General features: G+C 71.7%; 50 protein-coding genes (2 of these 50 running past the window's edge). 27 read left to right on the top strand and 23 right to left on the bottom strand.

All coding sequences use genetic code 11. The annotated features are described in order from the left end of the window. The 4 genes from IPJ95_08125 to IPJ95_08110 form a co-directional block, all read left to right on the top strand. Window positions 1-1,157, top strand: the 3' portion of a protein-coding gene (locus IPJ95_08125; GenBank protein MBK7923584.1) for an ammonium transporter. It extends 430 nt beyond the left edge of the window; 1,157 of the gene's 1,587 nt are visible here — the last part of the coding sequence; the start codon falls outside the window, past its left edge; it ends in the stop codon at window positions 1,155-1,157. A 169-nt stretch (window positions 1,158-1,326) separates the two neighbouring features. Further along, a complete protein-coding gene (locus IPJ95_08120; protein MBK7923583.1) occupies window positions 1,327-1,728 on the top strand; it encodes a P-II family nitrogen regulator in 402 nt (133 codons plus the stop codon). 140 nt (window positions 1,729-1,868) lie between these two features. Then, on the top strand, window positions 1,869-3,548 hold the full coding sequence (gene ilvD, locus IPJ95_08115) for a dihydroxy-acid dehydratase (GenBank protein ID MBK7923582.1): 1,680 nt from the start codon (window positions 1,869-1,871) through the stop codon (window positions 3,546-3,548). Between the two features lie 260 nt (window positions 3,549-3,808). Then, window positions 3,809-5,020: a hypothetical protein gene (locus IPJ95_08110; GenBank protein ID MBK7923581.1), complete on the top strand. Its 1,212-nt coding sequence runs from the start codon at window positions 3,809-3,811 to the stop codon at window positions 5,018-5,020. Between the two features lie 291 nt (window positions 5,021-5,311). Here the strand turns inward: IPJ95_08110 and leuB are convergent, their stop codons facing one another. From leuB to IPJ95_08075, 7 genes are read right to left on the bottom strand one after another with little or no spacing between them, the layout of a single operon-like run. Then, a complete protein-coding gene (gene leuB, locus IPJ95_08105; GenBank protein ID MBK7923580.1) occupies window positions 5,312-6,406 on the bottom strand; it encodes a 3-isopropylmalate dehydrogenase in 1,095 nt (364 codons plus the stop codon). Continuing rightward, window positions 6,403-7,017 (bottom strand): 3-isopropylmalate dehydratase small subunit, encoded by a 615-nt coding sequence (gene leuD / locus IPJ95_08100; GenBank protein MBK7923579.1) that lies wholly within the window; start codon window positions 7,015-7,017, stop codon window positions 6,403-6,405. Before leuD ends, leuB begins: the two co-directional genes overlap by 4 nt. A gap of 3 nt (window positions 7,018-7,020) precedes the next feature. After that, the gene (leuC, locus tag IPJ95_08095) at window positions 7,021-8,454 is read right to left on the bottom strand and encodes a 3-isopropylmalate dehydratase large subunit (GenBank protein ID MBK7923578.1); all 1,434 of its coding nucleotides are present in this window, start codon (window positions 8,452-8,454) and stop codon (window positions 7,021-7,023) included. Between the two features lie 3 nt (window positions 8,455-8,457). Next, on the bottom strand, window positions 8,458-9,534 hold the full coding sequence (ilvC, locus tag IPJ95_08090) for a ketol-acid reductoisomerase (protein ID MBK7923577.1): 1,077 nt from the start codon (window positions 9,532-9,534) through the stop codon (window positions 8,458-8,460). Between the two features lie 40 nt (window positions 9,535-9,574). Continuing rightward, complete coding sequence (gene ilvN / locus IPJ95_08085; GenBank protein ID MBK7923576.1) at window positions 9,575-10,126, bottom strand: acetolactate synthase small subunit; 552 nt, start codon at window positions 10,124-10,126, stop codon at window positions 9,575-9,577. Between the two features lie 8 nt (window positions 10,127-10,134). Next, entirely contained in the window at window positions 10,135-11,832 is a 1,698-nt protein-coding gene (gene ilvB, locus IPJ95_08080; GenBank protein MBK7923575.1) for a biosynthetic-type acetolactate synthase large subunit, read from the bottom strand. Continuing rightward, entirely contained in the window at window positions 11,829-13,382 is a 1,554-nt protein-coding gene (locus tag IPJ95_08075) for a 2-isopropylmalate synthase (protein MBK7923574.1), read from the bottom strand. Before IPJ95_08075 ends, ilvB begins: the two co-directional genes overlap by 4 nt. Before the next feature lie 509 nt (window positions 13,383-13,891). On the opposite strand from IPJ95_08075, the gene IPJ95_08070 reads away from it, so the two are divergent. The 3 genes from IPJ95_08070 to IPJ95_08060 all read left to right on the top strand — a co-directional run bounded on the left by IPJ95_08070 (window position 13,892) and on the right by IPJ95_08060 (window position 21,377). After that, window positions 13,892-18,526, top strand: a complete 4,635-nt coding sequence (locus IPJ95_08070; GenBank protein MBK7923573.1) for a glutamate synthase subunit alpha — start codon at window positions 13,892-13,894, stop codon at window positions 18,524-18,526. A gap of 229 nt (window positions 18,527-18,755) precedes the next feature. Further along, the gene (locus tag IPJ95_08065) at window positions 18,756-19,424 is read left to right on the top strand and encodes a TetR family transcriptional regulator (GenBank protein ID MBK7923572.1); all 669 of its coding nucleotides are present in this window, start codon (window positions 18,756-18,758) and stop codon (window positions 19,422-19,424) included. Between the two features lie 84 nt (window positions 19,425-19,508). Continuing rightward, window positions 19,509-21,377, top strand: coding sequence for an acyl-CoA dehydrogenase family protein (locus IPJ95_08060; protein ID MBK7923571.1), 1,869 nt, complete (start codon window positions 19,509-19,511; stop codon window positions 21,375-21,377). 99 nt (window positions 21,378-21,476) lie between these two features. Here the strand turns inward: IPJ95_08060 and IPJ95_08055 are convergent, their stop codons facing one another. Next, window positions 21,477-22,547, bottom strand: coding sequence for a hypothetical protein (locus tag IPJ95_08055; protein MBK7923570.1), 1,071 nt, complete (start codon window positions 22,545-22,547; stop codon window positions 21,477-21,479). A gap of 262 nt (window positions 22,548-22,809) precedes the next feature. On the opposite strand from IPJ95_08055, the gene queF reads away from it, so the two are divergent. Further along, entirely contained in the window at window positions 22,810-23,199 is a 390-nt protein-coding gene (queF, locus tag IPJ95_08050; GenBank protein ID MBK7923569.1) for an NADPH-dependent 7-cyano-7-deazaguanine reductase QueF, read from the top strand. Between the two features lie 73 nt (window positions 23,200-23,272). On the opposite strand, the gene IPJ95_08045 is transcribed toward queF, so the two are convergent. From IPJ95_08045 to IPJ95_08035, 3 genes are all read right to left on the bottom strand, one after another. After that, on the bottom strand, window positions 23,273-24,781 hold the full coding sequence (locus IPJ95_08045; GenBank protein ID MBK7923568.1) for a M20/M25/M40 family metallo-hydrolase: 1,509 nt from the start codon (window positions 24,779-24,781) through the stop codon (window positions 23,273-23,275). 110 nt (window positions 24,782-24,891) lie between these two features. Then, window positions 24,892-25,572 carry a PepSY domain-containing protein gene (locus tag IPJ95_08040; GenBank protein ID MBK7923567.1) on the bottom strand — a complete coding sequence of 227 codons (681 nt, stop codon included), beginning with the start codon at window positions 25,570-25,572 and terminating at the stop codon, window positions 24,892-24,894. A gap of 13 nt (window positions 25,573-25,585) precedes the next feature. Continuing rightward, window positions 25,586-26,482, bottom strand: a complete 897-nt coding sequence (locus tag IPJ95_08035; GenBank protein MBK7923566.1) for an ADP-ribosylglycohydrolase family protein — start codon at window positions 26,480-26,482, stop codon at window positions 25,586-25,588. Between the two features lie 129 nt (window positions 26,483-26,611). On the opposite strand from IPJ95_08035, the gene IPJ95_08030 reads away from it, so the two are divergent. From IPJ95_08030 to IPJ95_08020, 3 genes are all read left to right on the top strand, one after another. After that, window positions 26,612-27,898 carry a citrate synthase gene (locus IPJ95_08030; protein ID MBK7923565.1) on the top strand — a complete coding sequence of 429 codons (1,287 nt, stop codon included), beginning with the start codon at window positions 26,612-26,614 and terminating at the stop codon, window positions 27,896-27,898. Window positions 27,899-27,966: 68 nt separating this feature from the next. Beyond that, window positions 27,967-28,998, top strand: a complete 1,032-nt coding sequence (locus IPJ95_08025; GenBank protein MBK7923564.1) for an NAD(P)-dependent oxidoreductase — start codon at window positions 27,967-27,969, stop codon at window positions 28,996-28,998. Beyond that, window positions 28,985-30,058 (top strand): dihydrodipicolinate synthase family protein, encoded by a 1,074-nt coding sequence (locus tag IPJ95_08020; GenBank protein MBK7923563.1) that lies wholly within the window; start codon window positions 28,985-28,987, stop codon window positions 30,056-30,058. Before IPJ95_08025 ends, IPJ95_08020 begins: the two co-directional genes overlap by 14 nt. Here IPJ95_08020 and IPJ95_08015 read toward each other — a convergent pair. Next, on the bottom strand, window positions 30,048-30,476 hold the full coding sequence (locus tag IPJ95_08015) for a GNAT family N-acetyltransferase (protein ID MBK7923562.1): 429 nt from the start codon (window positions 30,474-30,476) through the stop codon (window positions 30,048-30,050). The genes IPJ95_08020 and IPJ95_08015 overlap by 11 nt on opposite strands. Window positions 30,477-30,685: 209 nt before the next feature. Here IPJ95_08015 and IPJ95_08010 point away from each other — a divergent pair, with 209 nt between their 5' ends. The 6 genes from IPJ95_08010 (at window position 30,686) to IPJ95_07985 (ending at window position 34,599) form a co-directional block, all read left to right on the top strand. Then, window positions 30,686-31,513 carry an SPFH domain-containing protein gene (locus tag IPJ95_08010; GenBank protein ID MBK7923561.1) on the top strand — a complete coding sequence of 276 codons (828 nt, stop codon included), beginning with the start codon at window positions 30,686-30,688 and terminating at the stop codon, window positions 31,511-31,513. Window positions 31,514-31,524: 11 nt separating this feature from the next. Next, the gene (locus IPJ95_08005; protein ID MBK7923560.1) at window positions 31,525-31,704 is read left to right on the top strand and encodes a hypothetical protein; all 180 of its coding nucleotides are present in this window, start codon (window positions 31,525-31,527) and stop codon (window positions 31,702-31,704) included. Between the two features lie 25 nt (window positions 31,705-31,729). Further along, complete coding sequence (locus IPJ95_08000; GenBank protein ID MBK7923559.1) at window positions 31,730-31,951, top strand: hypothetical protein; 222 nt, start codon at window positions 31,730-31,732, stop codon at window positions 31,949-31,951. After that, the gene (locus IPJ95_07995) at window positions 31,935-33,527 is read left to right on the top strand and encodes an alpha/beta fold hydrolase (GenBank protein ID MBK7923558.1); all 1,593 of its coding nucleotides are present in this window, start codon (window positions 31,935-31,937) and stop codon (window positions 33,525-33,527) included. Before IPJ95_08000 ends, IPJ95_07995 begins: the two co-directional genes overlap by 17 nt. Before the next feature lie 77 nt (window positions 33,528-33,604). Next, window positions 33,605-34,087, top strand: a complete 483-nt coding sequence (locus tag IPJ95_07990) for a MarR family transcriptional regulator (GenBank protein ID MBK7923557.1) — start codon at window positions 33,605-33,607, stop codon at window positions 34,085-34,087. A 68-nt stretch (window positions 34,088-34,155) separates the two neighbouring features. Next, window positions 34,156-34,599, top strand: a complete 444-nt coding sequence (locus IPJ95_07985) for a DoxX family protein (GenBank protein ID MBK7923556.1) — start codon at window positions 34,156-34,158, stop codon at window positions 34,597-34,599. Between the two features lie 83 nt (window positions 34,600-34,682). Here the strand turns inward: IPJ95_07985 and speA are convergent, their stop codons facing one another. Continuing rightward, complete coding sequence (gene speA, locus IPJ95_07980) at window positions 34,683-36,557, bottom strand: biosynthetic arginine decarboxylase (GenBank protein MBK7923555.1); 1,875 nt, start codon at window positions 36,555-36,557, stop codon at window positions 34,683-34,685. A 260-nt stretch (window positions 36,558-36,817) separates the two neighbouring features. Between speA and IPJ95_07975 the strand changes: the two genes are divergently transcribed. After that, on the top strand, window positions 36,818-37,966 hold the full coding sequence (locus IPJ95_07975) for a CBS domain-containing protein (GenBank protein ID MBK7923554.1): 1,149 nt from the start codon (window positions 36,818-36,820) through the stop codon (window positions 37,964-37,966). A 5-nt stretch (window positions 37,967-37,971) separates the two neighbouring features. Here IPJ95_07975 and IPJ95_07970 read toward each other — a convergent pair whose 3' ends face one another. Genes IPJ95_07970 through IPJ95_07950 form a run of 5 tightly spaced genes read right to left on the bottom strand, consistent with a single transcriptional unit; the run spans window position 37,972 to window position 42,562 of the window. Continuing rightward, complete coding sequence (locus IPJ95_07970; GenBank protein ID MBK7923553.1) at window positions 37,972-38,835, bottom strand: amidinotransferase; 864 nt, start codon at window positions 38,833-38,835, stop codon at window positions 37,972-37,974. Between the two features lie 22 nt (window positions 38,836-38,857). After that, a complete protein-coding gene (locus IPJ95_07965) occupies window positions 38,858-39,766 on the bottom strand; it encodes an FHA domain-containing protein (protein ID MBK7923552.1) in 909 nt (302 codons plus the stop codon). After that, a complete protein-coding gene (locus tag IPJ95_07960; GenBank protein ID MBK7923551.1) occupies window positions 39,763-40,182 on the bottom strand; it encodes a hypothetical protein in 420 nt (139 codons plus the stop codon). The genes IPJ95_07965 and IPJ95_07960 overlap by 4 nt, the downstream gene beginning before the upstream one ends. After that, window positions 40,179-40,652 carry a hypothetical protein gene (locus IPJ95_07955; protein ID MBK7923550.1) on the bottom strand — a complete coding sequence of 158 codons (474 nt, stop codon included), beginning with the start codon at window positions 40,650-40,652 and terminating at the stop codon, window positions 40,179-40,181. Before IPJ95_07955 ends, IPJ95_07960 begins: the two co-directional genes overlap by 4 nt. Further along, a complete protein-coding gene (locus IPJ95_07950) occupies window positions 40,649-42,562 on the bottom strand; it encodes a M1 family metallopeptidase (GenBank protein ID MBK7923549.1) in 1,914 nt (637 codons plus the stop codon). Before IPJ95_07950 ends, IPJ95_07955 begins: the two co-directional genes overlap by 4 nt. A gap of 175 nt (window positions 42,563-42,737) precedes the next feature. On the opposite strand from IPJ95_07950, the gene IPJ95_07945 reads away from it, so the two are divergent. The 4 genes from IPJ95_07945 (at window position 42,738) to IPJ95_07930 (ending at window position 46,312) form a co-directional block, all read left to right on the top strand. Beyond that, window positions 42,738-44,117, top strand: coding sequence for a TIGR01777 family protein (locus IPJ95_07945; GenBank protein MBK7923548.1), 1,380 nt, complete (start codon window positions 42,738-42,740; stop codon window positions 44,115-44,117). Between the two features lie 140 nt (window positions 44,118-44,257). Next, window positions 44,258-44,968: a 7-cyano-7-deazaguanine synthase QueC gene (gene queC, locus IPJ95_07940; GenBank protein ID MBK7923547.1), complete on the top strand. Its 711-nt coding sequence runs from the start codon at window positions 44,258-44,260 to the stop codon at window positions 44,966-44,968. Window positions 44,969-45,071: 103 nt separating this feature from the next. Next, complete coding sequence (gene queE / locus IPJ95_07935) at window positions 45,072-45,713, top strand: 7-carboxy-7-deazaguanine synthase (GenBank protein MBK7923546.1); 642 nt, start codon at window positions 45,072-45,074, stop codon at window positions 45,711-45,713. Next, window positions 45,710-46,312, top strand: a complete 603-nt coding sequence (locus IPJ95_07930) for a hypothetical protein (GenBank protein MBK7923545.1) — start codon at window positions 45,710-45,712, stop codon at window positions 46,310-46,312. The genes queE and IPJ95_07930 overlap by 4 nt, the downstream gene beginning before the upstream one ends. On the opposite strand, the gene IPJ95_07925 is transcribed toward IPJ95_07930, so the two are convergent. After that, entirely contained in the window at window positions 46,309-47,187 is an 879-nt protein-coding gene (locus IPJ95_07925; GenBank protein ID MBK7923544.1) for a carbonic anhydrase, read from the bottom strand. The two genes, IPJ95_07930 and IPJ95_07925, sit on opposite strands and share 4 nt — an antisense overlap. 165 nt (window positions 47,188-47,352) lie before the next feature. Here IPJ95_07925 and IPJ95_07920 point away from each other — a divergent pair, with 165 nt between their 5' ends. From IPJ95_07920 to IPJ95_07905, 4 genes are all read left to right on the top strand, one after another. Then, window positions 47,353-48,693, top strand: a complete 1,341-nt coding sequence (locus IPJ95_07920) for a sensor domain-containing diguanylate cyclase (protein ID MBK7923543.1) — start codon at window positions 47,353-47,355, stop codon at window positions 48,691-48,693. A 4-nt stretch (window positions 48,694-48,697) separates the two neighbouring features. Further along, window positions 48,698-49,261, top strand: a complete 564-nt coding sequence (locus tag IPJ95_07915; GenBank protein ID MBK7923542.1) for a CGNR zinc finger domain-containing protein — start codon at window positions 48,698-48,700, stop codon at window positions 49,259-49,261. Window positions 49,262-49,273: 12 nt separating this feature from the next. Continuing rightward, complete coding sequence (locus tag IPJ95_07910; protein MBK7923541.1) at window positions 49,274-51,031, top strand: serine/threonine protein kinase; 1,758 nt, start codon at window positions 49,274-49,276, stop codon at window positions 51,029-51,031. A 247-nt stretch (window positions 51,032-51,278) separates the two neighbouring features. Continuing rightward, window positions 51,279-51,491, top strand: a complete 213-nt coding sequence (locus tag IPJ95_07905) for a cold shock domain-containing protein (protein MBK7923540.1) — start codon at window positions 51,279-51,281, stop codon at window positions 51,489-51,491. A 92-nt stretch (window positions 51,492-51,583) separates the two neighbouring features. On the opposite strand, the gene infA is transcribed toward IPJ95_07905, so the two are convergent. The 4 genes from infA to IPJ95_07885 form a co-directional block, all read right to left on the bottom strand. Then, window positions 51,584-51,802, bottom strand: a complete 219-nt coding sequence (gene infA / locus IPJ95_07900; protein ID MBK7923539.1) for a translation initiation factor IF-1 — start codon at window positions 51,800-51,802, stop codon at window positions 51,584-51,586. Between the two features lie 177 nt (window positions 51,803-51,979). Beyond that, a complete protein-coding gene (locus tag IPJ95_07895) occupies window positions 51,980-53,680 on the bottom strand; it encodes a M3 family oligoendopeptidase (protein ID MBK7923538.1) in 1,701 nt (566 codons plus the stop codon). Window positions 53,681-53,807: 127 nt separating this feature from the next. After that, window positions 53,808-55,790, bottom strand: coding sequence for a protein kinase (locus tag IPJ95_07890; GenBank protein ID MBK7923537.1), 1,983 nt, complete (start codon window positions 55,788-55,790; stop codon window positions 53,808-53,810). Further along, window positions 55,790-56,464: a hypothetical protein gene (locus IPJ95_07885; GenBank protein ID MBK7923536.1), complete on the bottom strand. Its 675-nt coding sequence runs from the start codon at window positions 56,462-56,464 to the stop codon at window positions 55,790-55,792. The genes IPJ95_07890 and IPJ95_07885 overlap by 1 nt, the downstream gene beginning before the upstream one ends. Before the next feature lie 51 nt (window positions 56,465-56,515). Between IPJ95_07885 and IPJ95_07880 the strand changes: the two genes are divergently transcribed. Beyond that, window positions 56,516-56,721: the beginning of a hypothetical protein gene (locus IPJ95_07880; protein MBK7923535.1), read on the top strand. The gene runs 967 nt beyond the window's last position; the window shows 206 of its 1,173 coding nt (coding positions 1-206); the start codon lies at window positions 56,516-56,518; the stop codon falls past the right edge of the window.

The raw sequence follows: 56,721 nt of genomic DNA, 5'->3' as shown, positions 1-56,721 counted from the left end.
GCATCTCGCTCGGGGGCCATACCTGGAACCTGATGGGCCTGTCGGGGTTCTTCCTGACCGGCATCAACTACACCGCGCCGGTCTTCGCCTACTTCCTGTTCCAGATGGTCTTCATGGACACCACCGCGACCATTCCCACCGGCGTGCTCGCCGAGCGGTGGAAGTTCACCTCGTTCCTCGGGCTGAGCCTGGCCATCGGGGGCCTGATCTATCCGCTGTACGCCAACTGGGTCTGGGGTGGCGGATGGCTGTCGCAGCTCGGGAGCAACGCCGGCCTCGGGCACGGCCACGTCGACTTCGCGGGCTCCTCGGTGGTGCACCTCACCGGCGGCGTGATCGGCCTGGTCACCGGCAAGCTGCTGGGTGCGCGGCGCGGCAAGTACGGCCCCAACGGGCAGGTCAACGCGATCCCCGGGCACAACATCCCGATGGCGATCTTCGGCACCTTCGTGCTCTGCTTTGGCTGGTTCGGCTTCAACGCCGGCAGCACCCTTGCCGGCACCGACCTGCGCATCGGGGTCGTGGCCACCAATACGATGCTGGCTGGGGCGGCGGGTAGCATCACGGCGATGATCTACATGTGGACGCGGTTCGGGAAGCCGGACCCCTCGATGCTGGCGAACGGCGTGCTGGCTGGCCTGGTGGCGATCACTGCCCCCTGTGCCTTCGTGACCGCGCCGGTGGCCGTGCTGATCGGTGGCATCGCGGGGGTGCTGGTCTGCTGGGCGGTGTACTTCGTTGAACGCACGCTCCGGATCGACGACCCGGTGGGCGCCATCGCGGTGCATGGCGTCAATGGGCTCTGGGGCGTGTTTGCCCTCGGCCTCTTTGCCGACGGCACCTATGGCGAGGGCTGGAACGGCGTGGCGGGCGGCGTGCGCGGGCTCTTCTACGGCGATGCCAGCCAGCTGGCGGCGCAGTCGATCGGGATCGTGACCAACATCGTCGTGGTCGGCGCGCTGGCCTTCGTCTGCTGGCAGGTCATTGGGCTCATCGTCGGCGGCCACCGCGTCTCGGCCGATGCCGAGGAACTGGGTCTCGACATCCCGGAGGTGGGGGCGCTGGCCTACCCCGACACGCAGGACATCTCGTCCGCGGTGGTGCTCGCGTCGGCCTCGGCCCACGCCACCACCAAGGCCAGCAAGGCCGCGGCCTGAGTCTCGAAAAGAAAGGGGGTCTGCCCGTCATCGGTTGCCGGTCATCCATTCGCGGCGTTCCTGCCGCCCCCACCCCGGGGCGCGGACTGGCCAGGGATCTCGAGGAGCGATGGCAGGCGGCAGGCGGCGGGCAGTCCCCCCTCACCCTTCTTCCACGCAGGAGCGGACCATGAAGCTCATCACCACGGTCATCCGGCCCGAGAAGCTGCCGGAGGTGAAGGCGGCCCTGTTCCGGGCCGGGATCACCGGCGTCACCATTTCCCGCGTCAGCGGCCACGGCGGCGAACGCGAGCTGGTCGAGACCTACCGCGGCGCCCAGGTCATCCTCGAGTTCCGGGAGAAGGTCAAGGTCGAGATGGCCTGTTCCGAGCCGTTCGTCGAGCCCTGCATCAAGGCCATCCTGTCGGCCGCGCGCACCGGCGAGGTCGGGGACGGCAAGATCTTCGTCCAGCCGATCGAGCGCGTCATCCGCATTCGTACCGGCGAGGCCGACAATGCCGCACTCACCCCGGTCACCGCGGACGAGGTGCAGCGGGCGGCGCTCCAGGAGACGCTGGCCGGCGTCAAATAGGCGCCCGCCACCCGTCCCGCAGGCAGAAACAGGGGGCTCCGGCCCCCTGTGTCGTTGGGGCGACCCCGGCTGCGGCCCCCGCCGGGCGCCATTAGATTCCGTCGGTCCGCGCCACGCCTTCCCCGACCCCCGTTCCCGCCATGCCGCACAACCTCCGCAGCCGCGCCGTCACGCAGGGCGTCCAGCGCGCCCCCAACCGCGCCATGCTGCGCGCCGTCGGGTTCACCGAGGGCGACTTCGAGAAGCCCATCGTCGGCGTCGCCAACGGCTACAGCACCATCACCCCCTGCAACGCCGGGCTGGACCTGCTGGCGCGCCGCGCGGAGGCCGCCATCCGCGACGCGGGGGCCATGCCCCAGCTCTTCGGCGTCATCACCGTGAGCGATGGCATCTCGATGGGCACCCAGGGGATGAAGTACTCCCTGGTTTCGCGCGAGGTGATCGCCGACTCCATCGAGACCGCCGTGAATGCCGAGAGCATGGACGGCGTGCTCGCGGTCGGCGGGTGCGACAAGAACATGCCGGGGGCGATGATCGCCATCGCGCGCCTGGGCATCCCGGCGATCTTCGTCTACGGCGGCACCATCAAGCCGGGGCACCTCGAGGGCGAGGACCTGACGATCGTCAGCGCCTTCGAGGCGGTGGGCCAGTTCAGCGCCGGCCGGATCGATGCCGAGCGGCTGCACGCCGTGGAGTGCCACGCCTGCCCCGGAGCCGGCAGCTGCGGCGGCATGTATACCGCCAACACCATGTCGTCCGTCATCGAGGCGATGGGCCTGAGCCTTCCCGGCTCGTCGACGATGGCGGCGGAGGATGCCGAGAAGGCCGAGAGCGCGGCGCGCTCCGGCGCGGTCCTGGTGGAGGCCATCCGCGCCGGACGCACGCCGCGGCAGATCCTCACCCGGGCCGCCTTCGAGAACGCCATCACCGTGGTCATGGCCACCGGCGGCTCCACCAACGCGGTCCTCCACCTGCTCGCGATCGCGCATGCCGCGCACGTGCCGCTCGCCCTCGACGACTTCGAGGCCATCCGGGCCCGGGTGCCGGTCCTCTGCGACCTCAAGCCCTCGGGCCGCTATGTCATGACCGACCTGCACCGCGTGGGTGGCATCCCCCAGGTGATGAAGATGCTCCTGGCGCATGGGCTGCTGCACGGCGACTGCCTGACGATCAGCGGCCAGACCATCGCCGAGGTGCTGCGGGACGTTCCCGAGGCCCCCCCGGAGGGGCAGGACGTCCTCCGCCCCTGGGACCGGCCGATGTATGCGCAGGGGCACCTCGCCGTCCTGCGCGGGAACCTCGCGGAGGAGGGCAGCGTGGCCAAGATCACCGGCGTCAAGCAGCCCAGCATGACGGGTCCGGCCCGCGTCTTCGAGTCGGAGGAAGACTGCCTGGGCGCGATCCTCGGCGGCCGGATCCGCCCGGGAGACGTGCTGGTCATCCGGTACGAGGGTCCCCGCGGAGGACCGGGCATGCGGGAGATGCTCTCGCCCACCGCCGCCATCATCGGTGCCGGACTCGGCGACTCCGTCGGCCTCATCACCGACGGGCGGTTTTCCGGCGGAACGTACGGGATGGTCGTGGGGCACGTCGCTCCCGAGGCGGCCGCCGGCGGAACCATCGCCCTCGTCCAGGAGGGCGACCGCATCACCATCGACGCCGCCCGCCGCCTCCTCCAGCTGGAGGTGCCGGAGGCCGAGATCGCCCGCCGCCGCGCCGCCTGGCGGCCACCGGCCGCCCGCTACACCCGCGGCGTCCTGGCCAAGTACGCCCGGCAGGTCTCGTCCGCCTGCTTCGGGGCGGTGACCGACGGGCCCTGAAGTCCGGCCAGCCACGTGAGCGAAAGACCGGGGGCGGCGCTGCGGCGCCGCCCCCGGTGTCATTCGGGGACAGGACCTGCTGGTATCCCGATTCCGGAAACCCGGTCCCGGAACCGGACCGGCACGTCGATGAAGTGGGGCGTGTGAGGGATCCGCCTTGTACTTACGCCGCGCCGATGGCGGGTGCGTCGTGGTACTGAAGTTGCCTTCGCCCGGTCGCAGTCCGGTGATCCGACCCGAACCGATGCGGAGCGCGACAGGTGATCGAGTCGCAGGGAAGTGCGCTGCAGCCATGGGTGCGTCTCGGGCTCCTGCCGGCCCTGCTCGCCTGCGGCGGCCTGCTCGGCTGGGTGACCCGCGCCGCCCGGGCGCGGCGTTCCGAGCGCCGGCAGCAGGTGCGGTCGGAGGAGTGCTGCGCCCGCCTCGAGCACGACCTCGCCCGCGCGCGGCTGCGGGAGCGGGAACTGGCCGAGACCACGAAGGGGATGGAACGGGAGGCGCAGGAGGCCCGCGACACCCTCCGGAGCGAGAAGGCGCGGCTGACGACGGCGCTGGCGGAGCTCGAGCGCACCTTGGCCGGGACCAGCCTCGCGCTCGCCGACTCCCACACCTCGCTTCAGGAATGCACCCGACTGGCCGATGACCTGCGTCGCGCCGTGCAGCTCCGGGAGGACGCCCTCCGGGCCGTCGAGACCCGGATGGCCGCGCTGGAGCGCGAGCGGGCGGCGGCCGTGGCCGGCCTCGAGGAAGCACGCAATCGTGAACAGCTCCTCCAGGGGGCCCTCGATCGGCAAGCCGCCGAGTGGGCGCTCCGGTCCGCGGAGACCACGCAGGTGACCGCCGTCGAGGCGCGGCTGGGGGAGGCGCAGGAGGAGACCACCCGCCTGCGCGCGCAGCTGGCCGAGAGCCGCGAGCTGGAGCGGGTGCTCCGGCGCCACTGGGCCGACGCCGAGGCGGCGCTGCGTGAGTCCACGGCGCGACACGCGGCGCGGGCGGGCGAGGAAGCCGCCGCCCGCGGCCGGCTGCAGTCCCGGCTGGCGGAGCTCGAGCCGCTGGCCATGCGGATCCGGGAGCTCGAGCGGGAGCTGGCCGACTCCGAGCGCCAGCGCCAGGCGGCGGCCCGCGATCTCGGCCTGGAAATCCAGCGGTTGCGGGAGCGCCTCGCGCGGCCGGCCGAGCTGGCGGCTCACGCGGCGCGGCCACGCGCCGGGCACCTCGAGGCCCGGGACGACCTCAAGCTGATCCCAGGCATCGGCCCGGTGATTGCGCGGTTGCTCAACCGGCACGGGGTGACCAGCTACCGCCAGATCGCGGAGTGGACCGACCAGGACGTCGAACGCATCGCGGACGTGCTGGGAAGCTTCTCGAGCCGCATCCACCGCGACCGCTGGCGCGACGGCGCCCGGGACGCGCACCGGCGGAAGTACGGCGAGGACCTGCCGGCCGGCGCCACGGCGCCCGGCGCCGGCTGACATCGCGAAACTACCGGGCCCCCGTCTCGTTGTATTCCCCGTCCCACAGGGAATCCAACACCACGGAGGCCCGCATGCTGTGCCAGCGTTGTCACACCGGGGAGGCCATCACCCGGGACGGTCAGACGGTGATCTGTCACCTCTTCGGCGAGGTCGAGGGCGCCTTCTGCCCCGACTGCCTGGTGGCGCTGCAGCGCCCCTACGACGCGGCCTTGCGCGCGCGGATCTCCGACCGTGTGCCGGCCCTGAGCGACGCCGACCTGGCCCGGTTCCCGGACCAGATGCTCAAGTTCACGCTGTGCCTGCCGATCCCGCCGGGGTCCGCTGCCGGATCCGACCAACGATCCGCGCCGCCATCTCCCGGGTCCCGATGACCGCATCCCCGTCGCGGGCGATGTCGCGGGTGCGCGCACCCGTCCCGAGCGCATGGGCCACCGCCTCGTCGATCGCGTCGGCGGCGGCGGGATGCCCGAGGCTGTAGCGGAGCAGCATCGCGACGCTGCCGATGGTCCCGATCGGGTTGGCGACGTCCTTCCCCGCGAGCGGGGGCGCCGACCCGTGGATCGGCTCGTAGAGGCCAGCGCCGGCGCCGAGTGAGGCGGAGGGCAGCAGGCCGAGCGACCCGGCCAGGACCGCCGCCTCATCGCTCAGGATGTCGCCGAACATGTTCTCGGTGAGCACCACGTCGAGGCTCGACGGGTCGGTGACCAGCCGCATGGCGGCGTAATCCACGTAGATGTGCTCCACCGCCACGTCCGGATACGCGGCGGCCATGCCGGTCACCACCGCCCGCCACAGCTGCGACGTCTCCAGCACGTTCGCCTTGTCCACCGAGAGCAGCCGCTTCCGCCGGCCGCGGGCTGCCTCGAAGGCGATCCGCGCCACCCGCTCGATCTCCGGCCGGGTGTAGCGCAGGGTGTTGACCGCCACCTGGCCGTCGTTGCCGCGGGGCTCGCCGTAGTACAGTCCACCGGTCAGTTCCCGGACGATCAGCAGGTCGGTGCCCGCGAGGCGCTCGGGCCGCAGCGGCGAGGCGTGGGCGAGCGCGGGGTGCGCCGCGACCGGCCGCAGGTTGGCATAGACCCCGAGCGCGGCGCGCAGCGCCAGGAGCCCGGTTTCGGGCTTGAGGTGCCGGGGCGCCGCGTCGAGCGAGGGGTCGCCCACCGCGCCGAGCAACACCGCCTCGGCATGCCGGATGCCGTCGCGGGTGACCGCCGGAAAGGGATCCCCGTGGGCGGCCACCGCCGCCGCACCCATCGGGTACTCGGTGGCGCGGATCGTGAGGCCGAAGCGGTCGGCGGCGGCGTGCAGCACCGCGAGGCCCGCCGCCACCACCTCGGGGCCGATGCCGTCGCCCGGCAGGATGGCGATCGCGTGCGTGCTCATGCGCCGAACCGCGCGAGCAGGGAGGCCCGGCGTCGCTCGAATGCCGCGATCGCCGGTTCGAGCAGCAGCGTCCGCCCGATCTCGTCGAGCCCGGTCAGCAGCGAGTCCCGCCGGTACGCATCCATGGTGAACCCCGCGTGGAAGCCCGCCGGGTCCCGCACCTCGTTCCGCTCCAGGTCCACGGTGACCGTGTAGGCCCCGGTCGCGGCGCCGTGACGCCGGAACAGCTCCGCCATCTCCTCCGGGGCCAGGCGCACCGGCAGGATCCCGTTCTGGCAGCAGTTGGCGTAGAAGATGTCCGCGAACGACTCGCTGAGGATGGCGCGGAAGCCGTACTCCCCGAGGGCCCAGGGGGCGTGCTCGCGGGAGGAACCGCAGCCGAAGTTGGGCCCCGCGATCAGGACGGTGGCCCCCGCCGCCCGCGGCAGGTTGAGCTCGAAAGCGGGATCGGGGCTGCCATCGGCGCGGTAGCGCCAGTCGTGGAACAGCGCCGGCCCGAAACCGGTCCGCTCCACCCGCTTCAGGAACTGCTTGGGGATGATCTGGTCGGTGTCGACGTTCACCCGCGGCAGCGCCGCGGTGACACCGGTATGGACGGTGAACGGGGTCATGGCTCAGCCCACCAGCATCGCTTCATCGGCGAACGCCAGGCGGCGGACGTCGGTGAGGTGTCCGGTGACCGCGGCGGCGGCGGCCATCGCGGGGCTCACCAGGTGGGTGCGGCCACCCTTGCCCTGCCGCCCCTCGAAGTTCCGGTTGGAGGTCGAGGCGCAGCGCTCCCCGGGCGCGAGGATGTCCGGGTTCATGCCCAGGCACATCGAGCAGCCGGCGTTGCGCCACTCGAAGCCGGCGGTCAGGAAGACCTGCTCCAGGCCCTCCCGCTCCGCCTGGGCCTTCACCGCCATGGAGCCGGGGACCACCATCGCCCGCACCCCCGCCGCCACGCGGCGCCCGCGCACCACCCGCGCGGCCTCGCGGAGGTCGTCGATGCGCGCGTTGGTGCAGCTGCCGATGAACACCCGGTCCACCGGCGTCCCCTCGAGCGCCTGCCCCGGCGTGAGCCCCATGTAGGCCAGCGCCCGGGACAGCGCCTCCCGGTCGGCGGCGCTGGCGCAGGCGTCCGGGTCGGGCACCGTGCCGTCGATGCCGGTTACCATCCCCGGGCTGGTGCCCCAGGTGACCTGCGGCGCCAGCGCACTCACGTCGATCACCACCCGGCGGTCGTAGCGGGCGCCCGGGTCGCTCACCAGCAGGCTCCAGCGATCCACGGCGGCGGTCCAGGCCCGGCCCGCGGGGACCTTGGGCCGTCCCATCAGGTAGGCAAAGGTGGTCTCGTCCGGGGCGATCATGCCGGCCCGCGCCCCGGCTTCGATCGACATGTTGCACACCGTCATGCGCCCTTCCATGGAGAGCGCCCGGATGGCCGGCCCGGTGTACTCGATCACGTGGCCCGTGGCCCCGGCGGTGCCGATCCGCCCGATGAGCGCCAGCACCAGGTCCTTGGCCCCGACCCCCGGCGCCGGCACCCCGGTGAAGTGCGCCTCCAGCGTGCGCGGCTTCTGGAAGAGCACGGTCTGGGTGGCGAGCACGTGCTCCACCTCGCTCGTGCCGATGCCGAAGGCCAGCGCGCCGAAGGCGCCGTGGGTGGAGGTATGCGAGTCGCCGCAGACGATGGTCATCCCCGGCTGGGTGGCGCCGAGTTCCGGGCCGATCACGTGCACGATGCCCTGGCCCGGCGACGCGAGGTCGTGGAGCTCGATGCCGTAGTCCCGCGCGTTCTGCAGCAGGAGGTCGACCTGGCGGCGCGCGACCGCATCGGCGATCGGGAGGCTCCGGTCGCCGGTGGGGACGTTGTGGTCCACGGTGGCGAGGGTGAGGTCGGGCCGCCGCACCCGGCGGCCCGCCAGCCGCAGCCCCTCGAAGGCCTGCGGGGTGGTGACCTCGTGGATGAGGTGCAGGTCCACGTACAGCAGCGCCGGGCCCCCGTCGCCCAGTGGCTGGACGACGTGGGCCTCCCAGACCTTGTCGAAGAGGGTGCGACCGGACATGACTCAGACGGCCGCGGGGGCCGGGCTGCGGGGCCGCGCGGCGGCCTGCGCCGCCTTCCCCTCCTCGGACCACGGCATCATGGCCCGGAGCTGCGCCCCCACCACCTCGATCGGGTGCGTCAGGTCGGCCTGGCGCATCCGGGCGAAGTTCTTCCCGCCCCCGCGGTGCTCGGCCAGCCACTCCCGCGCGAACTGCCCGCTCTGCACCTCGGCGAGGATCTTCCGCATCTCCGCCTTGGTGGCGTCGGTGATGATCCGCGGCCCGCGGGTGTAGTCGCCGAACTCGGCGGTGTCGCTGATCGAGTAGCGCATGAACTTGAGGCCGCCCCGGTTGATCAGGTCGACGATCAGCTTGAGCTCGTGCAGGCACTCGAAGTACGCCATCTCGGGGCGGTACCCCGCCTCGGTGAGGGTCTCGAAGCCCGCCTTGATCAGGGCCGACACGCCGCCGCAGAGCACCGCCTGCTCGCCGAAGAGGTCGGTCTCGGTCTCCTCGCGGAAGCTGGTCTCGATGATGCCGGCCCGGGCACAGCCGATGCCGGCGCCGTAGGCCAGCGCGTTGGCCAGCGCCTGCCCGCTCGCGTCCTGGTGCACCGCCACCAGCCCCGGCACGCCGCGGCCGCCCTCGTACTCGCTCCGCACCAGGTGGCCCGGCGATTTCGGCGCGATCATGCTCACGTCCACTTCGGCCGGGGGCAGGATCTCCTGGAAGTGCACGTTGAAGCCGTGGGCGAACATCAGCGTCTTGCCCCGGGTCAGGTTGGGACCCACCGACTCGTCATAGATCGTCCGGCCATCCTGGTCGGGCACCAGCATCATGATCACGTCGGCGGCCCGGGCGGCCTCGGCCACCGGCAGCACCCGGAGGCCCGCGGCCTCCGCCTTGCGCCAGGAGCCGCCCCCGGGCCGCAGCCCCACGACCACCGTGGCGCCGCTGTCGCGGAGGTTGAGGGCGTGCGCGTGGCCCTGGCTGCCATAGCCGATGATCGCAATCGTGCGGCCCGCGAGGCGCCGGAGGTCCGCGTCCTGGTCGTAGTAGATCCGCGGGCTCGTGGCGGAACGGTCGCTCTGGGAAGTCATCGTGGCTCCAAACACGGGGTGATGGACATCGGGAACGGACTCAGGCGGGGATCGCGCTGGGCACGCGCGGCGCCGCGGCGCCGCCGGCGGGCACCGCCGCCGCGGGCTCGGGAGCCGGCCGGGGCGGCAGCGACAGCGCGCTCCCGCGGACCAGGTCGACCAGGCCGAAGGGCTCGAGGGCCCGCAGGAACGACACCATGAAGGGCGGGGCGCCGGTGGCCTCGACCACCAGGTCGTGGGCGCTCTCCTCGACCACCCGCGCGTCGTACAGCGCCACCGTGTCGAGCAGCGCCGAGAGGTGCACCGGCGCCACCCGCACCCGGGCCAGCGCGTGCTCCCGCGCGGTGCATTCGCCCTCGGGGTGCACGGTCACGCCGCGCACCTCGGTGAGCTTCCGGAAGTGGTTGGCCATCCGCTCGGTGGCGGCGGCCTCGCCAGTCACCACGACCACCAGCCGACTGGTGCCGGTCCGGCCCGTCGGCCCCCAGGTGACGCCCCCCAGCGCCAGGTTGCGGCGCCGGACGATGCCCACGGCCCGGTTGAGGGCCAGCAGGTCGTCCTCCATCAGGACCGTCACCACCCAGGTCGGCACCGGGGCGCTCAAGTGGCCGGAGCGGCGGCGGGCGCCGACTCGATGGGCTCGGACAGCGAGCCGCCCGGCGGGATCATCGGGAACACGTTGGCCTCCTGCTCGATCAGGAACTCCACCAGGGCGGGCCCCGGCTCGCGGATGGCGCGCGCCACCGCCTCCTCCACCTGCCCGGCCCGCTCCACCCGGTAGCCGGCGATGCCGTAGGCCTCCGCCAGCTTCACGTAGTCGGGGCTCCAGATCGGCGTGGCGGAGTAGCGGCGGCCATGGAAGAACTGCTGCCACTGCCGCACCATCCCGAGGTAGCCGTTGTTGAAGATGGCCATCTTCACCGGCACCCCCTCCTGCACCATCGTGGCCATCTCCTGCATGTTCATCTGGAAGCCGCCGTCGCCGCTGATGGCCCAGACCGGCCGGTCGGGGCGGGCGAAGTGCACCCCCATCGCCGCGGGCACCGCGAAGCCCATCGTGCCGAGCCCGCCCGAGGTGATGTGGCTGTTGCGTTCCTCGTAGCCGAACAGCTTGGCCACCCACATCTGGTGCTGGCCCACGTCGCTCACGATCGTGGTCCCCGCCCCGCTCGCCTCGCGGATGCCGGCGAGGATGGTCTCCGGCGCCATCTCGCCCCGGAAGGCCTCCTGCCGGGCGCGGGCCATCGCCCGGATCTCGGCCCGCCATTCCTCGCACGACCGGGGCGCCACCTGCTCCACCAGGCGAGCCGTCAGCTGGCGCGCGTCGCCCACCAGGCCCACCGCCACCGGGATGTTCTTGCCGATCTCGGTGCGGTCGAGGTCGAGGTGGATGATCCGCGCCTGCGGCGCGAAGCCCGCGGTGTTGCCGGTCACCCGGTCGTCGAACCGCAGCCCGATGGCGAGGATCACGTCGGCCTGCTGGATGGCGCGGTTGACGTGGACCTCGCCATGCATCCCCGGCATGCCCAGGTGCAGCGGGTGCGATTCCGGGAAGGCGCTGATGCCGAGCAAGGTCGTGACGACCGGGATTCCGGTCTTCTCCGCCAGGGCCCGGACCTCGGCGTAGGCGCCGGCCAGGACCACCCCGTGCCCCACCATGAGCAGCGGCCGCCGGGCCTCGTTGAGCAACCGCACCGCCTCGGCGAAGCCCTCGGGGGGCCGGCGCCCGGGCGGGGGATCCGCCGGGGCGCCGCCGCGGCGGCCCGGCCCGCTGCCCGCCCATTCCATCTTCTGGTTCTGCACGTCCTTCGGGATGTCGATCAGCACCGGGCCCGGCCGACCCTCCGTTGCCACGGCGAAGGCCTCCCGGACCTTCTCGGCCAGCTCGGTGATGTCGTCGACCACTACCGAGTGCTTGGTGATCGGCAGGGTGATGCCGACCACGTCGGTTTCCTGGAAGGCGTCGCGCCCGATCATGCCGCGCGGCACCTGGCCCGTGATCGCCACCACGGGGGAGCTGTCCATCTGCGCGGTGGCGATGCCGGTGACCAGGTTGGTGGCCCCGGGGCCCGAGGTGGCCACGCAGACCCCCGGCCGCCCCGACGCCCGGGCGTACCCGTCGGCGGCGTGGGCCGCGGCCTGCTCGTGCCGGACCAGGATGTGCCGCAGCCCCGGCGTCTCCGGCAGCGCGTGGTAGAAGGGCATGATCGCGCCGCCGGGATACCCGAACAGCACCTCCACCCGCTGCTCCTCGAGCAGCCGGCAGAGGACCTGGGCGCCGGAGAGGACCTCGCTCATACGCCCCAGTGCTGGGTGGCGTTGTACGCGGTGGCCTCCAGCCGCTCGGCGTGGCGCTCCTTGTTGAGCGCATGGACCAGCGCCCGGGCGCTGGCCTCCACGATGTCGGTCGAGGCCCCCTGCCCCGAGAGCGACTTGCCCCCGATGCGGCACTGCAGGAACACCTGCCCCACCGAATCGCGGCCCGGCGTCACCGAGCGGAGCGAGAGGTTGCTCACCTCCACCGGCCGTTCCAGGATCTCGCTGATCGCGGCAAAGGCCGCGGCGATCGGGCCGTCGCCCCGGGCCCGGGCGGCGCGTTCGCCGGCCCACGGGCCGGTCATCTTGACGTCCGCGTCGGCCGCGCCGCTCCCGCAGACGATCCGCAGGTGGGTGAGGTGGTACTCCTCGGGGGCGTCGTGGAAGCTCTCGTGCAGCAACGCCAGCAGGTCCTCGTCGAGGATCTCCCGCTTGCGGTCGGCCAGGGTGGTGAACTCCTTGTACAGCTCCGCCAGCTTCGCCTCCGCCAGGTCGTAGCCGAGTTCCTTGTAGCGCCGCTCCAGCGCATGCCGCCCGGAGTGCTTGCCGAGCACCAGGGTGGAGCGCGGGATGCCGACCGACTCGGGCCGGATGATCTCGTAGGTGAGCCCGTGCTGCAGCACGCCGTGCTGGTGGATGCCCGCCTCGTGCGCAAAGGCGTTGCGGCCCACGATGGCCTTGTTGGGCTGGGGGAAGCTGCCGGTGAGGTACGACAGCAGCTGGCTGGTGCGGTAGATCTCCTCGGACTTGATCCGGGTGGTGAAGCGGGCCAGCTGCGGCCGCACCCGGCTGGCCATGACGATCTCCTCCAGCGCCGCGTTCCCGGCCCGCTCGCCGATGCCATTGATGGTGCACTCCACCTGCCCCACCCCGGCCTCGACCGCCGCGAGCGAATTGGCCACCGCCAACCCGAGGTCGTCGTGGCAGTGCGCGCTGAAGATCACCCGGTCGGCGCCGGGCACCCGCTCGCGCACGGCGCGGAACATCGCGGCGTACTCCTCCGGCATGGCGTAGCCCACGGTGTCGGGGAGGTTGATGGTGGTCGCCCCCTCGGCGATGGCCATCTCCACCACGCGGCACAGGTAGTCGAGGTCGGTCCGGCTGGCATCCTCGGCCGAGAACTCCACATCGTCCGTGTGGCGCCGGGCCTGACGGATCGAGCGCCGGGCCAGCTCCAGCGCGTCCTCCCGGCTCATGCGGAGCTTGTGCTCCAGGTGCAGGTCGGAGGTCGAGAGGAAGATGTGCAGCCGCCCCCGGGCCGCGCCCTGGATCGCCTCGGCGGCGAGCTCGATGTCCTTGTCGTGGCAGCGGGCCAGCGCGGCGATCACCGGGCGCCGGATCTCCTGCGCGATCTCGCGCACGCTCCGGAAGTCGCCCTCGCTCGCGGCCGGAAAGCCGGCCTCCATGACGTCCACGCCGAGCGCGTCGAGCTGCCGGGCAAGCCGGAGCTTCTCCTCCGGGGTCATGGTGTTGCCGGGCGCCTGCTCGCCATCGCGGAGCGTGGTGTCGAAGATGATCACTTCCCTGGCCATACCGGATCTCCAGTCATTCTGCCGTGGCAGAAAACAAAAACCGCGGACCGTTGGGGTCCGCGGCATGGGGGGGCGTCGTCCTGCTCGCCGTTACTGCTCTCGCCCGTATGCGCCGCGGTCCCCGTACTCGAGTCCCAGAAGGACGAGCACGAGGCTAATAAGGACGAGCGCAAGCGGCAGCGACGAGAGCATCACGATCCTGTGTCGGACGGGTTCCGCGGCCGGGGCAACTTTATGCGCCGGCATGGATCATACAGTCTACGGATGGGCCCCGGCCCTGTCAAGACAGGGGCGCCCCCTCCCATCCGGCCGTGGACGGACTTGACCCGGCCCCACGAGGGTGTATTTTTATGCATATGCGCCGCAACCGCCCCGCCGCCGCCGTCCTTATTACCCCGGCCCTCCCGAATGGGAGCGGTCCCGGACGGTGATTGGCTGACCCCAGCCCGACGCTGCCCGGCCCGCTCCCAGATGGAGCGGGCTTTTTCGTGTCTGCCCGAGGAGTCGCGATGCCCACGCCCCCCCACCCCGCCCATCGCCGGACCGACACCGGCGAATCCCGCCGCGAGCACGACGCCTGCGGCGTCGGCTTCGTGGCCCGCGCCACCGGGGAACGCTCCCACGAGATCGTCCGCATGGCGCTCCAGGCGGTGGCCCGGGTGGCGCACCGCGGCGCGGCCTCGACTGACAACTCGGGGGACGGCGCCGGCATCCTGACCCAGATCCCGCAGCGGCTGTTCCACCGCGAGGCCTACCGCCTCGGCCTGCGCCTCAAGCCGGGGCAGCCCTTCGGCGTGGGCGCCTTCTTCCTCCCTCCCGATCACGAGCCGCTCACCCGGTCGCTCCGGCTGGTCGAGAAGGTGCTGGAGCGGAACGGGATCCCCTGCCTCGGCTGGCGGGAGGTGCCCGTCGAGCCGGCGGCCCTCGGCCCGCTGGCGCGGGCCAGCTGTCCCGCCATCCGGCAGGTGTTCGTGGGCCGGCCCCTCACCGCCCAGGACGACGACGCCTGGGAGCGGGCACTCTACCTGGCCCGCCGGGACATGGAGCGCGAGGCGGAGGCGGCGGGCTTCGCGCCGTTCTTCGTCTGTTCGCTCTCCTGCCGCACCATCGTCTACAAGGCGCTGCTGACCGGGGCCCAGCTCCCCGTGTTCTTCCCCGACCTCCGCTATCCCGAATACGAGAGCGCGGTGGCGCTCTTCCACCAGCGGTACTCGACCAACACCCTGCCGAGCTGGCCCTTGGCGCAGCCCTTCCGGATGATCGCCCACAACGGGGAGATCAACACGCTGTGGGGCAACCAGAACGCGATGGCCGCCCGCGAAGCCGACCTGGCCAGCCCGATCTGGGGCCACGACATCGAGCGGCTCAAGCCGGTGATCGCGCCCGGCGGCAGCGACTCGGCGGGGTTCGACAACACCATGGAGCTGCTGGTGCGCTCCGGCCGCGACCCGCTGCACACCATCATGATGCTGGTGCCGCAGGCCTGGGAGCGGTATCCCGACGTGGAACCGGCCATCCGTGATTTTTATCGCTTCCACGCCCACCTCACGGAGCCGTGGGACGGGCCCGCCGCGCTGGCCTTCACCGATGGCGTGATCGCGGGGGCCGCGACCGACCGCAACGGCCTCCGCCCCTGCCGCTACAAGGTGACCCGCGACCAGCTGGTGGTGGCGGGGTCCGAGGTGGGGCTGGTGGACCTCGACCCGCGTGACGTCGTCGAGAGCGGCCGGCTCGGGCCCTGCGAGTTCATCGCGGTGGACCTGACGCACGGGACCGTCCTGCGCAACATGGACGTGAAGCGGCGGGTGGCCTCGCGCCAGCCATACGGGCAGTGGTGCCGCGACAACATGCAGGTCCTCGAGGCCGACCCGCAGCATCGCTTCACGCCCCTCGAGGCGCGGGCGCTGGCGGCGCAGGAGACCGCCTTCGGCTACGGCAATGAGGACCTGCGGTTCGTGCTGGAGGCGATGGGCGGTGCCGGCCTCGACCCGGTCTGGAGCATGGGGGATGACGCCCCGATCCCGCCGCTCGCCCACACCCCCATCGGGGCGTACAGCTACATCCGGCAGCGCTTCGCCCAGGTCACCAACCCGCCGATCGATCCGCTGCGGGAGTCGGTGGTGATGTCGCTCCGGGTGCACATGGGCAAGCACGGGAGCTTTCTCGTCGAGCATCCCGCCCTCGCCCGGGTGCTCCGGGTGGACCACCCGGTGGTGCTTGACGAGGAGATGGCGGCGCTGCGCAACACGCCAGGCTTCTCCTGCGTGACGTTGAGCACGGTCTGGCCCGCCGCCGCGGGCCCTGAGGGGCTCCGCGCCGCGCTCGACCGGCTCTGCGCCGAGGCCGACCACGCCGCGCGCAACGGCGCCCGCCTGCTGGTGCTGAGCGACCGTGCCGCCGACCGCGAGTTCGCCCCGGTCCCGATGCTGCTCGCCGTCGGCGCCGTGCGCCGCCACCTCATGGACAGCGGGCTCCGCATGCGGCTCGGCATCGTGGCCGAGACCGGCGACGCGTGGGATATCCACCACTTCGCCACATTGATCGGTTACGGCTGCGAGGTGGTCTACCCGTGGCTGGCGCTGCAGTCGGTCAGCGCCCTCTTCGCGACCCCGCCGGCCCCTGAGGAGGGGGGCGAGCCATCGCCCGCGGCCCGGCCGAGTGGCGCGGCGCGGCGCGCCAGCCGGTACGACGTGGCGGAGCGGCCGGAGCCCGAGGAGGCGCGGCGCCGCTTCCGCGCCGCGGCGGAGAAGGGCCTGCTCAAGATCATGTCGAAGATGGGCATCTCGGTCCTGCCCTCGTACAACGGCGCGCAGATCTTCGAGTGCCTGGGCCTGGGGCGCGACGTGGTGGAGCGCTGCTTCCGCGGTACGGACTCGCTCATCGGCGGGATCGGATTCGAGGAGCTCGCCGAGGATGTGCTCACCCGGCACCGCGCGGCGTACGGTCCGGCCGCCGGCGATCCTCCCGCGGTGCCCGACTACGGCCGCATCCGCTTCCGCAAGGATGGCGAGGAGCATGGGTGGGCCCCGCCGGTGGTGGTGGCCCTGCAGAAGGCGGTGAAGGCGGAGGCCACCGATCACGCCGCGGGCTACGCGAAGTTCCGGGAGTACGTCACGCGGGTGGAGGAGCGCCGCCCCTGCAATCCGCGCGACCTGCTCGACTTCCGCCGCGGCACCCCGGTGCCGCTCGCCGAGGTGGAACCGGTCGAGAGGATCATGCGCCGGTTCATCTCGTCGGCCATGTCGCTCGGCGCGCTGTCGCCGGAGGCGCACGCCACCCTCTCGATCGGGATGAACCGGATCGGCGCCCGCTCCAACTCCGGCGAGGGTGGCGAGGACCCGTTCAACTACACCCCGCTGCCCAACGGGGACCGGGTGGACAACCGGATCAAGCAGGTGGCCTCGGGACGCTTCGGGGTGACCACCGAGTACCTGATCCGCGCCGAGGAGCTCGAGATCAAGGTGGTCCAGGGCGCCAAGCCGGGCGAGGGCGGCCAGCTGCCCGGCCACAAGGTGACCGAGCTGATCGCCCGGCTGCGGCACTCGGTGCCGGGGATCCCGCTCATCTCCCCGCCACCCCACCACGACATCTACAGCATCGAGGACCTGGCCCAGCTCATCCTCGACCTCAAGACGGTGAACCCGCGGGCGCGGGTCGGGGTGAAGCTGGTGGCCGAGTCGGGTGTCGGCACCGTGGCGGCCGGCGTGGCCAAGGCCTATGCCGACTACGTGCTGATCGCCGGCCACAGCGGCGGCACCGGGGCGTCCCCGCTTTCGTCCATCAAGCACGCCGGCAGCCCGTGGGAGCTGGGGCTCGCGGAGGCGCAGGCCATGCTCGTGGCCAGCGGCCTGCGGCACCGGATCGAGGTGCGCACCGATGGCGGGTTCAAGAGCGGCCGGGACGTGGTGCTCGCCGCGCTGCTTGGCGCCGAGACCTTCGGGTTCGGGACTGCCCCGCTGGTGGCGATCGGCTGCGCCATGGCCCGGCAGTGCCACCTCAACACCTGCCCCACCGGCATCGCCACCCAGCGCGCCGACCTCCGCGCCAAGTTCAAGGGCACCCCCGACCAGGTGGTCACGTTCTTCAGCTTCGTGGCCGAGCAGGTCCGGGAGATCCTCGCGAGCCTGGGCGCGCGGACGCTGGACGAGATCATCGGCCGGGCCGACCTGCTGACCCGCATCGAGCGGCCCGACACGCCCCGGGCCCAGATGCTCGACCTCTCGATGCTCATGGCGCGGGCGCTGCCGGCGGCGGGTACCGCGTCCCACCGGACCCTGGAACGCAACGACCGCCCGGGCGTGGTGTACCTCGACGATGAAATCCTCGAGGAATGCGGCAGCCACCTGGAGCAGGGACTCCCCTTCTCCGGCTTTTACGACATCAAGAACCACCACCTCGCGGTCGGCGCCCGGGTGGCGGGACGCATCGCGGCCCGCCATGGCGACGCCGGCCTCCCCGCCGGTTCGGCGCAGCTGCGGTTCCGCGGCAGCGCGGGCCAGAGCTTCGGCGCCTTCGCCATCAAGGGGATGTCCCTCGACCTCGAGGGCGAGGCCAACGACTACGTGGGCAAGGGGCTCTCCGGCGGGGAGATCAGCATCCGGCCCTTCCGGCAGGCGGCCTACGCGCAGGCCACCCACGAGAACACCATCGTGGGGAATACCTGCCTCTACGGCGCCACCGGCGGGCGGCTGTTCGCCGCCGGCCAGGCCGCCAGCCGCTTCGCGGTCCGCAACTCGGGCGCCACGGCGGTCATCGAGGGCGCGGGCAACCACTGCTGCGAGTACATGACCGGCGGGCTGGTGGTGGTGCTCGGCCCGGTGGGGCGGAACTTCGGGGCGGGCATGTCGAATGGCGTGGCGTTTGTGCTCGACGAGACCGGCGGCTTCCCGAGCCGGGTGAACATGGACATGGTCCGGGTGGACAGCTGCACCGACCAGGACGCGGCGGAATTGCTGATCCTGATTCACGAACACCAGGAGAAGACCGGGAGCGCCCGGGCCCGGATGCTCATCGAGCGCTGGTCGGAGTTCCGGCCGTTGTTCCGGAAGGTGGTGCCCAACACCACCCCGACCGCGCCCAAAGTGGCCAGCACACCGGTGGTCCCCGCACCGGAGCCGGTGCCGGTGCCCGCGGGCAGCCGGTAGGGAGCACTGGCTGGCCGCCGGGGAGCGGTGCGCTCGAGGCATGACCCTGACTCGAGCGCTAATCGATTTGGTAACAACGCGATAGCTGTCGGCAGAAGGCTTCTGACCGGCTGGGGGCGGCGCCCGGTCGGCGCGACTGCCCCCTTCGTGCGCTTGCGCGCCTCGGTACAGAACCATAGCTTGCTGAACAACAAGCAAGTTCTCCGTCTACCTCATGATAGGTTGGAGAATGGACCGCTCGCCCGACAAAGAGCGCAACGCCGCCCGTTCCCGCGAAGCCATCCTCGACGCCGCCGAGGAGCTGTTCGCCGACCGCGGGTATGACGCGACCAGCCTCACCGACGTGGGGGCCGCGGCGGGTGTATCTCGGGGGACGCCGGGCTACTTCTTCGGCGGCAAGGAACAACTGTACCGGGCCGTGCTCGAGCGCTGCCTGGAGCGGGTGCGGCAGGCGGTGCGGAGCGGCCGGGAGCGGGCGCTGGCCAGCAATGAGCCGCCCGAGGTGGTGCTGGCGGGCGTCGTCGGGGAGTACTTCGACTTCATCCTGGCCAACCCGGCGTTCGTCCGGCTGCTGGAGCGTGAGGCGCTCGACGGCGGACGGCAGATCGCCACGCTGCCCCCGCACCTCGAGGCGGCGCAGGAGGCGCTGGGGGCCATCATGTCGGAGCTCGCCTTCGAGCCCGCGGAGCACGCCGACGCCCGGCAGCTGCTCATCAGCATGCTATCGCTGTCCTGGTTTCATGTGGTGCATGCGCCCACGGTGCTGCGGGCGCTGGGCATCGACGCGCGGGACCCGGCGTTCCTCGAGGAACGGCGGCAGCACGTGGTGAACCTCGTGGTGCAGGGCCTCCGTGGGCGGGTGGGCGGGGTGGCGGCACCGCAGATGCAGGACGAATGAGCCATCGGAGGGCGAACCCGGCCCGGTTCACCCTCCCTGGTACCGCAGCCGATACTAGCGACCGGCCTCCAGAGGATTGATCCCATGACGAACGTCCTGACCCCGGAACCCGGTACCACCCGCCCGGCCACCCCGCTCGCGACCGAGAAGGAAGCGCGGGAAGTGGCCGAGGCGGCGCGGGAGCAGCACTGGGAACAGCCGAGCTTCGTGCGCGAGCTGTTCGAGGGCAACCTCCGGGTGGAGCTGATCCATCCCTTCCCGGAGCCCGATCCCGCCGAGGTGGAGCGCGCGCGGCCGTTCATGGAACGGCTGGAGCGCTTCATGCGCGAGAAGGTGGACAGCGACCGGATCGACCGCGAGGGCCAGATCCCGGCCGACGTGGTGCAGGGGCTCAAGGACCTCGGCGCCTTCGGCATCAAGATCCCGACGGAGTACGGCGGGCTCGGCCTCTCCCAGCTCATGTACACCAAGGCGATCGGCCTGGTCACCAGCCAGGACGGCAGCATGACCGCGCTGCTCTCGGCCGCGCAGTCGATCGGCGTCCCGACGCCGCTCAAGCTGTTCGGCACCCCGGAGCAGAAGAAGAAGTACCTGCCCCGCCTGGCCAAGGGTGCCATCTCCGCCTTCGCCCTGACCGAGGCGAATGTCGGCTCCGACCCCGCAGGGCTGGCCACGCACGCCGAGCTGTCCGCCGACGGCACGCACTACATCCTGAACGGCGAGAAGCTCTGGTGCACCAACGGCACGGTGGCGGAGCTCTACGTGGTGATGGCCCGCACCACCGGCAAGAAGATCACGGCGTTCATCGTGGAGCGGGACTGGCCCGGCGTGGAGGTGGTGCACCGGCTCCGCTTCATGGGGCTCAAGGCCATCGAGAACGGCGTGATCCGGTTCACCAATGTGAAGGTCCCGGTGGAGAACGTGATCTGGGGCGAGGGCAAGGGCCTCAAGCTCGCGCTGGTGACGCTCAACACCGGCCGGCTCACCCTGCCCGCCAGCTGCGTGGCGGGGGCCAAGCGGTGCCTCGAGATCGTGCGGAAGTGGTCCAACGAGCGGGTGCAGTGGGGCCAGCCGGTGGGCAAGCATGACGCGATCGCCCAGAAGCTGGGGCGGATGGCCGCGGAGACCTTCGCGATGGAGGCGGTGAGCGACCTGGCCAGCCTGATGGCCGACGCGGGCGACCGCGACATCCGCCTCGAGGCGGCCATCGCCAAGATGTGGAACACCGAGCTGGGCTGGCGGATCGTGGACGACACCCTGCAGATCAAGGGCGGCCGCGGCTACGAGACCGCCGACAGCCTCCGTCTTCGCGGGGAGCGGCCCGACCCGGTCGAGCGGATGATGCGCGACTTCCGCATCAACCTGATCTTCGAGGGCTCGAGCGAGATCATGCGGCTGTTCATCGCCCGCGAGGCGGTGGACACCCACCTCAAGGTGGCCGGCGCGCTGATCGATCCCAAGTCCACCGGCGGCCAGAAGTTCCAGGCGCTGCTCAAGTCGGCGGCCTTCTACGGCCTCTGGTATCCCAAGCTCTGGCTGCCCTTCAAGGGCTGGTTCAGCTACGGCGAGTTCGGCCGGCTGGCGGGGCACATGCGCTTCGTGGAGCGCTCCAGCCGCCAGCTGGCGCGCACGCTGTTCCACTGCATGATCCGCTTCGGCCCGAAGCTCGAGAAGAAGCAGGCGGTGCTCGGCCGCCTGGTCGAGATCGGCGCCGAGCTGCTGGCCATCTCGGCCGCCTGCGCCCGGGCCCACGCCATGGTGAAGAAGACCCCCACCCAGACCGGCCCGCGCGAGCTGGCCGACGTCTTCAGCCGGCAGGCCCGGCGCCGGGTGGAGCAGAAGTTCCGTGAGGTGTGGGCCAACGATGATGACGTGACCTACCAGGCCGCGCGGCACTTCCTCGACGACCACTTCCTCTGGCTGGAAGCGGGCATGGTGCGCGAACAGGCCTGAGGGACGCCGGGGCGCACGCCAAGCCGGGGTGGACCTGGTGGTCCACCCCGGCTTGGCGTTTCGGCGACCGGCTGGAGGATTGCCGGCGGGCGGCGGCCGTCAGGGCACGACGGCCGGGCAGAGCAGGTACAGGTGGGACCACTGGGCCGCGACCTGTACCGGGCTGGAGGAACCCGCCTGATTCTGGTGGCCTTCGCCCACGATCGTCCCGCATTGATTCACCCCCGTGGCGAAGGCCCGTCCGCTGGCCGGCACCGGCAGGGTGGTGAACTTGGTGCCGAAGGCGAAGGCCACCCGTGCGCCCCCCACGGTCCGCTCTCCCACGATCACGCCACTCGCGTTCACATCGTACCCGATGGTGTAGGAATCGGCCGGTGAGAGATCCTCGACCGCCGAGCCGTTCACCTGCCACCGGGCGAGGTGCGTGCCAACACCCGCGACCGAGATGGAGCCCACGATGGCGCCGGCGGTGTTCACCGCCTCAGCACTGCCCGCGAAGTTGCCGGAAAGCAGCACCGGCAGGTAGATGTTGGAGCCGCTCGAGGCAGGCTTCCACACCGTGGCGCGGGTGAACAGCGCCCCGCTCTGGATCGGGGTGTAGCTCTTGCCCACCACGAAGCCGGAGGCGTTGACGTCATTCGCCTCGGCATTCAAGTAGCCGTTGGCGGGGACGAGGTCGATCCGCGTGCCATTGGGGCGACGGAGGAAGCCGTGCTTGCGGATCACCCCGCCGGCCATCGCGATCTCACTCCATCCCACGACGTCCCCGGCGGCGTTGATCGCCCGCGCCTCGGCCGCGCCACCGCCGGCCAGCGTCCCCAGGTCCAGGACCGTGTGACCAGACCCCGAAGGCGTCCACTGCAGCGCGCGGAAGTTGTACGTGCCGTCCCCGGGCACGCTGTAGCCGACCACGCGCCCCGACAGGTTGATCTCCAGGGGAAAGATGCTCCCGTTGGTGCCCAGGCCCGCGGGGCGCGGCAGGGAAGTGATCACCCCGGCGCGCTTCACGAACGCCCCGATGCCGAGGCAGGCGGAATGGCCGATCACGGCGCCGGAATCATTGATCCCGTATCCGGTGTCCTGGCAGCCGGGGTTGACCATGGCGGCAAAGAGATAGGGATTGATCGGGGGCAGCGTGAGTTCGGCGACCGTCCCCTCCGGCTCCGTCAAGGGGCCGGTCGTCTCACAGGCCAGCGACAGCAGACTCCCGACGACGGCCCACGCGGCAACGACTCGCGCTCTCCTCATTGGTCCCCTCCCTGGGATCCCACGGCTTCGCTCGATGATGGTCACGGTCCAGTGAGCAACGCAGGCAAGGGGGCCGGATTCTCAGGCGCGGGCGTCGGGCTCCCCCTGGGCCACGAGGCAGGCCCGGCGGAGTGCGGCGAGTCCCCCGGTGCGGTTACTATTCCCGCCGACCAAGGAGGCCCGCATGGCCATCGCCGAAGGACGGACCCTGCCGTTCGTGGGACCCGAGCAAGTGGACGTCAGTGTCCTCGAGACCTTTCCCTACGCCGGCCCCGAGCAGGAGATCGTCACCGAGACCGACGAGTTCTCTGCCGTGTGCCCCTACAGCGGCCTGCCGGACTTTGCCCGGCTGGTGATCCGCTACGTCCCGGCCGCGGCCTGCATCGAGCTCAAGAGCCTCAAGTACTACGTGACGAGCTACCGCAACGTCGGAATCTTCCAGGAGCACGCCACCGCCAGGATCGCGGAAGACCTGCACCGGTGCCTGGCGCCGGCCTGGATAGAGGTCAAGACTATCTACAACGTGCGGGGCGGGTTTCTCACCACCTGCACGGTCCGGCTGCCCCGGGCCTAGGCTCCAGGCGCCGGCACGCAAACGGGCGGCCCCCACACGGGGGCCGCCCGTTCTGCATGCCCGGCCGGCGCGGCTAGCGCGCGAGCCCGGGACTCGGCCGCGGCACGCTCGGCGGGGTGACCGGCGTGCGGCCGCCCCGCGGCAGCAGCACCGGCAGGTTGGCCAGCTCGAAGGCGGTCACCGCCATCACCGCGGAGGCCTGGATGAGGTCGCCCGGCACCGCGTGATCGTAGGTGTCCACCTGCGAGTGGTGGGTGTGGTTGTAGCCCCGGCCTTCCTGGTCGAAATTGAACGCGGGGACGCCATACGGCACGAAGGCCAGGTGGTCGGTGCCGCCCTTGTTCGCCTTCCGCACGGTGGTCGCCCCGAGGGCGGCCACCGGCGCCAGCAGGTCCCGCCACAGTCCCTCCAGGTCATCCCGCCCCTGCAACGCCTGCCCGGTGATCCGCCCGGTGCCGTTGTCCAGGACCAGCACCGCCTGGATGCTGTCGGCCATGGCAGCGTGCTGCGCCGCATAGGCGCGGGAGCCGAGCAGTCCCTGCTCCTCGCCGCTGAAGAGGATGAAGCGGATGGTGCGCTTCGGGGTCTGGCCGCTCTGGGCGATCGCCCGCGCCGCCTCGAGGACCACCATCGACCCGGTGCCGTTATCGGTGACGCCGGTGCCGAGGTCCCAGCTGTCGAGGTGGGCGCCGAGGATCACCACCTGCCCTGGCCATTCGCTGCCGCGGATCTCGGCCACGGTGTTCCACTGGGTCACCACGGCCTTGCCGAGGCGGTTCTCGATCCGCCCTTCGAGCTGCGGCGCCACGCCCCTGGCGATGAGGCGATCGAACTGGGCGTAGTCCTCGTGCGCGATCACCACGTTGGGCAGCGGCGAGACGCTGTTGGGCGAGCCGCTCATGGTGAGCAGCGCGAACTCCTTGGCCCCGTCGGTGAGGAGGCCGAGCGCCCCCGCCCGCTTGAGGAGGTAGGGCCGGTCGGTGGCGAACTGCTGCCGCGCCTTCCGCGCCACCTCCGAGGTGTCGGGCGCCGGGCCCGCCATGCGCGCGCGCGCCTCCCGGAGCGCCGCTGAATCGGCGGCGGTCATCGGCGGCCCGTCGGGATTCCAGATCTGGGCCGGGGCCCGCAGCATCACCCACGCGCCACGCACCCGGCCGATGTTGGCGGCGAGGCTCTCCGGCGTGGAGGCATCGATGCGGACCACCGGCCCGCGGACCATCCTGCCCCCCGTGCCCGCCGTCCAGGCCCAGCTGTGCCCCGTCAGGTTCCGGGTGAAGGGTGCGGTGATCCGGAAGCTGGCCGGGCCCCGCTCCCACGTGACGCCGAACGTCCAGGGCTCGAGCGCGGCGGTGAGTCCATAGGCGCGGAACCGCTCGGCCGTCCAGTCGTTGGCCAGGCGCATCGGCGCCGACCCGGTGAGGCGCGGCCCGATCCGGTCGGCGAGGTACTGGAGGTTGGCCATCACCTCGGAGCGCTGCAGCGCCTGCTCGAGGATCGCCCCGGTCCCGGTGGTGTCTACCGCGACCTGGGCGCGGGCGGCGGTGGGCAAGGTGAGCAGCAGGACGAAGGCACGGAGACGCATCGAAGCACTCCAGGATGGCGGGGCGGGCGACGGGGATCCTGCGCGACACGACGAGGGGCGCGGCCCGAACGGACCGCGCCCCCGAATCTGCCGAACCCGCGCGGCCGGCGCTAGCCTCGGGTCCACCGCCTGGGCAGGGACATGTAGTACCCCGTCACCACCACCACCAGCGAGATCAGGCTGGCCACGATGAGCAGTCGCCGGATCGGCACCCGCGCCAGGCCGAGGGCGCGCAGCGAGGCGAAGGTGTGCAGGCCGTGGAGGGTTCCGTTGAGCCGCAGGTCCTTGTTGCTCACCGCCAGCATGCCATCGCGGACGGAGAGGTGGACCAGGGTCTCCGCCCGGTCGGCAAAGCGCACCCGGTACGCCGGCAACGCGCCGTTGGGGTAGCCGCGGTCATGCCGCGTGAGGAGCTCCACTCCCTCGATGCTCCCCTGCGGGAACATCCCCGTGGCCACTTCACGCGCCAGCGCCTCGGTCACCTCCAGCCGCTGCGGCTGCTCGGCGTCCACCAGCACCGTGCCCCCGGTACCCCGCACCCGGTAGAGCAGGTGCGACCCGATCCGGTCCAGCTCCACGGCGCGGATCTCGCGCAGGGCGCTGTCCCCGGAGGCGGCGAGCGCCTGGGCGTCCGCCGGCGAGACCACCGCGCGGCTGTAGTCGGGCGCGGCGCCATCGCGGGGTCGGCCCTCGCCGCCGCCGAGCAGCATGCCCGTCACGATCCACATCAGCAGAAAGAGCCCGATCCCGATCCCGACCCACTTGTGCACCTTGTAGAACAGCCGCAGCACGCGTCCTCCCGTCTTAGAGTCCGACCAGCCCGAGCGCCAGGTCGCCGATCCGCCCGGCGCCCGGCACCGCTTCGATCCAGCGCGCCGGCACCGCCGCCTCGCCATCGCGCGCGCCCATCAGCCCGCCCGCCACCGCCGCGTTGGTGTCGGTGTCGCCCCCCGCGTTCGCCAGCCACAGCAGCCCCCGCTCGAGGTTCGGCTCGTGGTAGGCGAACCAGAGCGCGATCTCGACCCCATGCACCACGTAGCCCGCAGCCGGCCCGGTGACCGGCAGCTCCTCGCGGCGCACCAGCGGCACCCGGCGCGCCACCGTGAGCAGCTCCTCCGGGGCATCGTTCTCGCGCAGGGCCTCGATCACGTCGCCGATGAAGTCGCCGCGCCCCTGCAGGAAGCAGGCGGCCGCCACGTTCACCGCGACCGCGCCCCAGGTGCACCGGTCGTCCGGGTGGGTCAGGGCCGCCGTGTGGTAGGTGGCGCTCACCAGGTTGGCTGGCTGGCGGAAGGTCCGCAGCGCCACCGGCAGGCAGCGGGAGATGGTGCCGTTCCCCGCCTGCCCTCCGGTCGACGACGGCGGGGCGTCGTGCACCTGGATGTGCCGCAGCGCCCGCCGGGTCCACTGCCCGATGCCCCGGCCGTCCCGCTCCCCCCAGCCGGCCCAGGCCAGGGCCAGCCGGCGCAGGTCCACCTCCGGCTGCAGCAGTTCTTCCGCCAGCAACAGCGTCAGGGCCAGGTCGTCGTCGTACGGCGAGTCGGGGGTATCCTGCCGCTGGACGTCGCGGATGCCCTCGGGGAACCTGGCCCGAATCCCGTCGGGCGTGTTCAGGAATTCTGTCGGCACCCCCAGCACGTTGCCGGCGGCGTGGCCGAGCAGGGCGCCGCGGGCGCGGGTGGCGAGGTCGGGCGGGGCCATGTACGGACAATCTAACGGGCGGGTGGTGACGGCCGCGTGAATACCGGTCCGCCGGCCCCCATTTCGCCCCGCGGCCGGCCTTGGGTATCTTTGCCACCCCACCCCCGGTACCACCTCGAGGAGCGACGAGTGGCCAAGGATTCCCTGACGGTTACCGACAACCGCACCGGCAAGCAGTACGAGATCCCGATCGCCGAAGGCACCATCAAGGCCGCCGACCTCAAGCAGATCAAGGTCGCGGACGACGACTTCGGGCTCATGGCCTACGACCCGGCGTTCCTGAACACCGCCTCCTGCCGCAGCGCCATCACGTTCATCGACGGGGACAAGGGCATCCTGCGGTACCGGGGCTTCCCGATCGAGCAGCTGGCGGAGAAGGCGAGCTTCCTGGAGACCGCCTACCTGCTGTTCGAGGGGGAGCTGCCCACCCGGGCCCAGCTCGACAAGTGGGAGAACGACGTCCGGTACCACACCTACGTCCACACCAACATCATCAAGTTCATCGAGGGCTTCCGCTACGACGCCCACCCGATGGGCACCCTGCTCGGCGCCGTGGGCGCGCTCTCCACGTTCTACCCCGACGCCAAGCACATCGACGACCCGGCCAACCGCTACCTGCAGCGCATCCGGCTGATCGCCAAGCTCCCGACCATCGCGGCGTTCGCCTTCCGGCACAGCCGGGGCCTCCCGTACGTCTTCCCGCGGAACGACCTGAGCTACATCGGCAACTTCGTCAACATGACCTTCGAGATCGGCGGCCGGCACGAGCCCAACCCCGTGCTGCAGCGCGCCCTCGAGATCCTGCTGATCCTGCACGCCGACCACGAGCAGAACTGCTCCACCAGCGCGGTGCGCAGCGTCGGCTCCTCGCACGTCGACCCGTTCTCGGCCGTCTCGGCCGGCATCGCGGCGCTGTACGGCCCGCTGCACGGCGGCGCCAACGAGGCCGTGCTGTTCATGCTGGACGAGATCGGCGAGAAGAAGAACATCCCGGCGTTCATCGAGTCGGTGAAGGCGGGCCACGGCCGCCTCATGGGCTTCGGGCACCGGGTGTACAAGTCGTACGACCCCCGCGCCAAGCTCATCAAGAAGGTGGCCTACGACGTCTTCGAACAGACCGGGCTCAACCCCAAGCTCGAGATCGCCCTGGAGCTGGAGCGGATCGCGCTGGAGGACGAGTACTTCATCAAGCGCAAGCTGTACCCGAACGTCGATTTCTACTCCGGCCTGATCTACCAGGCGATGGGCTACCCCACCGACTACTTCACGGTGCTCTTCGCCCTCGGCCGCCTGCCAGGGTGGATCGCCCAGTGGGAGGAGATGCTGCGGGACAAGGAACAGAAGATCGCGCGGCCGCGGCAGATCTACATCGGCTACGACGAGCGCGACTTCGTCCCGATGGCCATGCGCGGGTGACGGTAGGGCCGTAGGGCCGTAGGGCCGTACCGGGGGCTTTCGCGGAGGGCTGGAGGACGGAATCGACCATGGTGGAGCCCGGCCCGGCGGACGAAGTAGCACTCGAGGAGCGGCTCTCCCGCCCCACCGATGGCGTCGTGGAGGTCCTCCGGCAGCTGCCGGGGGACCTTCTTGTTCTGGGGGCCGGCGGCAAGATGGGGCCCAGCCTGGCCCGGATGGCCCGCCGCGCCCTGGATGTTCTGGGGCGGACAGACCGCGTCATCGCCGTGTCCCGGTTCGGGGCACCGGGCACCCGGGAGGCCCTCGACGCGGCCGGCGTGGTCACCGTCCATGCGGACCTGCTCGATCCGCGGGCACTCGCCGGGCTCCCCGACGCCCCGAATCTCGTCTTCATGGCCGGGCAGAAATTCGGCACCCGCGCCGCGCCCCACGTGACCTGGGCCATGAATGCCCTCGTCCCGGCCATGGTTGCCCAGCGCTTCCCCGCGGCGCGCACCGTGGTCTTCTCCACCGGCAATGTCTATCCGCTCACGCCCGTTGCCGGCGGCGGGCCGGCCGAGACGGACCCGGTGGGCCCGGTCGGCGAGTACGCCATGAGCTGCCTCGCGCGGGAACGGCTGTTCGAGCATTCCGCGGCCACCAAGGGCACCCCCGTCGTGCTCCTCCGGCTCAACTATGCCGTCGACCTGCGCTACGGCGTGCTGCTCGACACCGCCCGCCGGGTGCGGGCCGGCGAGCCGGTGCCCCTCCGGATGGGGCACGTGAACGTGATCTGGCAGGGCGATGCCAACGCCCGTGCGCTGCAGTCGCTGGCGCTCGCCGCGAGCCCCGCGGCCGTGCTCAACCTGACCGGACCGGAGCTGGTGAGCATCCGGTGGCTGGCGGAGCGCTTCGCCGAGCGCTTCGGGCGGCCGGCGGTGTTCGAGGGCGCCGAAGCCCCCGATGCCCTGCTCAGCAACGCGGGGCGGTCGGTCGCCCGATTCGGGCGCCCGGCCGTGGACCTCGAGACGATGGTCGCGTGGACGGCGGCGTGGGTGGAACAGGGAGGCCGGCAGCTCGGGAAGCCGACCCGATTCGAGGTGCGCGATGGGCAATTCTGAGCGTCGGAGCCACGGTGGGTCTGCCCTGCGGACACACCTCCTCGCCGGCCAGGTGATCCCGGCGCACCCCTTGGCCCTCACCGCGGAGCGGACCCTCGACGAGCGGCGCCAGCGCGCGATCACCCGCTACTACCTGGAGGCGGGGGCCGGCGGGCTGGCCGTGGGCGTGCATACCACCCAGTTCGCCATCCGCGATCCGCGCCACGGGCTGTTCGAGCCGGTGCTCGCGCTCGCGGCCGAGACCATCCACGCCGAGCTGCATGCCCGTCCCCGGAGCTTCGTGGCCATCGCCGGCGTGGTGGGCCACACTGCCCAGGCCCTGCGCGAGGCCACCCTGGCGGCCGACCTCGGCTACGACGCGCTCCTGCTCTCGCTGGCGGCGTGGCGGGACGCCTCGGAAGAGGCGATGCTGGCGCACTGCCGGGCCGTGGCCACGGTGCGGCCGCTGGTCGGGTTCTACCTGCAGCCGGCCGTGGGCGGGCGGGTCCTCTCCTACGGGTTCTGGCGGCGCTTCGCGGAGATCCCCGAGGTGGTGGCGATCAAGATTGCCCCGTTCAACCGTTACCAGACCCTCGACGTGGTCCGCGCCGTGGCCGATGCCGGCCGCGACGACATCGCCCTCTATACCGGCAACGACGACAGCATCGTGGTCGACCTGCTCTCCCGCTTTCGCGGCCCCCACGGCACCGAGCGCCGGATCGTCGGCGGGCTGCTCGGCCAGTGGGCGGTGGGTACCCGGCGCGCCGTCGAGATGCTGCACACCATCCGGCGCCTGCCGGACGAGGCGGCGGTGGACCCCGCCTGGTTCCGGCTGGCGACCGCCCTCACGGAACTCAACGCCGCCTTGTTCGACGCCGCCAACGGCTTCCACGGCTGCATCGCCGGGATCCATGAGGCGCTCCACCGGCAGGGCCTGCTCGCGGGCACCTGGTGCCTCGACCCCGGGGAGGGGCTCTCCCCAGGGCAAGCCGAGGAGATCGAACGGGCGCTGGCGGCCCACCCCGACCTCCTCGATGACCGCTTCATCGCCGAGCATCGCGACCGTTGGCTCACGGCGTGAGCCCGACGTCCTTGAGGTAATGCACGGTCTCGGGCTGGTAGCCGAGCCGCTCGTAGAGCCCGATCGCCCGCCGGTTCTGTGCCCAGACGTTGAGCGACACCCGCCGCCGGCCCCGCCCGCGCGCCCATGCCTCCACCGCCTCCATGAGTCCGCGCGCGAGCCCGCGCCCCTCCGCCTCGGCGTCGAGCGCCAGGTCCTCGACGTGGGCCACCACCTCGTGGGTGAAATAGTCCTCGCGTTCCGCCGCAAAGACGAACCCGACCACCCGCCCCTCGAGCTCCGCCACCAGCAGGAGGGCGTCCGACGGCGGGGCCTCGAGCGCCGGCAGCAGCAGGTGATGATCCGCGCTCCCGATCTCCGCTGCCGAACGCCATGGCGGCACCGGGAACGCCCCGAGTCGCTCGGTCAGGTGAAGCACAGCCGCGCGATCTGCGGGTGTGGCGGGTCGGATCTGTTGCACTGGCACTTTCCCCGGGTCGGCGTTGGCGCTCTAAACCATTGAAAAACAATGGATTCCGTCCAGCATTGACAATGCACTATCATAGTGATATCATAATGCTTCCACCTCCAACCGAGGATAGGCTCGTGATTCGCGAATCAGAACGCAAGGTCGCTTCCGGCGGGTTCATGCTCGCCCTCCTGCTGCTCGGCTCGGTCGCCGTGCTGTACGGGTTCATCTCGGCGATCCGGACCGAATCCGTGGGCCTGCTGCTGCCCAGCCTCGGCGCGATGCTGCTGCTGATCATCCTGTGGTGCGGGCTGTTCACCGTGCAGCCCAACCAGTCACGGGTACTGCAGCTGTTCGGGGACTACGTCGGCTCGGTGCGCACCGCGGGACTGTGGTGGGCCAATCCCTTCTTCAGCAAGAAGGCGGTGAGCCTCCGGGTCCGGAACTTCGAGACCACCAAGCTCAAGGTGAATGATCACTCCTCCAACCCGATCGAGATCGGCGCGGTGGTGGTCTGGCAGGTCACCGACGCGGCGGAAGCGCTGTTCGAGGTCGACAACTACGAGGATTACGTCAAGGTGCAGAGCGAGGCGGCGCTCCGGGGCCTGGCCAACCAGTACCCCTACGACGCCCACGAGGAGGGGCAGATGTCGCTCTCCACCAACACGATGGACGTGGCGGAGCGGCTCAAGGGCGAGATCCAGGAGCGGCTGGCCAAGGCGGGCGTGCGGGTGCTCGAGGCCCGGATCAGCCACCTCGCCTACGCGCCGGAGATCGCCGGCGTGATGCTGCGCCGCCAGCAGGCGTCGGCGGTGATCGCGGCGCGGCAGAAGATCGTCGAGGGCGCGGTGGGGATGGTCGAGTCGGCGCTGGCGCTGCTCTCGAGCAAGCAGATCATCCACCTGGACGAGGAGCGGAAGGCCACCATGGTGAGCAACCTGCTCGTGGTCCTGTGCTCGGAGCAGTCCACCCAGCCGATCCTGAACGCCGGCAGCCTCTACCAGTGAGCCGGTGAGCCGTGGCGGAGCGGAAGCCGTTTCTCCTGCGGATGGAGCCGGAGCTTCACGAGGCCCTGCAGCGCTGGGCCGGCGACGAGCTCCGGTCTCTCAACGGCCAGATCGAGTTCGTCCTCCGGCGCGCGCTGCGGGAGGCGGGGCGCCTGCCCCCGCCCCCCGCGGAGCCCCCCACACGCAGCTGAACATCCCGATGGGCGGGAGGGTACCATGAACCACCCGAGCTGTCCCCGGTGCAGTGGCCGTTTCCAGGAGGGCTTCATCCTGGACCAGGGCGATCATGGCAGTCGCAGCCAGGCGGCCTGGGTCGAGGGCCCACCCGAGAAGTCGTTCTGGACCGGGCTCAAGCTCCGGCAGAAGGTCCCGATCCCGATCCTCACCCTCCGCTGCACCCAGTGCGGCTTCCTGGAGTCCTATGCGCCGAAGCGCTGACGCCCGCATCCTCTCCCTGCTGCTCCTCGCCACGGTCGCGGCGCCACGCGCGGCCGACGGCCAGGTCAGCGGCGTCTTCCGGATCTACCAGGGCACCGCCGAACTGGGCCGCGAGAGCTTCCGGCGCCTCGGCGACACGCTGGTGCTCGAGACGCTGGTGCCCGTGGTCAACCTGCGGGTCAGCAGTCGCACGGTCCTCGGCGGCGATGGCTTCCGCAGCTTCAGCATGTCCGTCACCAATGCCACCGGCGACACGACCCGGGGCAGTTACACCGCCCGGCAGGACGACGACACGCTGCGCATCTCCGGCCAGTTCGGCCGCACCAGCCGCGAGGTGACCCGTGCAGGCCGCCCGGCCCTGGTGCTGCCGCCGCAGTCCACGTTCGCCTTCGCCGAACTGGTGCGACGCTTTCCCGGACGGGATACCACGGTGCTGGTGCTCGTGGCCGGCGCCGACACGCTGCTGCCCGTCGGGATGCACTACCACGGGGACTCGGTCCGGATCGCCTTTGCGGGACTCGAGATCGTCGGGGCGGTGCGCGGCGGCGGGCTGACGGAGTTCACGATCCCGGCCCAGCGGGTGCGCGCCGTGCTCGCAAACCCCACCGATACGCTCCTGCCGCTGGCGGGCCTCCGGCGCCCCGCGCCCGACTACGCCGCGCCGGCCGGCGCCACCTGGCGCGCGGAGGAGGTCCGCGTCCCGGCGGGCGCCGGCACGGATACCTTCTCCCTGGCCTGCACCCTGGTCCGGCCCGCGGTCGGTCGCCCCCCCTTTCCGGTGGCGGTGACCATCACCGGTTCCGGCTCGCAGCAACGGGACGAGGACGTCTGGCCCCTGCTTCCCGCCTACCGGCTGTTCGGAGAGGTGGCCGAGCGGCTGGGCGCCGCCGGCCTGGCGAGCCTGCGATGCGACGATCGTGGAACCGGCGGGAGCACGGGCCACGCCGACTCGGCCACCACGGCGGACCTGGCGGAGGATACCCGGGCGCAGCTGCGCTGGCTGCGTGGCCAGCGCGACATCGATGCCCGCCGCATTGCCCTGGTGGGCCACAGCGAGGGCGCCATGATCGCCCCGCTGCTCGGCGCCCAGGATCGCGCGGTCGCGGCGCTGGCGCTGCTCGCGGGACCCTCGAAGAACGGCACCGAAATCCTGGTGGACCAGATGCTCTGGCCCATTCGCACCACGCCCGACCTCACCCCGGAGGTCCGGGCCGAGCGGCTGGCCGAGGCGGAGCGGCAGGTCCGGGCGGACTCCATGCCGGCCCTGGCCTGGCTGCGCTGGTTCCGCCACTACGAACCCCTCCGCGCCGCGCGACTGGTCCGGCAGCCGGTGCTGATCCTGCAGGGGGCGCTCGACCGGCAGGTGACCGCCGGGCAGGCGGACACTTTGGCAGCGGCCATCCGTTCCAGCGGAAACCGGAAGGTCGAGGTCCGGATCTTCCCCGGCCTCAACCACCTGTTCCTCCCCTCACCCACCGACGGGTCGCCGGCCGAGTACACCGCCCTCGGCGACGCGCGCATTCCGGACGAGGTCTTGAACACCCTGACGTCCTGGCTGGTCGCCACCCTGCGCTAGCCGGGGCCCGGGCCCGGCCGGCGATGGATGCATTGTCGCTACTTGACTAGTCAAATAATGCGTTGTATTGTGTTGCCATGACGAACCCGCCCAGCCGCCTCCAGCAGGAGCTCAAGCAGAACCGCCCCTTCCGTTCCCTGGGCCAGGAGGCGACGGTTTCCCTGCTGCGGACCGGTGACCTGCTGCGGCGCCGGATGTCCACCGTCCTGGAATCCGAGGATGTGACGCTGCAGCAGTACAACGTGCTCCGGATCCTCCGCGGCGCCGGACCGGAGGGGCTGCCCACGCTGGAAATCGCGGACCGGATGATCGAGCAGACACCGGGCATCACCCGCCTGCTCGACCGGCTGGAGGCCAAGCGCCTGGTGGGGCGCGAGCGCTGCCCGACCGACCGCCGGCAGGTCACCTGCCGCATTGCCAAGGACGGCCTGGCCCTGCTCGCCCGGCTTGACCCGGTCGTCAACGAGGCCGACGATACCCTGCTGGGGCCGCTGACCCAGGCCGAGCTGCGCCAGCTGATCCGGCTGCTGGACCGCGTTCGGGAGGGCCCCGCGCGCTGAGGCAGCCCGTCTTTCCCGGACAATTACTTGACCAATCAGGCATTCACCTATCAATCAAGGAGTGACCCGTGTTCCGCAAGCTCATCCAGACCGAGGCCGACCCCGTTGCCACCCTGCTTCGCCTCGCCCTGGGCATCGTCATCTTTCCGCATGGCGCCCAGAAGGCGCTGGGCCTCTTCGGCGGCTACGGGTTCTCGGGAACGATGGGCTTCTTCACGGGGCAGCTCCACATCCCCGCCCTCTTCGCGTTCCTGGCGATCGTCGCGGAATTCGCGGGCTCGCTCGGGCTGATCAGCGGATTGCTGACCCGGGTGGCCGCCTTCGGCATCTTCTGCAACATGCTGGTCGCCGCGGTGCTGGTGCACCGCCCGGTGGGGTTCTTCATGAACTGGTTCGGCACCCAGCAGGGCGAAGGCTACGAGTTCCACCTGCTGGCGATGGCCCTGGCCGTGGCCGTGATGATCCGCGGCGGCGGCGCCGCGTCTGCGGACCGCGCGCTCAGCCGGAAGTAGCTCCCGCCAGCCGGAAACGCGGCAACGCGGGAAGCGGAGAACCCTCCGCTTCCCGCGTTGTCATGCCCGGGGCCGGGCCGAGGTCAGGCCGCGCCGTCGGGCCCCGGCAGCTCCTCGCCCTCGAGGTAGGTGTAGCCCTCCAGCCCCGCCACGTAGTCGGCAATGAACTGGTTGGCGTCCTGGCGGGAGAGGTCCTTGGCGTTGGTCACCTTGCGCCGGAAGGTGGTAAGGAGGTCGGCGGGCTGGAACTGGACGTAGCGGAGCACCTCGGTGACGGTGTCGCCGTGGACCAGGTCGGTGATGTCGTAGCCGTCGTCGGTGAGCCGCACGTGGACGGCGTTGGTGTCGCCGAAGAGGTTGTGCAGGTCGCCGAGGATCTCCTGGTAGGCGCCCGTCAGGAAGATGCCGAGCAGGTAGGGCTCATCGTCCTTGATGGGGTGGAGCTCCAGGGAGGGTTTCCCCTTGCGGCCGCCCACGAACCGATCGATGACGCCGTCGGAGTCGCAGGTGATGTCCTGCAGGGTGCCCCGCCGGGTGGGCTGCTCGTTGAGCCGGTGGATGGGCATGATCGGGAACAACTGATCGATGGCCCAGTTGTCCGGCAGCGACTGGAACACCGAGAAGTTGCAGAAGTACCGGTCCACCAGGGTGGCTTCGATGTCGGCCCAGATCTCCGGGTGCTCGGCCCGCTCGGTCTCGACCAGCCGGCCCAGCCGGGTCATGGTGGCCAGGTAGAGCTGCTCGGCGTTGGCACGGTCGCGAAGGGTGAGCACGCCGCTGGAGAACATCTCCTGCGCCCGCTCCTTGCCGAAGGTCGCGTCGTGGTGGGCCTCGGCCAGCCGGTCGAGGGTGATGGACTCGAGGTTCTCCTTCATTTCCACCAGCAGCGGGTGCGGGTCGGGGCCGAGGTCGGGCACCTGCGGCTCCAGCTGCGATTCCACGTCGGTGACGTTGACCAGCAGCAGCGAGTGGTGCGCGGTGATGGCGCGCCCCGACTCGGAGATGATGTGCGGGGCGGGCACGCCCTCGGTCTTGCACATGGCGCCGAGGGTGTAGACGACGTCGTTGGCGTATTCCCGCATCGAGTAGTTCATGCTGGCGGGCCGGGTGGAGCGCGAGCCGTCGTAGTCCACGCCGAGGCCGCCCCCCACGTCGACGTGGGTGAGGCCGAAGCCCATGTTGCGCAGCTCCACGTAGAACCGCCCGATCTCCTCCAGCCCGGCCTTGATGTACTGGATGTCGGTGATCTGGCTGCCCAGGTGGAAGTGCACCAGGCGGAGGATGTCCTTCCGGCCGACGCTCTCCAGCCGGTCGAGCACCTTCATGAGTTCCATGGCGGACAGCCCGAACTTGGACTTCTCGCCCCCGCTCTTGGCCCAGCGGCCGGCGCCCTCGGTGGCCAGCTTGATCCGCACCCCCATGGTGGGCTGGACGCCGAGCTCATCGGCCACCTTGAGGTAGGTGTCCACCTCGGAGAGCTGCTCGATCACCACGAAGACGGTGTGGCCGAGCTTCTGGCCCATCAGGGCCAGCCGCATGTACTCCTCGTCCTTGTAGCCGTTGCAGACGATGACGGTGTTGGTGCTGTCGCTGATGCCGAGGACGGCCTGCAGCTCCGGCTTGCTGCCGCACTCGAGCCCCACGCCGTGTGGCGTGCCGAACTCGACGATCTCCTCGATGACGTGGCGCTGCTGGTTCACCTTGATCGGGTAGACCGTGGTGTAGCTGCCGGCGTACTCGTTCTCGGCGATGGCGTGCTGGAACTGGGCGGCGAGGGTCTGGATCCGCACCCGGAGGATGTCGGAGAAGCGCAGCAGCATCGGGAGGCCGACGCCCTGCGCGTTGAGGTCCATGGCCAGCTGGAACAGGTCCAGCCCGCGCTTGGCGTTGCCGTCGGGGTGGACGGTGACCCGACCTTCGGGGTTCACCCGGAAGAAGCCGAGGCCCCAGCCGGGCATGTTGTAGAGCTTTTCGGAGTCCTTGGGGGACCAGGCGGGCGTGGCGATGGCGGCCTCTGGGCGCACGAGAGGGGGAAAATTCTAGTGGGGGGGCGGGGCCAGTGAAAGTGGCCCGCTCAAGTTCCGGGTCGGCACGCCGATAGTGGGGGGAACGCACGACATAGCCCTTCGGGGCCCCAGGCGGCCGTCCTGGGTCATGAACCCGGCCATGAAGACCCGGACGCGACCCCGCGGACGGGTTTTCCGTTTAGGTTTGGCCCATGACCTGGTCGTTCAAGCTCGTCCGCCTCCTCGGCGTGGACGTGAAGGTGCATTTCACCTTCCTCCTGGTACTCCTGTTCATCGGCCTCGACGGCTACCGGACCGGCGGCCTCGCCGCCGCCACCCAGACAGTCGGGCTGACGCTCTCGGTCTTCGCCTGCGTGGTGCTGCACGAGTACGGGCACATCCTGACCGCCCGCCAGTTCGGCATCCGCACCCGCGACGTGGTGCTGCTGCCAATCGGCGGGCTGGCGCGGCTGGAACGGCTCCCGGAGCGGCCGCGGGAGGAGTTCCTGATCGCGGTGGCGGGCCCGGCGGTGAACCTGGCGATCGCCTTCGTGGTGGGCGGGGTCATCCTGCTCCTCGGCGAGCAGCCCACCGCCTTCCTGGGCCGGACCATCCCCGCCCTGCTCACCGGCGAGCCGGAGGGGATCGCCCTGCTGTACTCGAGCTTTCCGCACTTCCTGATCACCATCAACCTGTTCCTGCTCGCCTTCAACCTGATCCCCGCCTACCCGATGGACGGCGGCCGGGTGCTCCGCGCGGTGCTGGCCACCCGGCTGGGCATGGTGCGCGCCACCCGGCTGGCGGCCCGGGTGGGGCAGGTGATCGCGATGGTGGCGGGGGTGTTCGGGCTGCTGAGCCAGGACATGATGATCATGCTGCTGGCGCTGTTCGTCTTCCTGGGCGCCGGGGCCGAGGCCGCCGCGGTGGAGACCAAGGCGGCGGGCCAGGGCATCATCGTGGACCAGATGATGATCACCCGGTTCGAGACCATCCCCGCCTACGCGCCGCTGCGCACCGCGGTGGACCTGCTGCTCGACGGCGAGCAGCGGGAGTTCCCGGTGGTCGACACGTCCGGCGCGGTGATCGGGCTGCTCACCCGCGACAACCTGATCCGCGGGCTGGCCGGCCGCGGTCCCGACTCGACCGTGGCCGAGACCATGACCGCCGGCGTGGCGGCGCTCCCGCTCGGCCTGTCGTTCGAGGAGGCGCTGCACCGGCTGCGCGGCAGCGGCCTCCCCGCCCTGCCGGTGCTCGACAGCACCGGCCGGATCGCCGGGCTGCTCACGATGGACAACATCACGGATCTCATCCTGGTGCGGCAGGCGGCGAGGCGGGACGACGGGAAGGCGGGAGGGCGGTAGGGTGGCTAGGACCGCCACACCGGGCGGGTGAGGCAGGTGGCGCCCCCTTCCGCCTTGCGCGAGATCTCATCCCCCCGATAGGTCAGCACCGTGCACCCCGCCGCCTCGAGCCGCGCGCGGGTGACCGGATTCCCCTCCAGCATGAGGCAGCGGCGCGGCGCCAGCGCCAGGACGTTGGTGGCCATGGTGGCGTACTCCGCCGCCGGGGCCTCGACTATCCGGATGCCTCGCGCCCGCAGCAGCTCCCAGAACGGCACGGGCATCAGGGGCGGATAGACCACGGCCAGGTCGTCGGCCACCAGGCTGATCAGGGACATGAGGTGCAGGCACGCCTCCGGGCCCTGGTCGTACGGGAGCTGCACCGGCACGACTTCCACCGCCGGCCCCAGCGCGGCCTGGAGCTGCGCCAGCCCCGTGGCGTTGGTGCGGAAGCCGAGCCCCACGGCCAGGGTCCGGGCATCGAGCCACAGGCAGTCCCCCCCTTCCGCCCGCGCGTCCCCCGAGAGCCGGGCCAGCACCGGCACGCCGCTCGCCTCGAGGGACGCGCCGATCGCGGCCTCCTCCCCTTCCCGCAGCGGCTTGCCCATCCGGAGCAGGATCGCGCCCCGATCGGTCACCAGCACCGGGTCGTGGACAAAGATGGCGTCGGCGTGCCCGGGCAGCGGGGCGTCGTGGTACACCACCTCGGCGCCAGCCTCCGAGAGCAGCGCCACGAATGCCGCATGCTCGGCGCGGGCGCGGCCCAGGTCGGGGCGTGCGGTGTAGTGCCAGCGGAGGGGGTCGGCGTCGCCGAAGGCGGCATCGGGGGTGCGCACCATCACGCACCGGAGCGGGGCGACCATCGACTGCGCGCCGTAGGGCCGGGTCATGGGGGTCCGCCGGGCGGAGGGATCAGCGGTTGGAGGCGGGGGAGCGGGGGGTGTCCCCACCATCGCGCGTGGTGGGCAGGGTGGTGGCCTGCAGGTCCTCGGACTCGCGCAGCTGGCCCAGGGTCGGGATGGGCATGGCCTGGGTGCTGCGGAGCTGGGCCACCTCGCGCGGGGCGCTGGAGCGGGACCCGAGGCGCCAGTGCAGGCGGGCGAGCACCGGCCCGTAGAACAGCAGGTCCGCCACCAGCTTGCCGCCCAGGATGCCGGCGGGCAGGCCGACCAGGCCGAGCCCCACCCAGAACGCCAGCGGCCGGAGCAGGAGGGTGTCGAGGAGCTCGGCGGTGCCGAACTCGCGGATCAGGTTCTGCAGCACGTCCTCGACACCGCGGCGTCCGAACGGCAGGCCCGCGCGCTGCCGCTCCCGCGATTCGAACCGCAGGTCCCGCAGCAGCAGGGCGAGGTAGTACAGCACCGTCTCGGCGAGTACCGCGGCGGTGACCATCGTGACCCGCCCACCCCCGAGCCGCTGCGCGCCCCACGCCCCGGCGACCGCCGCCACGGCGCCCATCACCTCCGACGGACCAAACCGGGCGGCCCACGACGCGAAGCGGCCCCCGGCGGTCTGCGAGGCGCGGCTGGAGAGCCCCGGCGGCGCGAGGTCGATCCGCACCTCGTAGCGACCCACCCGGATGACGTCGCCGGCGGAGAGCAGGAGGGGTGCCACGACCTGCGCGGCATTCACGAAGGTGCCGAAGCGGCTGCGGTCCACCAGCAGCGGACCGGCGGGGGTGGGGACGATGCGGGCGTGACGGCGGGAAACCTCCCACCCCTCGAACATGACGTCGCACTCGGGCAGTCGGCCGATGGCCACCGGCCGCCCGTCCAGCGGGATCACCACCTGCCCGTGATACAGCGCGAGCGCGGGCGTCACCGGGCGTCCAGTTCCCGGCGCAGCTCCGGGCCCGGCAGGCGCGGCTGCTCGAAGTACCACCAGTTGGCGTCCTCGGTCCAGCCTTCATCGGCGGCCACGATGCCACCCCACAGGCAGCGCCCGGCGGGCACCAGGTTGAGGCGCACCTTTACGTCGGCGTCGTGCACCCGGGGCAGGAAGGCGTCGCGGACCTCGTCGGGCGCGAGCTCGAGGGCGTTGGCCAGCAGCTGGCGGCTGTCCATGTCGTTGAGGTAGTCGTCCAGCGTCAGGTTGTAGCCCTCGAGCACCTGGGCCACCACCCGCTCCCAGTTCTCGACCAGCCCGCGCAGCCCCTGCGCCACCACGGCGTAGGACGCGCCGCTGCGCCGGAGGTAGTCTCGGACGGGATCGTTGGGACCTGACGTGCGCTGGTTCATGGGGTGCCCGGGGGCCGCTGAAGCTGACGCCTGAAGTATGCCTCACCGTCGTTGGGACGGAAATAGGTCCGGATGGTGCGGTCGGCATCGAAGGCCAGAAAGGACCCATCCCCCCGGTCGAACCGGGTCACCACCCCGTCGGACCGGCGGGCCTCCAGGATCTCGCCTCCCGCCGGCCGGTCCCGAAGTGCCTGGGCCCGCCGCAGGTACTCCGCCTCGGTGATCTCCCCGAACTCCGCCCCGTGCTTCCGGAAGTGCTCCGCCAGCCGGCTGGCGTCGCGGAAGCCGATGGCCGCCTGCGCCGGGGTGGGCGGCGCCGCGGGGGCGGTGGATGCCACGGGCCCCGCCGGCGCGGCGGGGGCGGCATTCGGCAAGGAGCCCTGCTGAAGCCGGGTGAGGTTCTGGGTGAGCCACAGCGCCAGCGCCACCAGCCCCGCGCTGAGCAGCCGCGCCAGCATGCGTCGGTTCATCGGGCCCAGCGGTTGTTGGCGCGGTCGGCGTCGGGCAGCTCACTGGCCGGGTCGAGGGTCACCCCCACCACCCGCTCGGGGCCGCGATGCCGGTAGACGAACCTCGGCCCGAGGTTCCACATGTCCACGGGCAGGCGGACGTAGCGGGTGTTGGGGGCGTCGCCCAGCTCCAGCACCAGGGACAGGGTGGCGGGCATGACCAGTCCGCCGCGGTTGGAGAGGTGGATCTCGGTGACACTGTCGCTCACGGCCACCACGGAGTCCACCGCCTGGTCGAGGCGCGCGGTGGAGTAGACCCAGCCGCGCCAGAACCAGTCGAGGTCCTGGCCGGAGTGATCGCGCATGACCCGGAAGAAGTCCGCCGGGGTGGGATGCTTCCAGGCCCAGGTCCGGAGGTACTCGCGGAAGGCGGCGTCGAAGCGGTCGCGGCCAAGCACCTGGTCGCGGAGCAGCGAGAGCATCAGGGCCGGCTTCTGGTAACCGGTCCAGAAGAGGTCGCGCACCTCGACCGGCCGCGCGATGAGCGGCTGTTCCTGGCCCGGCACGGTGTGCTCCGGCGCCAGGCGCAGCGGGTGCACCTCGATGGTGTCGCCGTACGGGGTGCCGAGGAAGTAGTTGGAGGCGTTGCGGAGGTCGATGAACGTGTTGAACCCCTCGTCCATCCAGGGATAGAGCCGTTCATTGCTGCCGACGATCATCGGCATCCACTGGTGGCCCAGTTCGTGGGCCAGGACCCATTGCAGGTCGATCCGGGTGGGACCGGCGGGGTCGAAGGTCATCATCGGGTACTCCATCCCCTCGATCGGCCCCTCGATGCTCGACATCTGGGGGTAGGGATAGGGATACCACTGCTGGCTGTAGTAGCGCAGCCCCTCGCGCACCATGTGGTTGGCCTCGCTCCACAGGGCCGCGGAGGGCCGGTAGAAGGTCTGGACCAGGATGCCGCGCCACCCGCTCGCGTCCCACTGGAAGTCGGGGGCGGCGGCGAAGGCGAAGTCGCGCACGCTGTCGGCGTGGAAGCGCCAGGTGAGGGTGCCCTCGCGCCGCGGGCGGGCCGCCGGCTGCCCGGCCTCTTCGCGGGTGATGATCGGGATGGCGCTGTCCGCCAATCGGGCGCGGGCCAGCCGGGCGCGCTGCGCGGCCGTGAGCACCTCGAGCGGGTTGTCGAGCGTGCCGGTGGCCGCCACCACGTAGCGCGCCGGGACGGTGATGGCCACGTCGAACCGGCCGTACTCCAGGTAGAACTCCCCCGAGCCGATGTAGGGCTCGTGGTTCCACCCCTTCACGTCGTCGTACACCGCGAGCCGGGGGTACCACTGGCCCAGCTCGTACAGCGTGCCGTCGCGCCCCATGCGCCCGGCGCCGTACGGCGGCACCGTGAAGCGCCAGACTACGTCGAAGTCGTAGACCCCGCCCGGCGGGATGGCCCGCGGCAGGTCCACCCGCATGGTGGTGCCGGTGATGGCGAAGGGCAGCGGCCGCCCCAGCCGCGTCAGGGACTCGATCGTGATCCCGCCGGCGAAGCCCTTGCACGAGAAGTCGAACGCCGTGCCCAGGAAGACGAGCGGCGGCTGGTCGAGCAGGCTGGTCACCGACCCGGGGGCGCAGATGTTCTGCTCGAGGTGGAGCCAGAGGTATGACAGCGCCTCGGGGGAGCGGTTCACGTAGTGGATCGCCGCGCGGCCCTGCAGCTCGTGGGTGGCGGGATCGAGCGTGGCCCGGATCCGGTAGTCCACCCGCTGCTGCCAGTAGCCGGGACCCGGCCGCCCCGCGCCGGTGCGGATCTGGTTGGGCGCCGGGAGATCGAGCGGGCGGAAGGGGGAGCTGTCGGCCGCCTGGGCCGCGAGCGACGGGGCAGCGAGGAGGGCCAGCAGGGTCGGGATGCGCAGGGACATGAGCCGGGGGGGCATGGGAAACGGGAATGCGGGAACGGGGTGTTCCGGGGGCCTGCCGGAGGGGTGAAGATAGGTCCTGAGGGGGAGGTGTCCAGACCGCGCCGGCGCCGCTGGAACCCTGAACGCACCGCCCGGGCGGCGGCCCTATAGTTCACCCGGACCCGGACGGCCTTCACCGAAGGGGAGTGCCATGGCATCCCAGATCTTCGAGCTCACGAGCGAACTGCCGGTCTCGGCCGAGGCGGCCTACGCCTGGCACGCGCGGCCGGGGGCCTTCGAGCGGCTGGCGCCGCCCTGGGAGCCGGTGCGCATCCTGGAGCGCGAGGGGGGCCTGGGCGATGGCCGCGTGGTGCTCGAGGTGCCGATCGGCCCGGTGAAGCAGCGCTGGGTGGCCCGCCACCTCGCCGCCGAGCCGGGACGCCAGTTCGTCGACGAGCAGGTGGAGGGGCCCTTTGCGCGCTGGCTGCACACCCACCGGTTCGAGCCGCTGGGTCCCGACCGCTGCCGCTACATCGACCACATCCAGTACGAGCTCCCCTTCGGCGCCGTCGGCGAGCTCGGCGCCTCGATGGTGGCCACCCGGCTGCAGCGCACCTTCCGCTACCGGCACGCCACCCTGGCCGCCGACCTCGCGCTGCACCTGCGCCTCGGCCACCCGGCCCCGCTCACCATCCTCGTGACCGGGGGCACCGGCATGCTGGGGGCAAGCCTCATCCCGTTCCTCACCTCCGGCGGCCACACCGTGCGGCGGATGGTGCGGCGCAACCCCGGCCCAGGCGACTACCTCTGGAACCCCGCGCGGCATGAGTTCGATGCCCGCGCGCTCGAGGGCGTGGACGCGGTGATCCACCTCGCCGGCGAGCCGATCGCGGGGGCGCGCTGGTCCAGTGAGCAGAAACGGAAGATCCTCGACAGCCGGGTGCAGTCCACCGAGCTGCTCGCCGAGCACATCGCGGGGCGGACCGACCGGCCCCGGGTACTGTTCTCCGCCAGTGCGGTCGGCGTCTATCCGCCGCTGGGAGATGAGCCGCAGGCGGAGCAGGCATCGCTCCGCAGCGGCCCCGACGCGGGGTTCCTCGAGCGGGTGGGGCACGCCTGGGAGGCGGCCGCCGCCTCCGCCGATCGCGTGGGCATTCGCGTGGTGCGCGGGCGGATCGGCGTGGTGCTCACCCCCGCCGGTGGCGCGCTGGCCAAGATGCTGCCGCCGTTCCTGGCCGGCGTGGGCGGCCGGATGGGCACCGGCACGCAGTACATGAGCTGGATCGGGGTGGACGACGTCCTCGGCGCCATCGCCCACGCGCTGTTCACGCCGACGGTGTCGGGGCCGGTCAACCTGACCGCCCCGACGCCCGTCACCAATGCCGAGTTCACCCGGGTGCTGGCCGAAGTGCTGGGGCGGCCTGCGATGCTGCCGGTACCGGCCGCGGCGCTCCGCCTGGCCCTGGGCGAGATGGCAGACGACCTGCTGCTCGCGAGCCTTCGGATCGTCCCGGAACGGCTCCAGGCCACCGGCTACACCTTCCGCCACGCGGACCTCGGCGCGGCGCTGCGGCACGTGCTGGGGCGATAGGGCGGCGACCGAGGGCCCTTCGGGAGCGGCGCAGCCGCGACCCGGGCCCGAGGGAGTGGCGGTAGGGCGGTAGGGCGGTAGGGCGGTAGGGCGGCCCGAGACCGTGGCGCCGTCCCGCTGACGGGCGCTAGGTTTGCTGGATGCCCGCTTCTCCCCGCGCCGTGGTGCTCGTCTCCGGTGGCCTCGACTCGGCCACCGCGCTGGCCGTGGCCCGCCGGGACGGGTTCCTCCCCTACGCCCTGAGCTTCCGCTACGGCCAGCGCCACGCCGTGGAACTGGCCGCCGCCCGGGAGGTCTGCCGCCGGGCCGGGGTGGCGGAACACGCGGTGGTGGCGATCGACCTGCGCTTCTTCGGCGGCTCCGCCCTCACCAGCGACCTGCCCGTCCCCAAGCACGACCGGGTGGAGGAGCTCACCCCGGACATCCCGTCCACGTACGTCCCGGCGCGCAATACGATCTTCCTGTCCTACGCGCTGGCCTGGGCGGAGGTGCTGGGGGCGTGGGATATCATGATCGGCGTGAACGCACTCGACTACAGCGGCTACCCCGACTGCCGACCCGAGTACATCGCGGCGTTCGAGCGGATGGCCAACCTGGCCACCCGCGCCGGAGTAAGTGGCGAGCGGAAGCTCACCATCCACACCCCGCTCATTCACCTGACCAAGCGCGAGATCATCGCGCTGGGCCGGGAGCTGGGGGTGGATTACGGCGTCACCCGCAGCTGCTACGACCCGACGCCCGACGGCGCCGCCTGCGGCCACTGCGACAGCTGCCTGCTCCGCCTCCGCGGGTTCCGGGAGAACGGGCTGGACGACCCGGCGCCGTACCAGCCGTCGGGGTTGGCAAAGTAGGCATTGAGGGAAAAGGGGAACGGGAAGCGGGAAGAGGGAAGAGGGAACCGTCGGTCTCGGCCCGGGTAACCGGCCGAGCCGCCGAGCCGACCACCAGGAGCCCATGACCTACGCCGTGAAGGAGATCTTCTACACCCTGCAGGGCGAGGGGGCGAACGCGGGCCGTCCGGCCGTATTCTGCCGCTTCGCGGGGTGCAATCTCTGGAGCGGCCGCGAGGCCGACCGCGCCACGGCCGTCTGCCGCTTCTGCGATACCGAGTTCGTGGGCACCGACGGGCCGGGGGGCGGGAGGTTCGCGAGCGCCGCGGCGCTGGCGACGGCGGTGCGCGCGGCGTGGCCGGCCGTGACCCCGCCAGGAGCAAGACCGCTGGTGGTCTGCACCGGCGGGGAACCGCTCCTCCAGCTCGATGGCGCGGCGATCGACGCGCTGCATCAGGCGGGGTTCGAGGTCGCGGTCGAGACCAACGGCACCCAGGCGGCGCCGCCCGGGCTCGACTGGATCTGCGTGAGCCCCAAGGCCGGGGCGCCGCTGGTGCTCACGCACGGGCACGAGCTCAAGCTGGTGTATCCGCAGGAGGACGCCGAGCCGGAGCGGTATCGCGGGCTCGGCTTCGGACAGTTCTACCTGCAGCCGATGGACGGACCGGCGCAGGCGGCCAACACCGCCCGCGCCGTGGAGTATTGCCTGCGCCACCCCGAGTGGCGCCTGAGCCTGCAGACCCACAAGCTGCTGGGTATCCCATGACGATCGGTTATTCGGACCGCATTGCGCACGCCCTCGCCTTCGCGGCCAAGCACGGCCACCCCCGCCCCATGACCGGCGGGACAGGCACCTGGCCCACGGCGCCGGCGAACGTGGCGGTGATCCTCTCCCGCCACGGCGTGGAGGAGCCCGGCATCGTGGCGGGCATCCTGCGCCCCGTGGTCAACGACGCCGAGGCCGGGCGCCAGCGCGAGCTGCTCACCAAGGTGGAGGGGAAGTTCGGGGTGCGGGTGGGCCAGGTGCTGGTGCAGGTGCTGGAGCCGCGATTCGACGGGCGGGGCAAGCCCCGCGGCTGGGAGGCGGCGCGGATGGAGCTGCTGGCCGGCCTGACGAACGCCGAGCCCTGCGCCCTGGAGGTGCTGGCGGCCCAGGAGATCTATGCCTGCGGGGCGCTGCTCACCGACGTGCGGCGCCTGGGGCCGGAGTACCTGAGCAGCTACGCCCCGGGGGGCGCGCCGACGCTGCGCTGGTGGTTCGGGGCCATCGTCGACGTGCTGGCGCGCCACCCCATCGGGCCGCGCCCCCCGCTGCTCGCGGAGCTGCGCGGCCTCTCCGAGCGGCTGGTCGACAGCCTCGACTAGTGGTGCTCGGCGGGCGCGGTCTGGGCCGCGACCTCGCCATGCCCGCCGGCGGCCCCCGCCTCGCCCTCCGCCGGCGCCGGCCGCGCCGCGGCGCCGTAGCTCTCGGCGAAGCTGGTGTTCACGTGCACCACCGCCTCGTTGAGTCCCTTGAACGGATAGTCCTCGGTGATCTCGGGCAGCTGGTCGGCCAGCTTCTGGTCGGTGAGCACCGAGCCGGCGCGGACGTACCGGCCGGGCGGCACAATCACCCCGATGACCTTGGCCCCGGGCTCGATGACCGAGCCGCGCCCCACCCACGCCTTGAACACCAGCGCCTGCATCCCGACGAACACGTCGTCGTCGATCCGGGCGGGACCGTGCACCTGCGACTGGTGGGCCAGCGAGACCCGCTTGCCCACGTAGACGGCGTACTTTCGGCCGTTCACCTCGTAGGTGCGGTTGGCCACCGGCTGGCCGTGGCTCTCCGTCTCCAGCGCGTGCAACACCACGCCATCCTGGACGTTGGTTTCGTCGCCCAGGGCGATGGGCTGCCCCTCGTCGCCGCGGAGCGAGGCGAAGGGCGCCACGTAGACGCCGCCGCCGAGCTGCACGTCGCCGATGACGCTCGCCATCGGGTCCACGAAGGCGGTTTCCTTGAAGCGAGGCAGGTTCACGTCGGGGTTGAAGCTGGTGAGCACGTTGGCCCGGCCGTGCCCCGTCCGGGCCTGGTCGGCCCCGGTGGCAAGCTGCGCCTGCAGTTCGGCCACCTGCCCCCGCAGGGCCTGGACCTCGTGGCCCGCGGTCCGGGCCTCCCGCGCCAGCAGCACCACGAATCCGAGGACCGCCGCGCCGAGGAAGGTCCCGACGCCACCCAACGCCATGCCGAGCTTGTTCACAAAGCCTCCAGGAGTCCAGGCCTCCCTCGCGCCCGAGTCGCCGCGCCGCGGCTCCTCGAGGGCGCTCGGTCGCCGGTCTCCCGGAGTATCGTCCGCGCCACACCGGCGCTTGAGTCGAATTCGTCCTCGCCAGCGGTAGCGGCTATCACTATATTGGGCAACAGGATGGACTCCCCGACCGCACTCTCCTCCCTGGCCTCGCTGCCCAGCGCCTTTGCCACGGCGTGCCGCTCCGCCAGCTCCGACACCGAGCTGTTCGAGCGCTGCCGGGAGTCGCTGGTGCGCCGGTTCGGGAGCGAGCGCATCTGGTTCCAGGTCAGCTCCCCCGGCGCCCTGGTGCCGCTGCTGCCCCCGCCCGACTGGCTGGGGGGTGCGCAGGAGGTGGTGCGGCTCTCCAGCGGCCAGACCGAGATCGCCATCCACGCCGATCCCTCGGTGGCCGCCGAGCTGCGCGGGCACGCCACCCCAATTGCGCTGGGGCTGTCGGTGATGCTCGAGCTGCACGGGGTGCTTCGGGAGCGGCAGGGGCAGCTGGACGACGCGGTGTTCCAGCTCCGGGCCCTGCGGCAGGTGGCGCGGCTGCTCTCCTCGGTGCACTCAGGGGAGGAGACGGAGAACCTGATCCTCGACTTCATGGCCGAGGTGTTCTTCTGCTGGTGGGCCTGCCTGTACCGGCCGCTGGGCGAGGTGTACATCCCCAAGGTGGTACGCTCGCTCAAGGGCTCGATGTCGCTGGCGCCGGTGCCGCGGCACCAGCTCGAGAGCGCGCTCCCGGGCGACAGCCCGGTGGCCACCGCCAACGACGCGGCGATCGCCAGGCTGTTCCCGCCCACCACCCAGATCGTGGTGTCGCTGGAGGCCGGGTCGGAACGGCTGGCGGTGCTGGCGCTGGGGCCGCGGCTGCACGAGCAGGCGTTCGGCCCCTCGGAATCCGACCTGGCCGGCACCCTGGCCTTCGCCGCGGCGATCGCGCTCAAGAACGCGCAGCTGGTGGAGCAGCTGCAGAGCGCCGCGAGCACCGATCCGCTGACGGGGCTCTCCAACCGCCGGGCCATGGAGGAACGGCTCGCGGCGGAGCTCTCCCGCACCCACCGGCACCAGATCCGCACCAGCGTGGTGGCGGTGGACCTGGACCGCTTCAAGACCGTCAACGACACCCTGGGGCACGCCGCCGGCGACCGGCTGCTGGTGGAGATCGCCGGCGCCATCCGGTCGCAGTGCCGCTCCCTCGACGCCGTGGGGCGCGTGGGCGGCGACGAATTCCTGGTGATCCTGCCGATGACCAGCGCGGAGGAGGCGGTGGTGTTCGCCGCGCGGGTGCAGCGGGCGGTGGCCCTCCTGGGCAAGACCCACCCGGAGTACGGCCGGCCCTCCCTGAGCATGGGCATCGCGGAGGCGCCGCGGCACGGCGCCACGCCCGACGCCATCCTCGGCGCCGCCGACATGGCGCTCTACCGCGCCAAGCGCGGCGGCCGTGACGCGGTGCAGACCGCCGAGGACGCCTGACCCCATGGCCGATCCCGAGTTCCTGCTGCTCGGCGACGCGCTGTGGCTCGAATTCGTGAACACCGCGCACACGCCCCCCGGCCCCACCGATACCCTGGCCGATCCCGGCGCCTGGCTGCGCTGGACCAAGGCGGTCCGCGTGGAGCCGCCGGCCGATCGCGCCAGCTTTGCGGAGGCGCGCGCCTTCCGGACCAGGCTGCTGGCGCTGGCCCGCGCCCTGGACGAGGGGCGCAGCCCCTCCCCCGGGGCAATCGAGGCGATCAATGCCCGGCTGGGGGCGCTGGATGGCCGGGAGCAGCTGGTGCGGGTCGGTGGCAGCTGGCGGCTCCGGTTCCAGGTGGCGCGGCCTCCCGCGGCGCTGCAGGCCATCGCCCAGTCGGCGGCGGCCAGCCTGGCCAACCCCCTGGTGGTGGTGCGGCACTGCGCCAACCCGGAGTGCGGGCTGTTCTTCGCCGATGAATCGCCGCAGCAGGCCCGGCGCTGGTGCAGCCGCAGCCGCTGCGGCGACCGGGGCCGGATCGAGCGGCGGCGCGGCAGCCGGCCCACCCCCCTCCTCGCCGACGGCTAGCCGCCCTCCCCGATGACGACGCCCCCTCCCCTCACCATCTTCGAACGCGTGGAAGCGGCGCTGGGCCAGCGCTTCCGGCTGGAGACGATGGTGGCCGCCTCGCGCGAACGGGTGCTCTTCACGGCGCAGGACAAGCTGCTCACCCGTCGGGTCTCCCTGCGGGTCAACCTCTATCCCGATGACCAGACCCGGGCCTGGTTCCTGCGCGAGGCGGAGGCGCTGGCCCAGCTCGATCACCCCGCCATCCGGCACGTCTACGACGCCGGCGTGGTGGGCGACATCGCCTTCCGGGTGGGCAACTGGATCGACGGGGAGAGCCTGCTCGAGGCCACCCAGCGCGGCCCCCGCCCCTTCCCGGCCGTCCACATCCTCGCCCGCGACGTGCTGAGCGGGCTGGAGCACGCCCACGCGCACGGCGTGGTGCTGCGGCGGATCGCCCCGACCTCGCTGCTGGTGAACCTGGGCGGGCGCGGCACGGTCACCGACCTCCGCTTCTCCAACTGGACCCTGCCGGCCATCCCCGCGGGCGAGATGCCGAGCGCCCAGGCCTTCATGGCGCCCGAGGTCCGGAGCGGCGCCACCGGCGACCCCACGAGCGACATCTACACCGCCGGCGCGATTCTCTATTACGCCGTGACCGGACAGGAGCCGCCGCTCGACTCCCGCGAGCTGCGCCCGCCCTCCGAGCTGCGCCCCAACTGCCCCCGCGCCATCGAGCGGATCCTGCTCCGGGCCCTGCGCCCCGTGGCCGACGACCGCTACCTCTCCGCGGCAGAGATGCTGGAGGACTTCGCGAGCGACGCGGGGACCTTCGAGAACGCGGCGGTGATGGTGCAGGTGAGCCCCCGCCTCCTCCCCGGCGAGTCGGACGACGGGCGCCACTGGGAGAAGCGGCTCCGCCGCGCCCTGGGCGACGACTACGAGCTGCTCTCGCTGCTGGGCCGGGGCGGCTATGGCCGGGTGTACCGGGTGCGCGACCTGCACCTGGAGCGCGAGGTGGCCCTCAAGGTGCTGCACCCGCACCTGACCGCCGACCCGGCGGTGGTGGAGCGGTTCCGGCGGGAGGCGCAGCTGGCGGGGCGGCTCTCCCACGCGAACATCGTGCAGATCTACGACATCGGCGGGCGGTCGGGGCTGCTCTGGTACACCATGGAGCTGGTGAAGGGCCCCAACCTGGCGCAGCTGGTGGAAAAGGAAGGCCCCCTCCCGGTGGAGCGGGTGGTGCGGCTGCTCAAGGAGTCGCTCAGCGCGCTGGCGCAGGCCCACGCGAGCGGCCTGGTGCACCGCGACCTCAAGCCCGAGAACATGTTGATCGACCAGACCGGGTCGCTCCAGATCACCGACTTCGGCCTGGCGCTGGCGCTGCGGGGCCAGGGGCGCTTCGGCGGCGCCACCAGCCAGAGCGGCACCCCGATGTTCGCGAGCCCCGAGCAGCTGCTGGGCGAGCGGGTGGACCAGCGCTCCGACCTCTACAGCCTGGCCGCGGTGGCGTACTACGCCCTGCTGGGGGAGCCCCCGTTCTTCGGGCAGACGGTGGAGCAGGTGCTCACCCGGCAGACCACCAACCAGCGGCCGGAGCTGCTGGAGCGGCGGTCCGACGTGGGGGAGGACCTGGCTCGGGTATTGGAGCGCGGGCTGCACGCCGAGGTGGAGCAGCGCTACCCCTCCGCCGCGGAGTTCCTGATGGCCCTCAACCGGGCCACCACCAGGGGGTTACGGCGCCGGAGCGGGGAATGGGCCCAGGCCGCCCTCCGGTGGTGGAAACCCTAGGGCCCCCCCTTGACGGAATTACAGAAACTCAGATATTAGGTGCGGCTGGAATTGGCCAGATGGCTTGGCCGGGTACAATCGAGCAGGTCCTCCCTACAGGAAACTTGCGAGACCCGGGCTTCCACGCTCGGGTCTTTTTTACTTCCAGCAGTATTGGGCCGGGAAAGTCCCTGCCCAGTGTCCCTGTCGGTGGCTTCCGGACCTTCCGGACCCCGACGATGTCCCCTTCCGAACGGAGTACAGTAGCATGCCTCGCGTCACTGGCACGGTGAAGTGGTTCAACGACGCCAAGGGTTATGGTTTCATCACGCCCGAAAACGGCTCCAAGGACTGCTTCGTCCACCACACTGCCATCAAGGCTGATGGCTTCCGCAGCCTCTCGGAAGGTGAGCGGGTTGAGTTCGACATCGTCGAGGGCGCCAAGGGTCCCGCGGCGGAAAACGTCACCAAGGTCAAGTAAGCCTACGGGCGTACCAGACGGGGGCCGGTCGAAAGACCGGCCCCCGTTTGCGTTCCTGCTTCACCCCGCGGTCCCGCACCCTCCGGGGCCGGCTACTTGTGGCGGTAGATGACCCGGCCGCGGGTCAGGTCGTACGGGGAGAGGACCACCGTGACCCGGTCCCCTTCCAGGACGCGGATCTTGAACTTGCTCATCTTGCCGGCCGCGTAGGCGAGGATCGTGTGGCCGTTCTCCAGGAGGACCCGGTAATTGCGATCCGGGAGGACTTCCTGGACCACGCCTTCCATCTCGATGCCTTCTTCCTTCGCCATTCACGCTCTCCGACAGGGGTAGGCCGGGCCGACAGGGGGCTCCGGCGCGGGGTAGAATCTTGCCCGGCGGGGCCGGGGGCGCAATGGAGGCGGCGGTAAGGCGGTAGGGCGGTAGGGCGGTAGGGCGGACTCCCCCTGTCCCCTTCCCCCTTCCCCGCTTCCCGCTTCCCGCAATTCCTACCGCAGCTTCTCCAGCTCCCCCTCCACCAGCTCCACCAGCTCCCGCATCACCCCGGCATCGAAGCTCAGCTCCACCCCGGCGGCGCGGTAGAGCTCGGGCAGCGAGCGGGTGTTGCCGAGGGCCAGCGCCGCGCGGTAGCGGGCCACCGCGTCGGGCTGGTCGCGCAGGCTGTTGCGCCAGACCTGGAGGGCGCCCACCTGCGCGATGCCGTACTCGATGTAGTAGAACGGATACAGGAAGATGTGCAGCTGCCGGTACCAGCGGGACACCCGCTCCCGCTCGAGCCCGCTCCAGTCGATGCCCCGCTCGAACCGGCCGCGGATGCGCAGCCAGGCGCGGTCGCGGGCCAGGCCGTCACGCCCCTCGCCACTGGAGTAGATCCAGCTCTGGAAGGCATCGACCGAGGCCACGTGCGACAGGGTCACCAGCACGTCCTCGAGGTGCTCCACCCGCGCCCGCACCAGCTCTTCCTCGGAGAAGAACCCGCCGTCGCGACGGCCCAGGTAGGGCGCGGCGAGCAGCTCCATGGACATCGAGGCCAGCTCGCACATCTCGAGGCCGGGGTGCCGCTCCCACACCAACGGGAGGGGATGCGCCTCGAAGGCGTGGAACGCGTGCCCCGCCTCATGCAGCAGGGTGGAGACGTCGTCGAAGACGCCGACGGCGTTCATAAAGATGAAGGGACGCCCCCGGTAGTGCAGCGTCTCGCAGTAGCCCCCGGGCGCCTTGCCCTTGCGCACGCCGAGGTCGAGCAGCCGCTCGTCGATCATGGTCTGGTACTGCCCGGCGAAGGCGGGGGAGACCCGGTCGAACACCCGCCGCCCCCCCTGCACCAGCTCGTCCGGCTGCCGGAAGGGCCGCAGCGGCTCCCGGCCTTCCGGGTCGGGGCCGATGTCCCAGGGCCGGAGCTCGGTCACGCCGAGCCGCTGGCGGCGCCGCTCCATCACCCGCGCCACCGCCGGGGCCACGACCTCCTCCACCGCCTCGTGGAAGCGGCGGCAGTCGGCCGGGGTGTAGTCGAAGCGGCACTTGGAGGTGAAGGCGTAGCGCTCGTAGTCGGCGAAGCCGGCGTTGCGGGCCATGCGGGAGCGCAGGTCGAACAGCTCGTCAAAGATCCCCGCCAGCTCGTCGCGCCGCTCGGCGTAGGCGCCGGAGCCGAGCCGGAAGGCCCGCTCCCGGACCGCCCGGTCGGTCACCTGCAGGTAGGGCTGCAGTTCGGGGAGGGTCTTCTCCACCCCGTCCCACTCGACCGTGAGCCCGCCGGTGAGCTTCTGGTAGCGGGCGGAGAGCTCCTCCACCTCGGTGGCGAGGGGCACGTTCTCCTCGCGGAACAGCTCCGCCCCGGTGCGGAAGCGCTGCAGCGTGACGCCAAGCCCCGGTTGGGTGTAGCCGGTCTCGAGCAGCCGGCGGGCCAGGAGCACCTCGAGCTCCTCCAGGCGGGGGAGGATCTCCCCCGAGAACCGGAGGTGAGCGGCCTCCTTGCCTGGATCGCTGGTGTCGCAGGTGTAGGCAATCATCGCCAGCGCCGCCGCCTCGCCCACGACCTCCTCCAGCCGCGACCAGTCGGCCAGCCAGCCGGGGAGCTCCCCCTCGGCGAGCGGGCGGTCGAGCAGCTCCTGGTACAGGGGCCGGAGATCGTCCCAGGTAGCCGTGGCGAGGGCCGCTGGGGTCAGCGTTGCGATAGGGGCGGGAGGCATGGGGAAGGAGGCTACCCACCCCGGGGGGAAGGGGGAAGGGGGAAGGGAAACGGGAAGCGGGAATAGGGAAGCGGGAAAAGGGGGCGGGAAATGGGCAACGGGAAGCGGCTGCCGCGTGGGGCCCGGCCTAGACCCTCTCCAAGGCTTCCGCGAAGGCGTGGGCCGTGGGGAACCGATCCGCCGGGTCCTTGGCCAGCGCCCGGAGGATCGCGGCCGCCAGCGGCGCGGGGACGTCCGGCGCCAGCTTCCGCGGGTCGGGGGGCGGCTCCTCGACCTGCTTGAGGATGAGCGTGGGCAGCGAGTTCGCCGGGAAAAGGTGCTCCCCGGTCAGGCACTGGTACAGAACGGCCCCGGCGGCGTAGATGTCGGTGCGACCGTCCACCTCGCGGCCCATCAGCTGTTCCGGGGCCATGTAGTCCGGGGTCCCGACCACCGCGCCATCCATGGTGAGGCCCTTCCCCGAGTCGGCGAGCCGCGCGATGCCGAAGTCCATCACCTTGAGGAAGCCCTGGGCGTCGACCAGCATGTTCTGGGGCTTGATGTCCCGGTGCACCACGCCCTGGGCGTGGGCCGCCTCGAGCGCGCGCAGCAGCTGGCGGCCCACCGTGACGGTCACCCCCACCGGCAGGCGGTTCCGCCGACGGATGAGCTCGTCGAGACTGGTGCCCTCGACGTACTCCATGGTGATGAAGTACGTCCCGTCCACCTCGCCGAGATCGTGGGTGCGGACCACGTTGGGATGGGTGATCCGCCGTGCCAGCCGGATCTCCTGCTTGAACCGCTCCAGCATGGAGGCGTCGCGCCGGACCAGGTCGGCGTGGAGCAGCTTGACCGCCACCTGCTCCTCCAGCTGCCGGTCCACGGCGCGGTACACCACGCCCATCCCACCCTGGCCGAGGAGGCTCTTGATCTCGTACCGCCCGGCGAAGACCTCCCCCGGGACCGGCCCGCTGGCGCTCACCGCCATGCTCGGCCGCAGGGCCACCGTGTGGGCCCCGGTGGCGCTCAGGAAGTCCACCAGCTGCTGCTTGGAGCGGAGCTCCTGGACCATCCGGCGGAAGGCGTCGGCCAGCTCCCCGATTTCGTCGCCGCTGGAAGCGGGGATCGCGGCGTCGTAATTGCCTTCGCCCACCTCGCGGGTGACGGCCACGAGCTCGCGCACCGGGCGGGCGATCTGGCGCGAGAGCAGGAACGCGCCGAGGGAGGCGAACAGCAGGCCGCCGAGGAAGGCCGCCAGGATGGCGCGCTGCAGCTGGGCGTAGGGGGCGAGTTCCGCGGCACGGGATCGCAGCGCCGCGTAGCCCCCCACCGGCGCGCCGGAGGCGGTGCGCAGCACGCCCAGCTCGCCAACCCACGTGTCGCCGCCGGCGTCAAGGCGCAGGTGGTGGGCGGTGGAGTCCTCGGCGGAGAGCCGGTCGAAGGTGACCTGCTCCGCGACCGCGCCGGCCAGCTCGGGCGGCAGGGTGCTCGCCGCCACGACCGGCTGGTCCAGGGTGTCGAGCACCACGAAGACGATCTCGGACGCGGTCTGGCGCTTGAGCCTCGCGGCGAGGGCGCTGTCGAGCCCGACCGCCATCACCAGCGTCCCGCGCACCGGGCCCTGGCCCACCCGGATCGGCGCCGCCACCGCCTGGTACGCGGAGTTGTCCGGCTCCAGCCAGACGCCTTCGGAGGCGGCGCCGGAGAGCGCCTGCTCCACCAGGCTGCCCGGACCGGCGAGCGAATCGCCGTACAGGTCGGGGCTTCGGGTGAAGGCCTGCAGCACCCCCTGGTCATCGGTGAGCATGGCCCAGTCGGCCTCACCCTGCTGCTGGAACTCCGCCGCCTGGTCGAGGAGGTCGGAGCGTCCGCCGGAGACGAACCCCACCTCGATGCGGGAGACGTAGGCGGGCACCTGCGCCAGCGCGCTGGCCACCTGCTCCCGGGCGTGCGACCGGCTCGCCAGCTGGTCGCTCACGGCCGAAGCGGTGGCGGCGAGCCCCCGGGCGATCGAGGCATCGGCCGCCCGCCCGGCCACCTGCCGGGTGAAGAGCAGCGCGACCCCGAGCACCAGGACCACCACGAGGGCGGTGGCGGTGAAGATCTTGAGGGCGAGGCGGGGGCGCGGCATCAGTAGCGCCGGCCGCGGTCGGAGTAGGGCCGGCCGGTCTTGTCCTTGTGCTGCACGAACCGCCAGCGGCTGGCGTCGACCGTGAGCGCCAGCGGCGCGGGCGCGGTGGCGCCCACCCGCAGCGGCACCACCAGTTCGGGCGCGCGCTCGTGCCACACGTGCAGCTGGTAGCTGCCGGCCGGCACCGCCGTGAACCGGAAGCTGCCGTCGGACCCCGGCCGGGCCCACAGGGCGTTGTCCCGGACCACCACCAGCGCGCTCATCTGCGCGTGCACGTTGCAGTACACCCGGATGACGGCCGGGCGGGCGAACGCGACCCCCTTCTCCTCGCCACGGCCGTAGAGGCCCAGGTCAAAGGCCCCCTGCTCCGTGAGGGAGAACACGTTATGGTTGAAGGGGTCGTTGTTGGGGAACTTCACGGTGGATCCCACCGGCACCACGACGATCCGGGGAACGAAGGCCTTCCCCTCCGTCACCACGCGGGTCTCGACCGGCTCCACCGCCGGCAGCCCCGCCGCCTCGAGCCAGAGCACGGCGCTGCCCACGTCCTGGGCGGGCCGCTCCCCACGGTCCACGACCGTCAGGCGCCCGGCCACATCCACCTGGGCGCCAAGGGGGGCGGCGGCGATGCATCCGATCAGGCTCGCGGCGCGGAACAGAGAGGGGGTGCGCACGGCGGTAGCATAGCCCACGCGCCCTGACACCGTCAACCATGGACCGGCCGCATGCGACTCCTCCCCTCCCTCGGCGCCACCCTCGCGCTCCTGCTCCCCATCACCGCCGTCGCCCAGCAGGACCGACCCGGGGTGGACGTGAGTTTCCACGGCACCATCCTGCTCAACGGCTTCTCCACCTCGGGCCGGACCAACAACACCGACCTGCCCCAGTTCGCCGTCCCGGAAACGGCGGCCGACAGCTTCCCCACCAGCGG

Source organism: Gemmatimonadota bacterium (assembly GCA_016713785.1).
Classification (GTDB): Bacteria; Gemmatimonadota; Gemmatimonadetes; order Gemmatimonadales; family GWC2-71-9; genus JADJOM01.
Note: the sequence above shows the minus strand (reverse complement) of the source record. Positions and strands in the feature narration are given on the sequence as shown.

Bases quoted from the DNA above. Each gene is read 5' to 3' on its own strand.
- IPJ95_08120 (MBK7923583.1), top strand. From the start codon at position 1,327: ATGAAGCTCATCACCACGGTCATCCGGCCCGAGAAGCTGCCGGAGGTG.
- ilvD (MBK7923582.1), top strand. From the start codon at position 1,869: ATGCCGCACAACCTCCGCAGCCGCGCCGTCACGCAGGGCGTCCAGCGC.
- leuB (MBK7923580.1), bottom strand. From the start codon at position 6,406: ATGAGCACGCACGCGATCGCCATCCTGCCGGGCGACGGCATCGGCCCC.
- leuD (MBK7923579.1), bottom strand. From the start codon at position 7,017: ATGACCCCGTTCACCGTCCATACCGGTGTCACCGCGGCGCTGCCGCGG.
- leuC (MBK7923578.1), bottom strand. From the start codon at position 8,454: ATGTCCGGTCGCACCCTCTTCGACAAGGTCTGGGAGGCCCACGTCGTC.
- ilvC (MBK7923577.1), bottom strand. From the start codon at position 9,534: ATGACTTCCCAGAGCGACCGTTCCGCCACGAGCCCGCGGATCTACTAC.
- ilvB (MBK7923575.1), bottom strand. From the start codon at position 11,832: ATGAGCGAGGTCCTCTCCGGCGCCCAGGTCCTCTGCCGGCTGCTCGAG.
- IPJ95_08075 (MBK7923574.1), bottom strand. From the start codon at position 13,382: ATGGCCAGGGAAGTGATCATCTTCGACACCACGCTCCGCGATGGCGAG.
- IPJ95_08070 (MBK7923573.1), top strand. From the start codon at position 13,892: ATGCCCACGCCCCCCCACCCCGCCCATCGCCGGACCGACACCGGCGAA.
- IPJ95_08065 (MBK7923572.1), top strand. From the start codon at position 18,756: ATGGACCGCTCGCCCGACAAAGAGCGCAACGCCGCCCGTTCCCGCGAA.
- IPJ95_08060 (MBK7923571.1), top strand. From the start codon at position 19,509: ATGACGAACGTCCTGACCCCGGAACCCGGTACCACCCGCCCGGCCACC.
- queF (MBK7923569.1), top strand. From the start codon at position 22,810: ATGGCCATCGCCGAAGGACGGACCCTGCCGTTCGTGGGACCCGAGCAA.
- IPJ95_08045 (MBK7923568.1), bottom strand. From the start codon at position 24,781: ATGCGTCTCCGTGCCTTCGTCCTGCTGCTCACCTTGCCCACCGCCGCC.
- IPJ95_08035 (MBK7923566.1), bottom strand. From the start codon at position 26,482: ATGGCCCCGCCCGACCTCGCCACCCGCGCCCGCGGCGCCCTGCTCGGC.
- IPJ95_08025 (MBK7923564.1), top strand. From the start codon at position 27,967: ATGGTGGAGCCCGGCCCGGCGGACGAAGTAGCACTCGAGGAGCGGCTC.
- IPJ95_08020 (MBK7923563.1), top strand. From the start codon at position 28,985: ATGGGCAATTCTGAGCGTCGGAGCCACGGTGGGTCTGCCCTGCGGACA.
- IPJ95_08010 (MBK7923561.1), top strand. From the start codon at position 30,686: ATGCTCGCCCTCCTGCTGCTCGGCTCGGTCGCCGTGCTGTACGGGTTC.
- IPJ95_08000 (MBK7923559.1), top strand. From the start codon at position 31,730: ATGAACCACCCGAGCTGTCCCCGGTGCAGTGGCCGTTTCCAGGAGGGC.
- IPJ95_07995 (MBK7923558.1), top strand. From the start codon at position 31,935: ATGCGCCGAAGCGCTGACGCCCGCATCCTCTCCCTGCTGCTCCTCGCC.
- IPJ95_07990 (MBK7923557.1), top strand. From the start codon at position 33,605: ATGACGAACCCGCCCAGCCGCCTCCAGCAGGAGCTCAAGCAGAACCGC.
- speA (MBK7923555.1), bottom strand. From the start codon at position 36,557: ATGCCCGGCTGGGGCCTCGGCTTCTTCCGGGTGAACCCCGAAGGTCGG.
- IPJ95_07975 (MBK7923554.1), top strand. From the start codon at position 36,818: ATGACCTGGTCGTTCAAGCTCGTCCGCCTCCTCGGCGTGGACGTGAAG.
- IPJ95_07970 (MBK7923553.1), bottom strand. From the start codon at position 38,835: ATGACCCGGCCCTACGGCGCGCAGTCGATGGTCGCCCCGCTCCGGTGC.
- IPJ95_07960 (MBK7923551.1), bottom strand. From the start codon at position 40,182: ATGAACCAGCGCACGTCAGGTCCCAACGATCCCGTCCGAGACTACCTC.
- IPJ95_07955 (MBK7923550.1), bottom strand. From the start codon at position 40,652: ATGAACCGACGCATGCTGGCGCGGCTGCTCAGCGCGGGGCTGGTGGCG.
- IPJ95_07950 (MBK7923549.1), bottom strand. From the start codon at position 42,562: ATGCCCCCCCGGCTCATGTCCCTGCGCATCCCGACCCTGCTGGCCCTC.
- IPJ95_07945 (MBK7923548.1), top strand. From the start codon at position 42,738: ATGGCATCCCAGATCTTCGAGCTCACGAGCGAACTGCCGGTCTCGGCC.
- queC (MBK7923547.1), top strand. From the start codon at position 44,258: ATGCCCGCTTCTCCCCGCGCCGTGGTGCTCGTCTCCGGTGGCCTCGAC.
- queE (MBK7923546.1), top strand. From the start codon at position 45,072: ATGACCTACGCCGTGAAGGAGATCTTCTACACCCTGCAGGGCGAGGGG.
- IPJ95_07930 (MBK7923545.1), top strand. From the start codon at position 45,710: ATGACGATCGGTTATTCGGACCGCATTGCGCACGCCCTCGCCTTCGCG.
- IPJ95_07920 (MBK7923543.1), top strand. From the start codon at position 47,353: ATGGACTCCCCGACCGCACTCTCCTCCCTGGCCTCGCTGCCCAGCGCC.
- IPJ95_07915 (MBK7923542.1), top strand. From the start codon at position 48,698: ATGGCCGATCCCGAGTTCCTGCTGCTCGGCGACGCGCTGTGGCTCGAA.
- IPJ95_07910 (MBK7923541.1), top strand. From the start codon at position 49,274: ATGACGACGCCCCCTCCCCTCACCATCTTCGAACGCGTGGAAGCGGCG.
- IPJ95_07905 (MBK7923540.1), top strand. From the start codon at position 51,279: ATGCCTCGCGTCACTGGCACGGTGAAGTGGTTCAACGACGCCAAGGGT.
- infA (MBK7923539.1), bottom strand. From the start codon at position 51,802: ATGGCGAAGGAAGAAGGCATCGAGATGGAAGGCGTGGTCCAGGAAGTC.
- IPJ95_07895 (MBK7923538.1), bottom strand. From the start codon at position 53,680: ATGCCTCCCGCCCCTATCGCAACGCTGACCCCAGCGGCCCTCGCCACG.
- IPJ95_07890 (MBK7923537.1), bottom strand. From the start codon at position 55,790: ATGCCGCGCCCCCGCCTCGCCCTCAAGATCTTCACCGCCACCGCCCTC.